This window comes from Halalkalibaculum sp. DA3122 (assembly GCF_043951865.1).
Taxonomy (GTDB): domain Bacteria; phylum Bacteroidota; class Rhodothermia; order Balneolales; family Balneolaceae; genus JAMQKA01.
Genome location: NZ_JBINJF010000006.1, coordinates 57,672 through 115,342, shown reverse-complemented (window position 1 = coordinate 115,342; position 57,671 = coordinate 57,672). Strand labels below are relative to the sequence as shown.

Genomic DNA, 57,671 nt, shown 5'->3' with positions numbered 1-57,671 from the left:
CCTACTCGACCATTACATCTCCGTAGGTGATTACATTGTCGCGGCCATCAAATATAACCAGGCGATTCAGGCCGGCAGTCCCCTGAACCGAACTAGTACCCGAAAAGTTGGCGGGATTCAGCACAAGTACTTTGACACCCGGATTAAGTTCGGACTGGCTGTATTGTGCGATTGGGCCAAAGATATTTTGGGCTTCCTCGAAAGCATATATCTCCATCCCGGGTACTGTTTCAAATCCCAGTATGTCGATATCGATGCGAAATGAGCTGTTTAAGGGCACGGGATTGGGGTAGGGCGGGGTGGAGACTTCCACGAGTCCCTGGTACATCGGGGAAATACGCCAGTCGTCGGGATCCGTCTGGTTGGAGCCGGCAGGCCGCCCATCGGCACTCATGGCCGTAAAATTTTGGGGGGGAGAATAGGCCTGATTTTCAAACTCTTTCTGGTCATCGCTTTTAGAACAACCCGCAAGCATCAAACAAAGAACCGAGATTGCGACAAGTGCGATATTTTTTAATTTCTTCATGAACGAATAACAGCAGATTAACTTTATAAGCGTTTCATCTTAGTTTTATAATATCGAACTTTTGTGTTTATAACGAAAAGAGAAATAATGCTTAATCGGTTCCTCATTTGAAAGATCTATTTTGTATCGCTGTTGTTTGCTGGATGTTGGCTTGTTCCCCTGCCGGTACCCTGCAGGCCCAGGAGCGCGAGAATTTTACTACAAAAGCGCACGGCAGTCCCACCCCCGGCGAGCTGTTGGAATGGCGCGAGGTATTCACCTATAATGTCAAATACAGCTTTTTTACGCTGGGAAAAGTACGGGTGGAGCTTGCCGATACGCTCTACCAGGGAGAGCGGGCATGGAAGTTAAGCGGAATCATTACCTCCAATTCGGGCATTCCATTCGTGGGAAAAGAAGAAAATCACTACAATTCGCTCTTCAGGCTTGAAAACGGAACTCCCCGGGAACTGGTGTACTGGAAGGATAATGTGGATGAAGAAAAATTTGATGAAGAGCGGTTTATCTACGATTACGAAAACCGGAACGTGTACGCTTTCAAGGAGGGGGAACCCACCGATACACTCGAGCTGAAAACCCCGGCTACCTCGGGTCCGCTGATTTTTTTCTTTTCGCGGCTCCACGCCGGGCGGGAGGTCGACTCGCGGACTTTTGTCTACCTGGAGGACGAACAGGGCACTATCGATATGGAGTATACCCGGCAGCGCGATGAGCGCGAATACGAGGCGTTTCAAAATCCCATTGATACATTTTATGCCAAAGGTGTGGCCAACATTGACGGCCCGTTTGGATTTAGCGGAGATTTTAAAGCCTGGTTTGCCGACGACGAGTTGAGAATCCCGCTTGAAGCCCATGTCAAGGTGTGGCTCGGGAACGTAAAAGTACGACTAATAGACTATAAAAAGGAGTTACGGAATGAGTAAAGTTGTCTTTAAAAAGCTGCCCCACGCCAGCGATCTTCAGCTTCCTTCATATGAATCGGCTCATGCAGCCGGAATGGATGTACGGGCGGCCCTCGAAGAACCGTTCACACTCGAACCCGGGGAGCGCGCGCTGATTCCCACCGGCCTGCAGATGGCCCTGCCCGCCGGATACGAAGCGCAGATACGTCCCCGCAGCGGGTTGGCCTACCGGAACGGCATCACCATGCTGAACACCCCAGGCACAATCGATGCCGATTACCGGGGGGAAGTGAAAGTGCTGGCGATCAATCACGGAGAGGAGGCGTTTACGATTAATCACGGCGACCGTATCGCCCAGATGGTGATTGCCCCGATCCGGCAGCTGCCGGTGGAAGAGGTCGGTACACTGCCGGATACAGAGCGTGGCGACGGTGGTTTTGGCAGTACGGGTGTTAAATGAGGAATTAAGAATTAGGAATTAGGAATTGCCACGTATTTCGTACTCGGTATTGCGTATTGATGTGCTTGGAAAACAAATAATGGCCTGTCTTAATACGCAATACGCAGCAACGAATTTTAAATTTAGCAGATAACTCAAGAAATAAGCAGTTCCGGAAAACGTGTTCGAAAAAGTACAACCCTACATCACGCTTATTTCCGAGAACCGGGACTACCGCCGGCTGTGGCTGAGCCAGATCGTGTCCAATTTTGGCGACTGGTTTGGCCTGCTGGCGGTATACGCACTGGTCACCCGCTACTCGGACTCGGAATTCCTGCTTGGGCTGATCATTATAATCAAGATGCTGAGCCTGGCCCTGTTTTCGCCGTTTGCGGGCTATATTACCGACCGTTTTAACCGGCGCCGGGTCATGATCTTCTGTGACGTGATGCGCGGGGTGGTCATCGCGGGACTACTGCTGGTGAATTCTTATGAGACTCTCTGGCTGGCGTATGTGCTGACGGCGGTCCAGATGATGCTCTCCGCGGTGTTTGAACCGGCCAAGACCTCCTCTATTCCCAATGTGACCACCAAGCAGGAGCTGGTAGATGCCAATGTGCTTTCCTCGGCCAGCTGGAGCATCATTTTTACGCTTGGCATGGGCGTTGGCGGACTGGCCACCGCCTGGCTGGGCACCGATCTTGTATTTATATTGGATGCAATCAGCTACGGGATTTCCGCCTGGTTTATCTACCGGGCGACCATCCCGCAAAAGGAGATGACCCAGAAAGAGCTGGACAGAACAAGAAATCCCCTGGTGGGGATCAAAGAGGGACTCAGTTTCCTGTTTGAAAACGAACAGATTCTGCGGCCAAGCCTTGCCAAGGGTGCGTTTACCATGTATCTCGGGGCACTGGTCTACCTGCTGATTCTGGTTGCAGAAGAGATACTGATGATGGGGAGTGTGGGATTGGGACTGCTCTACGCGGCGCGCGGTATCGGTACGGGGATAGGGCCGGTATTTGGGCGCCGGATTTTTAAAAACGAGGGCGACTGGATCCGCGCCATGGGGCTCTGCATGATGTTTACCGGCGCCATGTACCTGGTGGTAGGCTGGACCGGCAATATCATCCTGATGCTGATTTTTGTTTTTCTGGGACATACCGCCTCCGGCGCCAACTGGGTGATGAGCACTGTTCTGCTGCAGCGCCGCACTCCCGACACATTTCGGGGTAGAATTTTTAGTACCGAGTGGCTGTTGTTTACCCTGACGCAGTCGGTTTCGGTATTTACCGCTTCCATGCTGCTTGAGCACGATATTTTTACCATTCGGCAAATAATTCTTCTTTTTGCCATCCTCCTGGCGGTAACCGGTGTTGTATGGCATTTTACCGTGACTGCACAGGAGCAAACCTACCAGCAGGAGATCGCCGTTGAGTCAAAAGTGTGAAATAAACTCCTGATGGATAAAAGTACTATTGTTTAGCTGGTATATCCCTTGAACAGGGAAAGACGATTAAGATGCCCCAACGGGAAAAAGAAGCTTTTTTACAACCGAGGTGTTCCCTTTGGCTTGATCCAAAAGGAACCAAAAAATCAGGGCGGGGAGTGGGGCACCCGCTGCAGCCTGTGCAGGCGTGGATGTTGATGGTCCGTCCCCCTCGTCAGACAGCAATTCTTCCGGGATCGGAATAATTGCTTGACACGTTCATACGATCACCCCTTCGAAATTCATCATTTCTAATTCTTCATTCATAATTCCCATCCTTGGAAATTCATAATCTGCCACTGGACCCAAAAATGATGGTTACTTTTGAACAGGTAATTCAGTAATTTTACCTGTTTTAAAACTTTCGAATCTGAATTTCATTACAGCAGGTATTTGATGATTAAGCTCTTTGTGACCGATCTTGACGGTTGTGTTTCTATTCCTTTTAAAACCCCGGTATGGGAATGTATCACAGAGATCAGGAACCTGAATATCCAAAGCCTTGAGGATTCCGCCATTCCCCCGCTCTCGATCTGTTCAGGTCGCCCGTATCCCTACGTCGAGGCGGTGGCGCAGTGGCTGGATGTGCGGCTGCCGGTGGTGTTTGAAAGCGGGGGGATGTACGACCTGAATACCAATCAGTTTGACCAAAACGGCTTTTTCGACGACGAGGCCCTCGAGCACGTCAATGAACTGAAGAGCTGGATGCAAAAGACGGTAATCTCCCGGTTCCCGTCCGGTATCATGGAGTTTTCAAAGATGATGGATGCCGGTTTTGTGCATCCCGACCAGGAAGTTATCGAGGAAGTGCTGCCCCTGATCACCGATTATGTTGAGGAACATTACCCGGAATTCGAGGTGCATCACACCGATATTTCGGTCAATATCATCCTTTCCAAAAACAACAAAAGAGCGGGCATCCGGAAGCTCAGCGAAAAACTGGGTATCAAACCGGAAGAGGTAGCGTATATCGGAGACTCAAACGGGGATATTCCGGCCCTGAAGATTGTGGGCCAGTCGTATGCTCCCGTCAACGCCAAGAGCTATGTAAAGGATGTGGTCGATTTCCCGCTGGAGCTGGAGGCGACGGAGGCGGTGCTGGAGACCTATAGACGGATTATCCGATCGAACAAGGAACGGTAGATGATCTCTCATCGGTTGCGGACCGATCCCATGCAGCTGTAAAGTTACTGAATGATAAAAAAGGTCGTCTGCACAAATTAATTTAAGGGACCTTTGCAGAACCTGCTATTTTGTTGGGAGCTCGTTGAACTGCCGACCTTATTGGAGGGCTTTGAAAAACCTCTTTAATTTTGATCAGTGGAGCATTATGGCGGAAGCAACTCTAAATTCGGGTAAAACAGGTAGCTGGCTCGATTCGGAGCCGGTAAAGTTTATTCTTAAGGTACTCGCAATCTACATCGTGTGGTATCTGGTGTACGAAATGTGGCTCCTTCCCGACGGCACCCTGGATCACTGGATCGCGGTCAACATTGTTGACACCACGGCAGGAATTTTGACGCTCTTCAGCTACGATGTGTTTACGGCCGGGCGCCTTATCGGGCTCGATACCGCCCCGGGTATCCTGCTGGTCGACGGCTGTACCGGCATTTCGGCCATCGGGTTGTTTATCGGTTTTATCATCGCCTATCCCGGGAAATGGATTCCGCGTCTCTCGTTTATCATAATCGGGATAGGCATTATCTACCTGGTCAACATAATACGTATAGCAGCCCTTGCGATTACCCAGGTGCAGTGGCCTGAATTCTTCGATTTTACCCACGATTATTCCACCACCGCTATCTTCTACATGGTCATCTTTGTCCTGTGGATATTGTGGGCAAACCTTGGTGATTCGAACGAATCCCGCTCCCCATGAAAAGGATGGCAGGAAAAATGGTACTGGTGACCGTTCTCGTGGTCTCCTATTTCGTTATCTGGAGGCCGGTCAGGGTCGCTTCAACGCAGCACATTGTCAAGCCGCTTTCCGAGTATATCCTCTCCGGAGAGCAAAGGGGCATCGACCTGGAAAACAGCGGATCTGGCGTGAGTTTTTCAATTCGCTGGGAGAGCGGAGAGCAGCGACATGCAGTGACCTATCGGGCGCCTGCGGGGTTTTTCTTTCTTCTTGCGATCGTTTCCATGGTGTTTATAACAGCTGAACCAGCCTACTACCTGTATCTGCTGGCGTTCCACCTGGCTGCTTTTTCGGTGATGGTTCTTTTCCTGGTAGTTGGTCTCCATTCGGTTGTCATGGGATTTTGGATCTTGGAGCTTATGAATGTGTATCTTATTCCTGTTTTCACAATGGCCTATATTCCCTGGCTGATCTATCTCAAAAAATCGGGAATCGTTAAGTGACCGGGTTCTCTTTCGGATTTCACGGGCTAATATTTTATTTTGGGATTCGTTGTTACAGAGCGAGTTTAGATCGGGCGGTAGATCAATTTTTCATTCCAATTTAGTTACCTGAAATACGATGATCTGGGAAGATGCATATTTATTGTGGCTGTTACTTGTTATACCACTGCTGGCCGGTGGGGGCTGGTGGTATCAAAAAAAGCTCACAGAACGGAGGAAACAGTTTTTTTCAGATGAGCTCTTCCGGGATCTGCGGACAGGCTTTTGGCGGCTCGGCGACCGTATGAAGATAATCACCATGCTGGTGGGGCTCACCTTCCTGGTACTTGCCATTGCCGGCCCGAAAGTGGGTACCCAGGTGAGAGAGGTTAAACGGCAGGGAGTGGACCTGCTGATCGCCCTGGATCTCTCCGACAGCATGAATGCCGAGGATGTGAAGCCAAGTCGCCTTGAAAAAGCGAAGTACGAGATTACGAGGCTGATTGAACGTCTCAGGGGCGATCGCGTCGGGCTGGTCGTCTATACCGGGGAAGCCTACCTGCAGTCCCCGATGACGCTCGACTATTCGGCCCTGCGCCTCTTCCTCAATATTGCGGAAACCGATCAGATGCCGAGTTCCACCACCGATTTCAGCGCGCCGATGGAAGTGGGTCTGCGGGCATTTGATTCGCTGGAGGAGGAGCAGAACCGCTCGAATGCCGCAAAGGTGATGCTGATCATCTCCGACGGGGAAAATCACGGAGATGATTATGAAACCGCACTCGAGACCCTGCAAGAAAACAATATTTCGGTCTACACCCTTGGTATCGGCACGCGTTCCGGGTCGACCATTCCCCAATACAATGCTGAAACCGGTTCATTGATCGGGTACAAGCGGGATCAAAGCGGCGAGGTTGTAACGACGAGGTTACAGCCGGAAGTGCTCAGGAGTATCGCGCAGGAGGGGAACGGGGAATACTATTCGATAGAGTCCGGCAGCGACGGCATCGATTCATTCCTGGGACGGATCGATGAACTGGAACAGGGAGAATTTGCGAGCCAGGAATATGCCGATTTCAAGAACCAGTACCAGTTGCTGGGAGCGATTGCGCTCGGGTTCATCTTTCTCTCTCTTGTGCTACCCAGGTATCGCAACGAATCGGAATCAGGGCGTAAGGTGACAACAGGGGAACCAGGGTAGGAAAACAGGATCTCCAACGGGGCCGGAAGCGCTTGCCTGTTTGGGAGGGTGTTCCTTGGAACCCTTGTATTATGCGTATCACTCAAAATTTTTCCTTTCACTCTCAAAATCCTCTTCCGATAACAGGCCCTGGTGCCAAAGTCCGGTAAGGTAATCCATCTTATCCATCGATCCCGGCTTGTGTTTGGGGTCTTGGGTTCTCCTGAAATTCTTTTTCTCCTGCTGTTTTTTTTGCCGGGCAATCGTCTCCTCGATCATCTGCTTCAGCTGCCCGGGGTTTTCCATACCGATCAGCTCCACCGATGTGGCCGACGTGCTGAGCAGGAGCGTACCGACATTCAATTTTTCCTGGAGCCAGCCCTGTTCGATGGTCACCTTCTCAATGTTGACCAAATCGATATTGCGGTGATATTTTGAGTCGATTGACGAGATCTGGGTATCAGTGACCGCAAAACGAATGTTCTTGTGTTTTTTTCGCACAAAATAAAAGGCAATCAGCCCGATCCCGAACAGCGGTATCGCAAGCACCGACAGCACATAAGCAATAAAATAGTGCTTCCAGCTGGGCGTGAGGGTAATTTTCTTTGTTGTTGTGTTAGTAGACATAGGATAACCGCTCGTAAATTTATGAAGATTCTACAAAGTCCACTTTACAATTTAATCTAAAACTCAGCAACTGTAAACATAGGTAAAATACAGCAAAACAATAGGGGATCCCGTTCAAATTTTCGGTTGATGTTTCGTATATTATTCGCCTTTGCCAGCTGAAACAAAGTCAGTGCAAGGCTAAAAGCTACTCACAACATTCAACGAACATCTTGTGAAGGTGAAATTAAAACCCTGGAAATATCTGGTGGCGATATGGATGACCGGTGTACTTGTCGCGGGTTTCCTGATCCCCATCCCGGATATCCCCATCCTGAAGGAATCGGCTCGTAATCTTTTTCTGCACGTCCCGATGTGGTTTACCATGTCGGTCTGCTTTGCCGCGGGATTTGTCTACAGCATTCGCTACCTGAACAGCCAGGACCTGGAGCTGGATCGAAAAGCGGAGTCGGCCACGCAGGTGGGACTTGTTTTTGGTATCTGCGGGTTGGTTACCGGTTCGCTCTGGGCACGTTTTACCTGGGGAACATGGTGGACGTTTGCGGAGCCGCGCATGAATCTTTCGGCGCTGGCCATGATGATATACGTCGCCTATTTTGTACTGCGCACCGCCTTTGACAACCGGGAAAAACGGGCCAAGCTGTCGGCCGTATATAATGTATTTGCCGCTACTACAATCCCGTTTTTGCTGTATATTGTACCAAGGCAGCTGCCGAGCCTGCATCCCGGGGCCGAAGGTAATCCCGCATTCAGCGAAATTACCGCGCCCGAGCTGCGTTATATCTTTTATCCTGCTATTATTGGATTTATCGGGCTGTCAATATGGTTGATAGAGATACTCAATCGTTACAAAAAAATTAAATACCAGTATGAAGAATCGTCTGTATGAATAAGATTTGGGCCCAAATACAAGAAGATACGCTTTCAAACGTTGGCAAAGTCGACACGCTCACCGAAACCTATTCCCAGAAATGGGAGGGAACGAGCGGCATGGAAAACGCGGGCGTGCTGATGCAAACAGCGGCCTCCTACGATCTTATTTTCATCGTGTTGGGCGTCAGCCTGATTATCTGGTTTATTCTCCTGTTTTTTATCATCCGGGTAGACAAAAAAGTCGCCAAACTAGAAGACAAGGTAACTAAAGAACACACACAATAATCTCATGAGACCCAAAGTTTTAGTAGGAATTGTAGCTATTGTCGGTTTTACCTCGCTGTTGATGTACAATTTTGGTAACAGCATCAGCACCTATGTTAACTTTGAACAAGCCGAAGGTATGAGCGGGGCTCATGTTGTGGGCAAGTGGGACGACTCCCGGGACTACGGTTTTTCAATGGAAAACAAGCAGTTTTCTTTCTTTATGGAAGATCAGGATGGCAACATTCGCCGGGTGGTGTATCCAAAGCCAAAACCCAACAACTTTGAACAGGCTACCCAGCTGGTGGTCATCGGGGAGATGGATAACGGCGTCTTTTACGCCAACGACATGCTGATGAAGTGTCCCTCCAAATATAACGATGCAGATGCCGCCGAGTTTGAACGGGCCAGTGCCGCCGGGTAATCAATTGGTCGCTCCATGTTTTATCAACTGCAGCGGCTGCCCTGAGCGTGCACTGGCAGCCACAACCTTGTCCAGGTCTCTGGCGCCAGACTTATGCTGATCTGTGACTTTCAATTCTAAAATTTTGTACAAAACCTGATGATTGGTACAATAGGAAACATCCTGATTTATGTGGCTTTTGCCACAAGTATTTTTGCCGGCATTGGCTATTTTTTGTATTCCAGTCGCGACGATGAACGCCTGTATCGCATCTCCAACTGGCTGTTTGGAATAAAGGGAGCCCTTATTATAGCGGCCTCCGGGTTGCTGCTCTACCTGATCCTAAACCACCAGTTTCAATACTATTATGTATACAATTACACCAGCAGTGATCTGCAGCTGAAGTACCTGATCTCCGCGTTATGGGGCGGCCAGGAGGGCAGCTTCATGGTATGGATCCTGTGTTCATTTTTTATCGGCCTGGGACTGATGAAATGGACGGAAAAGCCGTATCGCGGGCCGGTGCTGTTCTTTTTAACACTCACGCAAATATTCCTGATTTCGATGATAGCGGGGGTCTCCATCGGGGATTTGCAGCTGGGAGCCTCCCCGTTTCGAACGCTGGCCCAGGAGATGCCGAACGCGCCCTTTATACAGGCCAATCCCGATTTTGTGCCCTCCGAAGGGAAAGGACTCAACGACCTGCTGAAAAGTCCCTGGATGATGATTCACCCTCCGGTGCTTTTCCTCGGGTTTGCGATGATGACGATTCCCTACTGTTTTGCGATGGCCGCCCTCTGGAAAGAGAAGTATAATGAGTGGGTACATCCCGCCATGCCGTGGACCCTCGGGGCAAACGTGGCCCTGCTCACTGCAATCTTCCTGGGCGGGTACTGGGCTTATGTAACGCTCTCCTTTGGCGGATACTGGGCGTGGGACCCGGTCGAAAACGCCTCGTTTGTTCCCTGGCTGCTGGGTACGGCGGGTATCCATACAATGGTAATACAGAAGAAGAGTTCCACGTCGCAAAAAGCCTCTATCGTCTTTGCAATCCTCGCATATGTGGCTATCGTCTATGAAACGTTCCTCACGCGTTCCGGAATTCTGGCCGACTCCTCGGTACACAGCTTTGTGGACCTGGGACTCTACAACCAGCTGCTGGCCTTTATGTTTGTCGTAACGGCCGTAGGCATCGGGATGTTGATCTACCGCTATAAAGATCTGCCGCGGCAGAATAAGGAGTCGAAACTGCTGAGCAGGGAGTTTATGACTTTCGCGGGGGCCATGGTGCTGTTCCTGATCGGGTTTGTGATCATTATCGGTACCAGTTCCCCGATTATCGGCCGGCTGTTTGAGGCAAACCCCACGCCGCCGGAGATCAGCTTCTACAACGAGTGGACCATGCCGCTGGCCATACTGGCGGCGTTTATGACCGTGATCGGCCAGTTCCTGTTCTGGAAACGACAGGATGCGGAATCGCTGGCACGCGATCTCACCTGGCCGGTGATCATTAGCTGCGTGCTGACGCTGGCCACCATGATGCTCGGCAATGTACGTAACTTTTACTACCTGCTCTATATTCTTGCCGGCTGGTTTGCCCTGGTTGGTAACGGTTTCATGATGGTTCGGATGATGTTTAAAAATCCGAAATTGATCGGGGGCGCATTGACGCATGTCGGTTTTGGAGTGCTGCTGCTTGGTATCCTGGCCTCCTCTGCATACAACGGAACCCTGCTGGATCTTTCCACCCGGAATTATAATGAGGCGATAGCCGCGGGAAAGGTCACGGATGACGAGGGAATACCTGTCCGCCAAAAGGTGAACTTTCTTGAGCTGAAATTGAACGAGCCCAAGGTGGTGAACGGTAAATACAAAGTGACCTATGAGGGATATACGCTGGCCAACCAGGAACGCCCGGGTCAGCAACAGTACAAAATTAAATTTGAGCCGGTAGACGGCAACGGCCGCCAGTTTACCCTTTATCCCGAAGTCTACCCGATGCTTTCCAGCTCTTCGGCCAATCGCATTGAGTGGTCGGTGGATCCGGATGTCTATACTACTTTTATGAGCGATATCTATATGTACGTGGCGGGCAGCTCTTACGTGGAGCAGAAAAACGAGCAGGTTAAAAATAACAGCCCGGACAACTCAAATATGCAGCCGGCATCGGCCTCCCAAACGACGCCGGATCAGCAGAGCGATTCCACCCAGGTACAGACCATCAGCCTTGGCAGGGGAGAGTCGCTGAATATGGGGGGCTACCAGTTCGACTTTTCCGATTACACGCCCGCGGACCCGGAATCCCTGCCCGACAGTACACTCATTGCCGTGCGCGCCGATCTCGATGTTATTCACCGGGCCACCGGGGTCAGGGATACACTCAATCCGCTGTTCGCAATTTACAAAAAGGATGGAAAAAGCTGGACGTACGCTCCGCCCATGCAGGTTCCCGGGCGGGATATGTTTGTCCAGTTTACGAGCGTGGATCCCTCTACCGGCAAAATCGAGCTTAAAGTCCATGGTATTGAGGGAGAGCCGCAGGACGAATGGGTGCTGATTGTGGCCGAGGAAAAACCGTTTGTTTCGGTTGTGTGGCTCGGTACATTTATCCTGATGGCGGGATTCAGCGTCTCTATATTTCGGCATTGGGACCGGGACCGCAAAAAAAACTAATTACAGATCGGAAATCCCGTGTACAGATGAAATGGTTCCTGCCGATTATACTGGTTTTGGGGTTGTCAGGCAGTGCTGTTTCCCAGGACCTGGATAGTGAAGCCTCCGCTCCCCGACTGGATTCCGATCCCAAAATCGCATTTCTCAAGTCGCTGGTTGTCCCCGGGTGGGGGCACCACCACGTGAATCCCTCGGATTGGGAACGGGGACAGTATCACCTGGCGGCAGAGGCGGCGCTTTTGCTCTCCTATGCTGGATTGAAGATACATTCGGGCAATATGCGGCAGAACTGGTTTACCTATGCCCGTGCAGAGGCTGGGGTAGATATTGAGCCGCGCGACCGCGGCTTCCGGCTTGCCGTGGAAGATTACGACAACCTCGATGCCTACAACGATTACCAGGAGCGGAGCCGAAACTGGGATCAACTGTATGAAGATATTCCCGCCAACCGGTGGAACTGGTCGGATACCGGGGCGCGGCACCACTACCGGGATTTGAGATCGCGGTTTGAAACAATGGAACAGCAGTTGCCGGCCCTGCTCTCCCTGATGGTGTTGAACCGGGTGATCAGTGCGGTCAGCGCCTATAACCGGGCGCAGCATTCAAAATCTGCAGGAACCACGTTTTCTCTTGATCCCGTACAGGGAACCCACGGTGTTGTGGCACGAATGAGCTTTCGCTTTTGATGGTTAATCACGCAATATTTCGCCAGTCATCCCCGGGCTTGCGGCGTCAAAATTATTGATCATGGCCCGTTATAAAATATATGTCGAATACGATGGGACCGATTACTACGGCTGGCAGCGACAGCCGGAAGGGCCAACGGTGGAGGGAACGATAGAAGAGGCGTTGTCCCAAATTCTGGGATATCCTGTCGATATAAAAGGGCAGGGGCGCACCGACAGCGGGGTTCATGCCGAGGAGCAGGTTGCCCATTTCGATTACCCGGACGAGCTGGACGCCGACCGACTAATCTATGCGCTGCTTGGCGTACTCCCGCGGAATATATCAGTATACCGCCTGGAACAGGTTCGGGATGACTTTCACGCCCGTTTTGACGCTCGCAGCCGGCGCTACCGGTACCAAATTGTTACGCGCTCCAGTCCGCTCAACCTGCGCTATGCCCAGATGGTGCTGAACCCGCTGGACTTGCAGGCGATGCAGATCTGCGCTTCTTCTGTTCGGGGAGTCCATGACTTCGAAAGCTTTATAAAATCGGACCCTGAACAGGGAAACACCAGCTGCGATATACTGCTCTCAGAGTTTGAACAGCGGGGACATATGCTGGTATATCATATCGAAGCCAATCGCTTTTTGCGACACCTGGTTCGGCGGTTGGTGGGAACAATCCTGCAAGTCGGCAAAGGCAAGAAAACGGTGGATGAATTTATCTATCTGCTGGACCATCCCTCGGCAGACCAAAACGGTCACGGAACCCCCTCAAAGGGGCTGATACTGGAGAAGGTGAGGTACTAAAAAAGTTTTAAATTCGCCTTGACTTGAGTTGCATGAATCCATTATATTTGTCCTCTGTTTGAGACGGTTGAAACAGGTAATCAACTGCTCTATTCCTCGGTAGCTCAGCGGCAGAGCAATCGGCTGTTAACCGATGGGTCGTAGGTTCGAATCCTACCCGGGGAGCCATCACATAATGAAGTGCGAATCTGGTCCTTTCCAGGTTCGCACTTTCTTATTTTGTGCCAGTCTTTTCCCACCTTTTTATCAGCTATACAGTTGATCTCAACTTATCCAGATGCTTGAGGACCAAAAGGGCATACAAGGGAATTACTAAAGTGGAAGGTTAATTTTCACTCGAAATATTGTTTCCCAGAGGCTGGAAAACGTTGGAAAAATTCCTGCCGCTGGGTTCCTGGAAGATATCGAGGTCGAAGAATGCTACCGTAGCATACAGGTGGTCAAAAATATCTGCCTGTATGGTCTCATACTCCAGCCAGGCGGTGGTATTGGTAAAACAGTAGATCTCCAGGGGAATGCCCCGGCTCTCCGTTCCGAGCTGGCGAACCATCACGGTCATATCCTGTTTAATTTGGGGATGGTTTTTCAGGTACAATTCAACATACTTTCTGAACACTCCAAGATTGGTCATTCGCCGTCCATTGATCAATACAGACGTATCCAGGTTATGTTTCTCATTGTATTCTTCAATCTCTTTCTGCCTCGTTTCCAGGTATTCCTTGAGCAGGTGGTATTTTTTGAGCTCCTCGCGCATCTCCGCATCTACAAACTTTACTGTATGGGAATCGATATAAATCGCCCTCTTGATTCTCCGCCCGCCGCTCTGCTGCATGCCTCTCCAGTTTTTAAAGCTGTCGGTGATAAAATAATAGGTCGGAATGGTGGTGATGGTTCGGTCCCAGTTCTGAATTTTAACCGTGTTCAGGTTGATTTCAATCACATCCCCGTCCGCGTTGTATTTGGGCATCTCCACCCAGTCGCCCACCCGCACCATATCATTGGACCACATCTGCACACTGGCCACCAGTCCGAGAATCGTATCTTTAAAGATCAGCAGGACAATTGCTGTCATCGCACCGAAGGCACTAAGGAAATAGACGGGTGACCGCTCCAGGATCAGGGAAAGAACCAGGATACCGGTAATGATATACAGGATGATTCTGGCAAGCTGAAAATAGCTTGCAATCGGTTTATCTTTAAAGATGGGATGGGAAGCAAGTCCGTATTGTGCAACCCTGAGAAAGGCAAAGATGATTGTCATGCCCACAATCAGCAGGTAACTGTCCGTTATTTTAATGACGAACGGAAGGGCCTGCTCAAAGTCGGCGAAAATAACGGGTGCCATGATGCGGACTAAGATCGCGGGAATGATGTGGGCTACGTTGTTGAATACCTTGTGATCGGCCAGGGCATCATCCCAGGTTACGGATGACATCTTTACAAATTTATAGAGATAGTGGATGATAATCCGTTTTGTAGTAATATAAGCGATTCCCGAGAGCAGGATCAGAATCAGGATAAAAAGTAAAAGCCGCAGGTAGACCGCCCACTCTTCAGCGATTCCTGTATTTACCAGTAGCGACTCAATCCAATCCTCAAGGTGATTCATCGTTTTTTATTGTTGTGGTAAAAAATGAGTTGCAGCTCTTCAAATGTTCGATACAATATATCACATCGTCAGCAATATATTTAACAGCACGAAATAGCGCTTCTTAAACTTCATGTTTTTTGTAATTGTCGAATTCCCAGTGCATTCTATCCATGTAGGTCAGCCTGATCGGTGGTATACGTGTTCTGCCAGCAACGGCCGACATCCGGCACACCAGGAGGTAAATTATTTCAGGGCATTTACCATTACCATGGCAAGGAAGCGTTCATGATTTTGGGAGTGGTTTTGAACCGTAGGTGTCATCGCAATGCTGCTTTGTTTTCGTTTTCATAATTGTACTCCATTTTAGTTAGATAGTTAGCAGTGCTCAGGGTGTCGGCATATGGTTTATAATGCTGTAGAGCGCATCCACAAACGCTTCCGGTCGTTCGAGCTTGGGGTCGTCTCGTGTTTTCTCAATAATCTGCAAGGGCCAACCGTACTTTTTGCTTGCGGCTTCTGCAATGTTAAGTTTGTTCGCTTTGTCATGTCGTCCCCATATCAGGGCTGTGGGGACATTAATTTCCCGTAATTCTTTGTCAGGAATCTTTGGGATACCGAGTTTTTTCATCATGAATTGCAAAGCATCGCTCCGCTCTTTATCGCGGGCGCATTCAAGATTATATGCTACAAAGGGATCCCAGTATTTCCCCATGCTTTGACGCAGGGTATCCACATCATACATGCAGTGCGGGAAGAAACGGCTAAAGTTTTTCTCGGTTGGCCAGAGCATGAAGCGGAACAGATTAAAAGCAAAGCTGGGTTTTGGCCTGAATTTTCCAAGCCCGAGTGAATTGACGAGCACCAACCGGCTGATCTGATTTCCATGCTCGATCGCGAAGCGGGCTCCAATGGATCCTCCAAGAATGTTACCTGCCAGGATGGGAGGAGAGGGGCAGGTTTGATTGATCAGATCGCTGAGCCAGCCGAATACGAGGCCGGTATCCAGGGACTCTTTATCGACTCTGGATTCCCCGTGTCCGGGCAGGTCGGGTACGATTAGGCGATTGTTTTTTATAAGCTTTGGAATGACACGCATCCACCAGACGGATGACTCACCCGGTCCATGCAGCAGTATCACCGGAGTTCCTTCACCGCCCATAAGTACAGCTGTTGAAATACCCGCTATATTAAGCTGGTGCTCAGTCACGGGAAGAGGTTCCGTAAGCTGCGTGCGATTTTTGGTTGCCGAGGTGTGTTTCTCTTTTTCATGTGCGGAACGTACTGTATTCATCATAATCCCCACCTTCAATTTATAAGTGAGTAGTTTCTATTTGCCGGAAATATAACCGGTAATAGAGGAGGGCGAATCGGAGAGAGTACCCAATTGTTGGAAAAAGTAGATCTGGGTAATATTACCCATTTTTTGATATCGGATTATAAACCTTGGCCGGGGAGCGGTTTTATTTTGTATTCCGAAGACAGCCGGGCTTGATTGTAGGATAGAAAACAGCGTATTAAATCCGTTATATACCAGCTTCACACCAGATTATGTTCATAGGCATAGGCAGTAGCGGCAGCCCGGGTTTCTACGTTCAGTTTGCCCAGGATGTTGCTAACATGGCGGTCTACCGTTCGCTCGCTGATATACAGCTCTTTGGCGATATCTTTATTGGTTTTGCCGGTAGCAAGAATGCAGAGCACTTCCAGTTCGCGCGGCGTCAGCCCGTGAGTGTTTTCAGGTCTCTTTTTTTTGATAAGGGAATTGACGTTGGAAAGGTCCGGGGTGGCCCCAAGCTGTTCAAATATCTCCCGGGCGGCATGAAATTCCATCGTGGCAGTGTCTTCATCTCCGAGATTGCGACAGGCAAGTCCGATGAGTACCTGTGTTCGGGCAGATTCGTATGAGGCCTCAACCTGTTTCAGCAGGGACCAGGATTGCCGCAATTTTTTTAATGCCGTACCCGGTTTTGAATTTGCAAGTAGAACACTTCCCTGGGATCGAGCTGCAATGGCGTTCAGGTAAGGAGCTCCGAGCTCAGTGGCAATGTCTGAAAGTTCACTGGCTTTTGCCTTAGCGGTCTGTAATTCCTGCGAGGCCAGCATAATTTCCACGTATGCAGGAAGTATTCTTGATCGGGGCATCCGTTCCTGGATTTCATCTTCCACATGCTGGATGGCCGTTTTGGCGGAGTCGATATCGCCCTGGGCCAGTCTTAACAGAGCCAGCCCCGGTTGTGGACTTCGGCCCCATTTGCTGCTCTGCCGGTATGCTTTTTCCGCCTTGGAATAGTGACCCTGCAACCGGTATAGTTCGGCCTGCCTGTAAAAAGCCTCCCCGGTAGCGGGCGGACTTGATGTTTGCGTGAGCTCACAAGCCCGCTGGACTTCTTCCATGGCATCCGGCCACCTGCCACGCAATTGCAGGATTTCGGCGCGGCGCACCAGGCACTGCCCTCGATAAGGGATCAGGTCCGGCTGAGCATCGCACCACCGGCTCAGGGCATCCGTCCATTCCTGGGCCCGCTGGAGATCATAAATCTTTTGACAGGTTTCGATGATTGCGCAGTACACAATGCCGGCAACAATGGGCGAGAGCTCATCAGAAACAACACCTACCATCGCCTCGTCCAGCAGTGTTGTACCTTCCTCTATTCTTTTTTGCTGGATCAAAGCTTGCCCACAGCCTAGTCTGCCCAGTGTTTGGAGATCTTTATTTTTGAAACGGGTTCCGATTTTCGCAGCTTGATTAAAAAGGTTATAAGCTGCCTCACCGTCCCCTTGGCGAAGTTGTTGAAGTCCACGGGGTATCAGCAGAAGTCCCTGCTCAGCACATTTCTGTTTATAATCTTTAATCAGTCGCTTTGCCCGGGCGATCCAGCCGCTGCCCTGGGCATGTTCACCTCGGTTAAAGAGCACCATCCCCAGCCAGAACGCACTGCAGGCCGCCCGCTCGGTATTATTCTGTTCCAGAAATTTTTGATGGACCCGTGCCCATATTTTGGTACATTTTGATTCCTTGCCGATCAGATATGCAGCTTTCGCCAAGGATTCGAGATCATCAGCATCAAGAACGGTTTCTTCGTCCGCAGCAGACAGAAAGGTATATGCATCAGCCCACGCCTGCTGACGAAATGCTTGACGCCCCTGTTTAAGTGTGTTGTCGCTGGCCATGTGGACCCCCCTTTATAATAGAGCATCCCCTTCCATTAGGATACGGCAAAAAGTTTGAATATTGAAAAACATTTTGTCAGCAGGATGAAGTCAGAGTTTAGTAACTGCTAAATAGTTACACTTTTTTGTAACTGTACTCGACTTATCCCCTGGGTCGGAGATGTATTGTATGGGCCAGCTAATGATATTTAGCTTAAGCGGTAGGCGGAACGACGCAAATTATTTTTCAGAGGTCTTTGCAAAATCGTTGTTTTGGCCGATATCGTCATTTTCGCGGATTTGAACTCCTCATTTATGAGATATAAACTGCGGTTCCAAATCCGCTCAGGGGTTGATCTTGACCAACCCTCCTGGCTTTTCAAAGCCCTCTTATAGTGCAATTTCAGATAGAAAATTTTGTGTAGGCAGCCAGCGGCGAGGCCTGTCGCCCGTTAAGCTCATGTTAGCACTAAATTATTTGTTTTGTCCGGAAAAGTGCTTAACTGTTTCCGTAATAAATTTTTTATTCCTGGTCATTTTTTCATGTTGCGATGATACATATATCGATTTAAAAAGCCCTCCTGTTTTGCAAGAGGGCTTTTTACGTTTATAGAATGAGAGAAAGGATGCCGTTACCGGCTGTCTTTCCCGGTGTTGACATACCGAATACACTGGCCTTGATTTTTGAAACCGAACTCTTCCCAGCCTCCCTTCATGCACTCCTGCCTGGTTTCGGGATTGACGGCTATTTCAAAGTCGAATATCGTGTCGTTGATAGTGATGTAATCTACATGTCCTTTGAATGAACCATTCCAGCCGGAGCCGATACCTGCCTCGATACCTTCTACACTGTATCCATCCAGCCACTCGTCGGTCAGCGAGCGATCAAACTGGAAACAACCGTATGGATCTCCAGCCTCATTACAACCGCTGAAGCCTACCCATTCGCCATTTACATATTGGGGTATTCTCCAGAAATTTCCGTTCAGCAGATTCTCAGTGATCCACTGGTCAGTGGGGGCAGGTGGACCAGTAGTCGGGTACCCATTGTAAACACCCTCCCACTTAAGCAGCCAGGAATTTCCATTACCATCATCTACAAAGATCCCTATGGCCGGTGTCAGGTGGTCCGGAGCGGTGCTGCTGCCATCCCTGTACCAGTCAAAACTAAGGGCATTCAAATTTTCGACCGGTCCAAACGCCTGGACCAAGCGAAAATCTGTTTTTCCCTCACTATCGCTAAAGGACTGTTGCAACGAAGCCATCCCACCGTGCTGGTCCGCTACCGCGTCACTTATTATGCTCTCCCCATCTCCCCGAACATTCAGTTCTTGCCATCCCATAAGGTTATCCGGGGTGACAACAACAAGGCTGGCGGAGCTGTTGGATCCCGCATGCTGGCCTTTTTCCAGGATCAGACCGGCTGATTGCTGCTTCGTTTCTCCGGCTAATTGATCAGTATTTGTTACAGAATCGCAGCTATACAAAACCATCACTGTTACTAAAAAAATACCAAGTGCCAAATAGTTGTTTTTTATCATCTTCCCTCGATTTTATATTGATATTTATTTCCCAGCATCACCTCTTTTTAGTTATTGAAATCGGGGTGTAACCACAAAGAATTATGTTAATATTAATTGAATATAATATTTGTTGGCCTGCCGGTACCGATGCAGATCCAGCCAATATTGATCAGGTACTATTTTGTACTGCCTGCTTTAAATTGGGGTACATCTGGGAGAGGGGTACCAGTAAGCAATAAGGATTCGAAAACGTAACAATTTTCTTCAAAACAGGGAGGCTAATAAATTTAAAAGCCCTCCAGGTCAGTGGAAGGCTTTTGGTGTAGGTTATCTACGTTCAGAAAATCGGGCTGACTTTCTGAACTTGGGATATAATGTAAATTGGATTACCTCGAGCCGAGCGGTGATAAATTTGCAAGAAATGTCACCATAGCTTTGCTCCCATCCCTAACTTAACGGGGGGACCCTTGGCGAAATGTAGTTTGCTTTTTCGTAACAACTCGTGAAAAGTTGCAAAAAAAGAAATAAACTCGTGGATCTCCCGGTTCCCACTCACTCAATGAATCAATCATTCAATCATTCCACGGGCAACCCTTCCATTTTCATGATGGTCAGTGCGTTGGTGGTGGGACAGGGACCCGGCTTCAGCTTGTATTCGAAGCTCATTTTCCCGTCTTTGATCGTCTCCTCGAAATGCCAGTTGGTGAGCTGTGGAATCTCATCTTCCAGCGAGGCCAGTTCAAGATCGTGGGTTGAGACCACACCGACCCCGTCGGTGCCGGCCACATGCTTCAGGAAAGCGGTGCTCCCGATCAGGCGTTCCCGGTTGTTGGTACCACGAAAAATTTCATCCACCAGAAAAAAGAGCGGCCAGGTATCCTCCCGTTCCAGCGCATCCAGCAACCGCCGCAGCTTGCGTACCTCCGCATAGAAATGCGAGAGCCCTTCATCCAGCGAGTCCACCACGTTGATACTGCTAAAGAGCCGAAATGGGATGGCATGGAAGCTTCGGGCATTCACCGGTCCACCGGAGAGACAGAGGCACAGGTTGATACCCAGCGTCCGCAGGTAGGTGCTTTTGCCAGACATATTTGACCCGGTGATGAGAATGAGAGAGCCATTTTTTTCAATCGTCACATCATTTGTCACCTTCTCTTCGTGGGGAATGAGGGGGTGTCCCAGGTCGGTGGCGCTCAGGACCGGCTGTGAGCGATCGGCGGCCGGTGCCGAAAGGATGTAGCCAGGGTTAAGCCACGCAAAGTTGGCCAGCGAACAGAGCGCCTCAAGCTGGTAAAAATGGTCTAGCCAGCGGTTCAGTGGATCTTTGAGCTCCGTTTTGTATTGATCCAGCTTGTACGAAAAGTAGAGATCCCAGGGCAACAGCAGGTTCAGTATAGCCCAGATAATCTCACTTTTTTGGGATGAAGCCGCCGCGGCCAGGCGGACAATTTTTTTAAGGAACCGGGAGGGCCGGGTTTCCTGCTGTTTGTACAGAGCACAAAACTCTTCAAGCCTGGAGCCTTTCTTGTAGGGGTACTCTTCCAGGTAGATCAGGATGGAGCTGAATCTTGACAACAGTTTTTCCATCTGGTAGGAGGCGTCAAAGAGCCCTTTCACCTTTCCGGAGTTGAAATTATAGGCTAGCAGGTAGATTACAGCACTGAAAATAACATAGGGGGGCACCATTCCCGCCAGGTAAAGGATGCCCAGTATCCAGTTTGCGGCAGCAAGTCCGCCCAACAGTGCAAGGGCACCGGTATAGGATTCCGAGGCCGACCGGTCCAGCCAGCGGAGCAGTGCCGCCATATTCCAGTCCTGCTCCGATTTGTACGATTTGCTGATGGCCGCCCGCAGCTGAAGCCGATCTCGAAAGTGGGCCATCGGCTTGAGTTCCCGCACCAGCTGCTGGCGCTGCAGGATACGGCCGGTATCCGGGGTGTTGTCGAGCAGCCACTGTTTAAGCTGATCGCTGCCCCCGGCGTAGATCGCCGTGTCGATCAGGTGGAGCAGCGAGCGGCGCCCCGTAATGTTGAGATCGCCGGCATACGGATGGTCCTCTTCCGGCTCCGAGGAGGGGGGAGGGGGAATCTGTTCCCAGTCCAGGTCCATCCGTGCCAGGTGCGTGCCGCGGATCTTTTTCCAGAGCGTCAGCCGCTGTTGTTGCCGCTCCACTTTTTGATGTCGCGATACCAGCCAGAAAAATACGCCCAGCAGAAGCCCCAGGACCAGGAGAGTGATCGCGGGACTCCCGGTTTGGGCGGCGACATAGAGAGCTGCAATGCCCCCGCCAAATACGCCGAGGCGATACCGGGAAATACGGCTGTCCCACCGATTGACAATCTCAATTTTGGATTCTATTCTGCGCAGCTGGTTGGTAATGGCTTCTCGTAATGCGGATCTGTTTTGTGGCATCTCTGGGTATTAACAAATTTTAAAGCGGCGTTGCCGGTTCTCACGTTTGTCACCCGGACCGGGCCCGGTATTCCGCAGGGTCTGGACTATTGATATCTCCAGCCTTTAATCGACGATCTGAGCCGGGCAGATCCAGCGGTCGGGTGACAGGTTCTCGATTCTGGTTGATTCTGAATATAGGAAAGCGTCAGTGATTTTCCCGAAAGAGTTCGGACAGGAAAATCAGAGGGTTAAAATACTGAGAAGGGACGCTGAAACCAGGCAACTCTTTGTGTGACGGGTGATAGTATTAAAACGATTCCCGGGGTTCCTCCCTCAAATTAACAAGGGTGGCGCCCCAGCCGCTGCGGTCACCTGCCAGCGAATAGCTTTCAACGCGGGGATGCCGGTCCAGGAGAGCATGTACCGATCGGCGGAGGCTCCCCGTTCCCTTCCCGTGGATAATACGGAGAGCGTAGATCTCCCTTTCCAGGCAGGCTTCAATATAGTCGGGAATCAGCGAGCCAAGATCCTCCGGCCGGAAGGTGTGCAGGTCCAGCGTGCCATCAATCGGGAATTCATTGGGTTCACTGTTTGTCATGATAGCTGGGAGCAGGCTTCTGTGACCGTGAAGAACAGGGAACAGATCAATTAAAAAATGAGATAAATTCTTCTTCTGTTTTCGAATAGATGAATCCTCCGAGGTTCAGTGCGCTTCGCTGCAGGAATGATCGTTTTTGATCGACATACGAGCGCATCGCCTTGATATTGCCCAGATGCCGGCGGAAATCCTGGTCCACAAGCAGGTCGTCGAGCAGGGCCAGGTCATGCTCCTCCCCGAGGTAATCGGAAAGCTGAGCGAGACTTTTCCCCTTGATATCCAGTTTTCCGGGCCAAAAATGTGCCAACACCTGGAAGGCGTTCATAAAATATTTTACCTGCTTGCGCCACTCGTGGAACTGCTCTTTGGTACCCTCCTCGTCTGCCCTGAAGTAGTTTTCGCGCCCTTTTTTGTAGATCTCCTTCAGTCCGGGGAATAGAAGTGACTGTTGGTCTGGCAGCCCCTGTTGTTCTGTGAACGCATTTTGAACCTCTTCGAGCCGGTCGGCCATATCTTCAAAACGGTGCTGATCCCGGGCCTCCTCCAGCAGTTCTTTTTCCTGCTGTTGAAGGATGTTCAGGCCTTCTTCAATATCTTGCGGCCGGACCGAATGAGACTCCCTCGCCACATACTGCATCAGGAGAATGAACACATGTAGGTCCCGAAGTTCCGAGACGAATCGGCCCATGTCGCGAAACATATGGTTTTGTTGCTCATACGCCTCCGGTTCCAGGGAGAACTTGATCAGCCGGATCAAGGCGCGCATAAACTTGAAGCCCCTGCGCGCATCGTGGATCGCCTCGTGCAGGTTCTGGTGAGGAGGCCGGATAGTCGGTATAATCTGCTGCAGTCGGTCCGTGTAGATCCGCTTTATTCCCTCGTCGATCGATTCATCTGTAGCCAGTGCATAATCCATAATGTCACAAAAATAGCGAACCCATGGAAGGAAGCAATTCAAATTTTATAAAAATTGGTCAGCCCGAAAATCGGGCGGCGTCAAGTATCGACCACAGGTGGATGATCCATCCCAGCCAGATTAGCCAGAGGAGACCCGCCAGCAGAAAGTGGGTAAGAGACATTAAAAACCGTCCCTGCAACAGCTGTCCGAGTCCCGGTACAAAAAAGCTTGCGAGGGCGGCAATTACATTTCCGGTTGATCCTTGTCCACTCATTTACCTATTCCATTTGATTTGCGTTTATGTTCATCCGATTACGAAAATAAAGGTAAAAAGTTTAAGGAATGAAAAGCAGTTCCGGTTCGGCATTATGTACGGGATATAAAGCTGCGGGTTTGAATTTGTTTAGGTTTTGATCTTGGGTAAAATCCCTGATTTTGCAACGCCCACTGGTACGTGATCCCTTCATTTTTACGCTTATCCCGGCTAACTCCTCGATTTATTGAGGAAAATACGATACCGGTTGCCAATTTAGTTGATTTTGAAGAAAAGGAAAGCTTTTTTGTAATTTATATTCATAAAAAATTTCTCCCCGCGGAGATACTGTTGTTTTTTAGGGAGTTGCCAGGCAGCAGGAAGTCAATTCTTATTGGCAATACTGCCAGGAAAGTTGTTATATAGAACTAGCCACTAACTAACTTAATAATAAGGGATATACTATGCTAAAACGTCTTAAATCAAGTAAGCTGTCAGAATTTGTCGATATCGGGATATCACTCCTTATACTACGGGTGGTCGCCTCTTTTGCCATGATCTATGGGCACGGCTGGGGTAAATTGATGAACGTGTTCAGTGGCAATTTCCAGTTTGCCGATCCCATCGGGTTGGGGCCGACCATTTCTCTGATTCTTGCGGCATTTGCCGAAGCGATTTGTGCTTTTCTGGTCATGATCGGTTACTATACCCGCGCTGCCGCTTTGGTGCTGGTGATTAACATGACGGTGGCCTTCCTTTTTGTCCACCTGTTCAACGATCCCTTTAGCGGTATGGAAAAAGCAGTATTATTCCTTACTATTTATCTCACTATTTTCCTTACCGGTCCCGGCAAATATTCGCTGGACAGTGAATAGAAAGTGATATTTTTTATTATCCTTAAGCATCAAGGGCGACATAAACGGTCGCCCTTTTTTAATTCATGATTGACGAGCCACCAGCTCGATCCCGGGCCGGGATGTTACGTGCTGGCCATCGGTTTCGGTTTGATATTCTGGTTCATGTGGAAAAGATTTTCAGGGTCAAACTTTTGTTTTAATGCCACCAGCCGTTCGTAGTTGGCACCATAGGCCGAGGCAACGGCATTGTTCTCATCTTCCGTCATAAAATTGACATATGCTCCCCCGGCAGCATACGGTTTGGTCGCATTGTACACTTCTCTGGCCCAGCCGATCAGCCTGTCATCGTCGGACTCATCCTCCCACCTTCCGTGGACATTCATGATATATCTTGCATGACGCAACGGGTAGGCGGTGGCTTCCGCGGGTATTTCATTCTGAAGACCTGATATGGATCCCAGGAAAATTTCAGTGTGCGGAGAAGGGATGGTTCCGGCAAATTTTACCAGGCTTCCAATAAGCTCGTCAGTTACGGTTTCAAAGTTATGCGATTTCCAGTAGTTGCGCAGTCCCGGTGTGAGCAACGGGTCGAACGCCTGCTGCCACTGGGTATAGGGCTGCATCCCGGTATGTTCGCCAACCGGATTTCCAAATCCCCTTAGAAAATCCACAAGTTTTTCTCCCTTGTCGGCCTCCCCGTTGTAAAATATTGCAAGCACCAGCACCATTTTACCGTGTACGTCGTCGGGGAGGAAGGGCAGCGGCGGGGCGTGACGCAGCACTACCCAGACATTCAGTTCGCGGGGAGCGGACTGGGAAAATTCATTATACTGCCTGAGTACGTTTTTAGCCTGGTGGAACGGGAAAACCATCAGGCCGGCAAAAACTTCCGGTCCCATGTTGTGCAGGTTGAATTCGAATCCGGTAACAACTCCAAAATTTCCACCGCCGCCGCGAAGAGCCCAGAAAAGGTCGGGATTTTCCTCCTCGCTCGCCTTTATTGCCTTACCGCCGGCACTCACAACATCTGCTGAAACCAGGTTATCGACTGTCAGTCCGTACTGGCGGGTCAGCCAGCCGAACCCGCCACCCAGTGTCAACCCGGCCATACCTGTCGTGGAATTGATGCCGGTGGGGGTTGCCAGGCCGTGAGCCTGCGTGGCTTTGTCAAAATCTGCCAGCGTGGCTCCGGGCTCCACGTAGGCACGCCGCTTTTCTGGATCCACCTGAACTTTCTTCATATTGGAAAAATCGATGGTTAGTCCATTTTCAGCCAGCGAATTTCCGGCGATGTGGTGTCCACCACCCAGTACCGAGAGTTCAAGCCTGTTTTTACGGGCAAAATTAACAGCAACAGGTACATCTTGTGTATCGGCTACCTGGACAATAAGTGCAGGTTTTTTGTCAATCATCCCGTTCCAGATAGTGCGGGCTTTATTGTAGGTGGGATCGTCCGGCAGGATAATAGTACCGGCTATCGTACTTTTTAATTCTTCGATCAATTTTTTTTCTAAATGTAGCATGGCGTATCCATTATTTATAGGTTGGAAATGGAAATCCACCCCGTTTTAGGGTGTTGTCTTGCAGGATAACAGGCAGGCAAATGACTATTCAATGTACTGCAAAAACAATTAAAAACAACTATTTAGAAATAATAGTTAAAAGGATTTCGGCACTATTGACCGCCGGATTAGGTCACAGTTAAAATACTTGATAAGCTCCTTCCTGTTACGTTCGGACTATACTGCCAGGGAACCGCTCAGAATACTTCCGGGGTGACATTCACCTGCCAGTGAATGCGTTATTTTGAAGAGGAGAAAGAAAAAGCAAGATCAATAGACAAGAGAATATTGGAAATACTAAACTTTCTACGTTTTACTTTCTACCTTCTGTTGAAGAAATGACTTCTTTCCACCAAAGAGAACTCTTAATCTAAGAGGCTTTTGCAGCACCTGATGCTTAGTTGGGGGGTGGTTGTATTACCGATCTCATATAGCACATAAAGCGGGAGTACAACTCCCTGCGAACGATGATTCGAATGTTTTGCAAAGTCCTCACTAAAGCTTAAATCCATAAATGGAATTGATTTCTATCGTATTTATTCTCATTGGCCTGGTCCTCGGCTACCTCATCGCTCACTACAAATTCAAAAGCAGTCGGGCCCTTGGCAAAGAGGAGGCCGAGCTACTGGAGCGCGAGCACGCGGAGGCGATGCAGGATGTCAGCCGGCTGGAGGAGCGCAACAGTAACCTGGCTGGGCAGCTGGAGTCGACCCGGCAGGAGCTGAAGCAGGCTGAATCCAGGGCCGGTGAAGCTGAGAAGGAGAATGTACGACTCCGCTCGGTGAACGGGAACCTGAGAGAAAAACTGGAAGAGCAAAAGGAGGAGATGCAGAACTTGCAGGATCGATTTAAGGATGAGTTTGAAAACCTGGCGAACAAGATCCTGGAGGAAAAGTCCCAGAAATTTACCGAGCAGAACCGGGAGAAGCTGGACCAGCTGTTGAAGCCGCTGGGTGAAAAGATGGAGGAGTTTAAACAAAAGGTGGAGGAGACCCACAAAGAAGATCTCAAAGGACGCAGTTCGCTGGAACAGCACCTGAAACACCTGCAGGAGCTCAACCAGCAGATGGCCAGGGAGGCCAAGGATCTGACAAAAGCCCTCAAGGGGGAATCCCAGACGCAGGGAAGCTGGGGCGAGGTGATCCTGCAGCGTATCCTGGAGAAATCGGGACTTACCAGGGGGCGCGAGTACGAGATCCAGGAGCACCATCAAACCGAGGATGGTCGTCGCCTTTACCCGGATGTGGTGGTGTACCTGCCCGACAACAAGCGGCTGGTAATCGATTCCAAAGTATCGTTGACAGCCTATGAGCGGTTTGCTTCTGCCGAGGACGATGCGGAGCGGCAGGCGGCCTTGAAACAGCATGTCAGCTCGCTGCGAAGTCACGTCAAGGGACTCAGCAGCAAGAATTATGAGCAGCTGCATGGCGGCAACAGTCCCGATTTCGTGCTGATGTTCGTACCGATCGAATCGGCGTTTGGAGTTGCCCTTCAGCAGGACAGCAGCCTCTACTATGAGGCCTTTGACAAAAATGTCGTTATCGTCAGTCCCTCTACGCTGCTGGCCACCCTGGCTACGATCGACAGCGTGTGGAAACAGGAGTACCAGAACCGGAACGCGCAGGAGATCGCAGACCGTGGAGGCAAACTGTATGACAAGTTTGTGAATTTTGTAGAGAGCATGCAGGATATCGGTCAACGGATACGGCAGACCCAGGAGAGCTACAATGAAGCGATGAATCGTCTTTCCACCGGGCATGGCAACCTGACCCGCCAGGTCGAGATGCTTCGGGAGCTGGGAGCCAAGACGAGCAAGCAGCTGCCGGAAAACATGACCGGGCCATCCCCGGAATCTCTGCTCGAACATGAGGAGCCGGACAACAGGCACGAAGATGATCGTGATACGTAATAGAGAGGTGCGGCGACCATTTTATCTCTACTGCCCATGCACAACACAGCACGGTAGATAATGACATTTATTGTTCTCATATTCTGCCTTATGAATTCGATTAGTTTATTATCTACAGTTGTACTTTCGCTCTCTATCTTTGCAGCCGCATCTGTGGCCCGGGCCCAGCCGGAAACCGGTGGATTCATGCCGGACGGGCAGGTGCGATCAGAGAATCAAGCGGTCAGCCAGGCGTTGATTAATACCATTATGCCCATTGGCGTGGGATATGGTGCCGTCAAACTGTTTGATGGAAACACCGCTGAAACCCTTGGCGCCTCGCTGGCGATCTATGGGCTGGTTGTGGGTCCTTCAAGCGGAAATTTTTATGCCAATGATTATCTGCGCGGCGGACTGGGAGCGTTGACACGACTGGGCGCGGCGTTTTTGCTGCAGGATGCCACCAGCGAGGTTTTTGGCCGCGAATTTGCCGATGCCCTCGGCGTGGATAACAGCTCAGTCTCATTCAGTGAAACCAATATTGTTGTTGGCAGCACCCTGATGGTCGGAACAATCGCCTACAATATTATTACAGCCCCGGTATCTGTCAGGGAGTACAACCGGGAGATGGGCTACACCATGGAAATTCAGTCCCTTCCCGGTACAGGTCGCGCTGCGCCCGTAATTACCGCACGCATTCATCTTTAGAGGATTTGGTTAAACCAGGAGATTTTCTGCAAGTTCAAAAAAATGATTGAATTTAAAACCGCAGTGGTGGGCCAAATAACGGCTTTGCGAAAGGTTCTTTTAAAGAGGAAGTACCGGCCTTAAAAAGGAATGAAACCAATATTTTATAGGGGGCTTTGCAAAACCCCTGGTTTTAAAAAGTCCTCTTATAGTGAGCAAGACACTTGGTTGCCACCCCCCTGTTCAATTAGTAAACCCGACCCTCCAATCAATTATTAACTCCGAGGGGCTCTACAAGCGAGGCCAGCGTTTGGCCATCGTGATTGGAGATTGCGGCGTACCATGTGTCATCCCATTTCCAGGAGACGACATGCTTGCCGTTGACATCCCGGACGTGAAAATCTTTTGACCGGATACAGGAGTTGACCGCTTCCTCGCTGCGCTTAAGCTCATCAAACTGTTTAAGCTGTTCAATATTAAAGGCAAAAATATAGATGTACTGGTCTTCCGAGGGCAGGTAGTACTCCATCATTGGAGTTTCGAAACCGGGAACAAAGTCGCTCAGCACCACCCCTTTGAAATCAGCATTTTTTAGCGCGGGAATTGTGACCGGCATATTAAATGAAGAGGCCAGTTCCAGCTCGGCGTTTGCCGGGCTGGCGGTCGCGATCGTCGGCTGCACCATTTGACCGTTGTGTTTTACAAAGTGGGCGTAGGCATACTCTTCTACGTTATAAGACTCGGAGGAGGACTGCATATACAGGAATCCACCTAAAATAACTGCAGCGATCAGGAGCGTTGCCGCGGCCGCATATTTCCACAGGTAGGCGCGGTTGTCGACAGGAGATGTAGAGGCATCTTCAGCCTGGATGGTATGGGCGGGAGGCATGTCATAGATCGGCGCCTGCTGGTCATCTCCATCCGCCTGCTGTTGATGCAAAAATTGCCGGATACGTTTTTTCAGATGATCAGGAGCGCTGGCACAGGGGCACCGGGTGGATACAATATTTTTGAGCCGTTTGGCGGACTCATACTTGGATTTTACGGATTCATCCTGCTGTATATACGCGAAAAATGCGATACGAGTATCTTCGTCAACCTCCTCATCTACAACCGGTGTGATAAGTTCTAACGCTTCTTTCCTGGTAAGATTACTTCCAGACATCCTTCTGACCCCTCAGTAGATCTAATGCTGACTTTTTAATATAGCCTGTCTTATTTGTGTTTGTCTAATACCTATCTGTCAACATCAACTGGTTATTGAGTGTTCCAATCACAAATAAAAATCTATTTTTCGCTGAACGAGAGATAAAATCCGTTCAATACGGATCGGTCGACATGACGAGGTGCTGGCAGTTTTTGCAGCATGTTCGTAGAATCGATCGCCCGGGTGGGAGTAAAAGAGGCTGCCGCCAGCATGGATTCAAACTCATTTTTTGACAGGTGCAGACGAATCTTTTCTCCCACCATCCGGACGCCGGCGGTGAAGATGGCCCGCCGTGCGGCGGAAAGCTCGTCAAGGGCAAATATGGTGCTGATCAACTGGACCCTGTTCCGGAAAAACGTTTCCAGATCTTCAAGAATCTGTTGGCTCTGATGTTGATCCAGGTAATCAAAAAAGCCCTCTGCCACGATGACGGTATCCCGGTTCGGATCGAGCTGTTCAAGGTTGAGACCGCTGCCCCGGGAGCTGAAATGGTGGCTTATGATGTGGAGGTCCGTATTCTGCATCCCCTGTTGTGTCACGAAGTTCTGCTTTATGGAGGACATCCGCGGGGCGTCGATCTCAAAGCACGGGATACGGCCTTGCGAATGGAAGGCCGCCAGGTGATCAAAGCCCGCTCCCATTACGAGCAGTTGTGTATAGTCCCGCGAGAGGAGCTGTTCCACCTTCTGCCCGATAATATATTTGCGCATAAGAATGTGCATGAGGTCTCCGGGCAGCAGCAGTTCTTCTGAGATGATGAAAAATTTGCGAAGCCAGGATTTCTGCAGTGCCTGGTGGTACCAGTTCAGGGGTGGCGGCAGGTACTGAACAAGACGCTCGTAAAATTGGATAATTTCCTGGTCGAACCAGTCGTGATAGGGGGGGATGCGTGTCAGCCCATAGAATTTAATGGCAACAAAGGCGGCGGTCCGGCTTATCTGGTCGGGTCTCATGGGCGCTCTTCTCTGTTCATTTTTTGAATTGGCTCCAGGGAGAATGGCCGGGAAACGGGAGAGCAACATGCACCTCCTTATTATGTATGGGGTGTTCGAATCGCAATTCCACCGCCCGTAAGGCCATGGTGCGTCCCTCGGGCTGCTGAATTCCGTATTTATAGTCGCCCCATACCGGGTAACCTTCTTCAGCCAGCTGCACGCGAATCTGGTGCGGGCGCCCGGTCTGCAGGTGAATTGCCAGCAACGCCAGCTCGTCTTCTTGATCCTGTTTTTGGAATGAAAGAACCGCCTTTTTACTCTCCGGGTTAGTGGAGGCGGTGGCCCTCACCCGGTTTCGATTCCTGTTTTTCACCAGGTGGTGGATAAGCAGCCCGTTGGCGGGAGGCGTGCCCTGAACGATGGCATGGTAGGTCTTCTGGATCGTACGGTCCCGCAGCTGATCGCTGAGTCGCCCGGCGGCTTTGGAACTTTTGGCCAGCAGCATCAGCCCGCCAACAGGACGGTCGAGGCGGTGAACCAACCCGAGATAGGGATCGCTGTCGCTGCCGGATTCCAGCTTGAGATACTGCTTGCAGAGGGTCACCACGTCAGGGTCACCGGTATGGTCCTCCTGCGAGAGAAGTTCATGGGGCTTATCGATGATGAGGAGATGATGATCCTCAAAAACGATCGGGATCTGCGGGGTTGTGCTTGTATATTTTTTTGCCATTACGGAAATATGCATGTTACAGAGGGTTTTGCAAAGGTCCCGTTACAGTCATATGTCGGGCCGGAACCCGGGAGCTGGCAAGTGATTGCGCCACGGTTGCCGCCGCCCAGCCAGCTCCATGCCTGTGCTGACCACCGCCCGTTTGCACGGGGAGGAATATCGGAAAAAAATGGGGTTAGCCATTAAAAATATGACAAATAGATTTTTCCGGTCACCCCCGATTCAGTCCGGGCAGGAGTATTATAACGGAATCAGCTGTCAAGGAAAAGGATCCCGTTTGAGGGAACAAAAATAAATCCCAAAATCACCGGTTGGGATCAGGATTGTAGAATGAAGAATTATTAATTTCGAAGGAGGAGGTTGTATTTATGATTTATGCACTATGTCTGACCGGTGAATTTCTGTCTGTAGAGGAGTGGGTTACAAAACACACTTCGCTTTCCCGGCCCTGATGGGGCGCGGAAGCCGGAGCAGGTTCCAGTACAGACGCGACATGTCGCGTCTCAACGAGCTCCTACGACCGCTGCAGGCTGGACGGGTGGGTTATCCGTAACAAATGTAATGCAAGTGAAGGAGTTGGCGAAAAATTGTGCATCTGAATGACCCGGTTTAATCCTGCAAAAATTTAATCCTGCAAAATAGGAGTATATCGTGGTTTGGAACCTGTCTGGGGATACCCTGATTAGCAGATCGCTGACATCAAATAATGAATAATGAGCCCGTGATGATTGTGGCAAAATGTTTCTATATTTTGGATCTGAACGAAGGACATGACAATTCTATTCTCGTACATCCTGTGCACAGATATAAATTTGCCAATTTCTCCAGATGAGCAGTGAAACTACAGATATTGATCTCCGGGAAAAGGTTGACCACCTGCCGATGTCTCCCGGGGTTTACATGTTTAAAGACGATGGCGGCAACCACCTGTATATCGGGAAGGCAAAGCGGCTTCGCGACCGGGTACGCTCCTATTTCCAGGATTCACGGGGACACGACGGGCGCATCAAAGTGATGGTCTCGAAGATTGATGATCTCGAGGTCATCGTCACCGATTCCGATTCCGAGGCGCTGATACTGGAAAACAACCTTATCAAAAAGCATCAACCCCGGTATAACATTATGTACCGGGATGACAAGTCGTATCCCTATATCTGTATTACAAATGAAGAACGTCCCCGGGTGTTTCCCACGCGCACCGTAATCAGCGACGGCAGCAAGTATATCGGTCCCTATGACAGCGTAATGCATATGCGCCGGATGCTGGAGACGATCAGGAAAACTTTTGGCCTCTGTACCTGTGCCATCTCATCCAAGAATATCAACCGCACCAGGGGCGCTCCCAAATGGGGATCCTGCCTTGATGACTATCTCGATCGCTGCTCCGAGGAGATGGACCTGGAGGAGTATAACGCCAACATCCAAAAAGTGGAACGGATGCTCAACGGGCGCACCGACGAGCTGATGCGCGACCTGAAAGATGAGATGGAGATCGCCTCGGAGGCACTTGAATTTGAGAAAGCCGCCCGTATTCGCGACAGTCTGAAAGCGGTTGAAAAATACAGCAAAAAGATGAAGATGGTGGCCGACAAGAAAGTAGACCGCGATGTGTATGCGGTTACGGTTGATGAAGAGCTCTCTGAGGCCTGTGGCGTGTTATTCAAGGTCAGGGAGGGCAAGCTGATCGGGAAGTTCCACCGTTTCCTGAAGAATATTTCTCACCTGGAGGAGGGAGCAATGCTGCAGTCCTTTATCGAGGATTATTATACGGGACAATTTGCCGGAGCTATCCCCGATGAGGTTTACGTTAGCCACGATCTCCCTGAAGATGAACCGTTGCTGGAGTATTTGTGGGAGGAGAGGGGACGGAAAGTGCCGATCCACCGGCCGCAACGGGGTGAAAAAGCGCAGCTTATGCGCATGGCGATCTCGAACGCCGAGCTGTTGCTGGGCGAACGCAAGCTGGAAAAGAAGAAGGCCGACCGAAAACGTATTCCCAACTCGGTGGAGGAGCTGAAAGAGCATCTGCAGCTCGATCGGCTGCCCCGTCGCATTGAGTGCTTTGATAATTCGAATATTCAGGGCTCCGATCCGGTCGCATCCATGGTTTGTTTTGTGGATGCCCGCCCGCGCAAAAGCGAGTACAAGCGGTTTCATATCAAGACGGTAGAGGGACCCGACGATTTCGCCTCGATGAAAGAGGTGATCTCTCGCCGCTACAAGCGGGTGATGAAGGAAGAGCAGCACATTCCCGATCTGATTGTCGTAGATGGAGGCAAGGGACAGCTGAATGCGGCGATATCTGCACTCAGGGAGATCGGGTTTTACGGCGAATGCGAAATAGTGGGCCTGGCCAAGCGCCTGGAGGAGGTCTTTTTACCCGGAAAATCGGATCCGGTGATGATTCCCAAGACCTCATCCGCACTGAAGCTGCTGCAGCAGGTACGGGATGAAGCCCACCGTTTTGCCATCAATTTTCACCGCAATACCCGGGCTAAACGGACCATCAAAACCGAATTGACAGAAATTAAGGGTATCGGGCAGAAAACAGCTCAGAAACTCCTGAACCATTTTGGATCGGTAAAAAAGATAAAAGAGGCCCACAAGGGGGAGATCCAGGCGGAAGTAGGCCAAAAAACGGGAGAAGCGGTCTATGAGTATTTTGAGCAGCAAAACGGGCACCCGGAAGAGGAGTAAGTCGGGAACTGGGAACTGGTTTCTGTTGCTGGTGCGGCTTGTTGTGCTGAAAAATCTCCTGTAAAGACTGAATGAAACCAAACAGGGAGAAATATCGTATAAAAATAGTTATTGAGATTGTTGCTCGTGTATTGAGACTGTATCACATTATCATGTGATATTTATTGTCTGCCTCAGCAGATACCATTTATGGTAAGATGGGAAAACTTTTATTTACGTGAAACTTTTACAGCTTAAAATAGTCTGTATAAATAATTCAGTATAAAAGGAAGCCCAACTACAGGTGCAGTTGACTAGCTTTACTGTTTTGTTAATGGCGAATCGATTTAGCCTGATTTTTTGTTATTGGGAAGAGCAAAGGAAAAACAGGCATCAATTTTTAACAAATTCAGCCGGTTCAGTTGCATTGACGTCGAAAAATTTGTAATAACAGGCGTGAGGAAAAGTTTATGAAATTTGAGAAAGCAGAACATATCAGCTCTAAATATCAACAGCTGGACGACAAAGATCTGGTCCGGTTCTACCGGCAGAATGGCGATGAAATGGCGTTCAGCGAATTGATGAATCGTCATCAGGCCAAAATCTATTCCTATATTTACAGCATGGTGGGTAGTGGCGATGTGGCCGATGATATTTTCCAGGAGACCTTTACGAAGGTCATCACCAAGATGGACGACACGTACAATGAACAGGGCAAATGGATCGCGTGGGTTATGCGGATTGCCCATAACGCAACAATCGATTATTTAAGAAAACAAAAACGGTTTGTTGACGTTAGTTCTAACTACGACGAGGAATCAGGTACCGATTTCTACGAACGGCTGCCTGACGAGGATATGGCGAGTGCAGAAGAGCAGCTTGAGAAAGAGGAAGCCAAAAGCAGCCTGATGAAGCACATCGCCGAGCTCCCCGAGGAGCAGCGAACAGTGGTCATGCTTCGTCATTATTACGAAATGCCGTTTAAGGAAATCGCTGAATTAACCGATGTTTCTATAAATACCGCACTAGGTCGCATGCGGTATGCGTTAATAAATCTTCGTAAACTCTTTGACCAGGAAAAAGAACAAGAAGAAAACAATTATGCCGAACGACGATAATGCCTCGATTCGCTATCTGATGAAGGAGATGGATCCTTCTGAAGAAGTACTCATGGAGCGTTCGATGATGGAAGATGAGGATCTGCTGATCGAAGTGGAGTGTATGCGTCAGACACTCAAGCAGCTGGATGAAAATTTACCGGTGATGGATCCTCCCGCTCACGTAACCAGCAATGTATTACGAAAAGCATCCGAACATAAACCGAATAACAACTCCGGTTTTATTCCGTCTTTAGGGGGGAACAGAGTTGGATATGTGGCCGCTGCCGCAGTTGTAGCAGCGGGCCTGATTTCCGGTGTTCTGCTATACCAGGATGGATTGGATGGGGCCGGACCGAATGCGCAGGAAAATACGACGTCTGCGGCGGTTTCCTCTTCTCCCTCGATGGAAGTTGACCAGCCTGGAGTCGCCAACGCGGAAATGGAAGCTGAACCGGTGGATGTGCGTGATGTAGAGCCGTGGGTGGATCGAGACGAGATTCTGAGGTTTCAGGACCAGTTCGGGGAGCAGAACCAGGCGGAATTCGATTCTATCCTGAATACAATGACACGGAAGCTGAAGCCGATTGACGATCCCCTTGATATGAATTCAAATACCCGATCGCTCCAGTTGACCGGTTCTGAGCAATAACGTGATTCTGAAATATTTTGAATAAAAAATGCAGCTTAGGGGCTGCATTTTTTATTTTAGGGTATAATTTAGGAGTGTGTCAGTGAGCAGTGATTAATGAAATAATGAATATAATGCATAGCGCTGCTTCACAAAACGAAATTCAAAGCAGTGCTACGATTTAACTATAAATTTGATGGGGTGAGAGGGAGTTGCACCCCCGACCGATACGTAGTGTTTTATTTGTGATAGAAAAGAATAGGATTATCGTTAGTTTTAAAAAAATATGCGTCACGTAGTTATTTATGTATTAAGCAATATAGATATTTGACTCAGACCACAGAACTAAGCAGCCTCTGACAACTGACAACTGACAACTGACAACTGACAATGTGATTGTACACACCTCGGCCATAGTATTTCGAACCGTTGACTACTCGGAATCGAGCAAAATAGTTACGCTTTTTACCGAGGCTCACGGCAAAATTGCGGTGATGGTGCGCGGGGTAAAGAAACCCAAAAGCAAGTTTTCCGGGTTGATGGAGGTGGGGAATCTGCTGGATGTGGTTTATTACTATAAAGCGTCGCGGTCGGTGCAGACGCTTTCGGAGGCGAGTTATCTGGAAAAAACATTTTCGATTCGGTCGGACTTTGAAAAAATGGCAACGCTGACTTCTTCGGTGGAGCTGATGGGGCAGCTGCTGCATGAAGAGGAGGTTAATGAACCGATGTTTGAGGTGGGAAAGCGGTTTGTCCTGTGGCTGAACCAAACGGATCAACCTCCGCAGCAGATCTTTCCCTACCTGCAGATCCGGCTTGCTGAACTGGCGGGTCACGGGCTGCAACTGCATCTGAAAAACGGGAACGAGGAAACGCCGCAGCCTCAATATTACTTTAATTTAGAAACGGGGCTTATTTCTACGGAAAGTGCGGCCTCGTACTCCTATAAATTGACGCAAAACCAGTTCAGATATGTGCGACTGGCCCTGCAAGCCCGAAGTTCCCGTTTGTTGAAACTGGATTTTGCAACCGGGGAACTAAAACAGCTGGTTGAACACCTGGATCGCTACTTCAAATTTCATGTTGAAGGATTCCGGGATCGGAAATCGGATGCTATTTTTGAACAATTACTGCAGGATTAATTATGACTTCCCGTAACAGATATCTCACCGGTTTGTTACTGCTGTTGACTGGCATTCTTATCGGTACGATCTTTTCGCTCTACCAGCAGGGGGTCTGGATCAACGATCATGCACAGGTGAATGTGACGGAGGTAAAGCGCAGCAGCGAGCCGCTGATCCCCGAACAGCAGCTGGAGCGCATGGATGCGCGTTTCCTATTTAAATCGGTGGCTGAACGGGTCAAGCCCACGGTAGTCTATATCGAGACGGTCATCCCGATCAATGGGTCCAATATCCCCGACGATGAGGATCACGATCGTGATGAAGGATTTTGGGATCGGTTTATGCCGCACCAGGCGCGCACCGTCGGGTCGGGGGTCCTGATCTCCGGGGACGGCTATATATTGACCAATAACCACGTTATTGATGATGCGGTGCAGGATGGAATTGAAGTGACCCTGAATGACAAGCGTATGTATGAAGCGCGGGTGGTGGGGCAGGACCCGACGACCGATTTGGCAGTGATCAAGATTGACGGTAAGGAGTTGGCTTCCATCACCGTCGGAAATTCCGACCATGTGAATGTGGGGGAATGGGTGCTGGCCATTGGCAATCCTTTTGGCAGTCTTCGTTCCACGGTGACAGCCGGTATCGTAAGCGCGGTGGGACGGGGTAACCTGCAGGTAATCAACGATCAGCTGGGTGTGGAAAGTTTTATACAGACCGATGCAGCCATAAACAAAGGCAACAGCGGGGGGGCGCTGGTCAATACCAGTGGTGAGCTTATTGGTATTAACACTGCTATAGCTTCACAGAGTGGAACTTACCAGGGGTATGGATTTGCCGTTCCGGTCAACCTGGCAATAAAGGTGGCCCGGGACCTTATCCAGTACGGGGAAGTGCATCGCGCCATGCTGGGAGTGAGTATACGGGGCGTAGATCACCGGCTGGCCGAGGAGTTGGGGATGGAACAAATCCGCGGGGTGATGCTCTCTGCTGTGCCCGAGGGCGGGGCTGCAGGAAAGTTTGGACTTGAAGTGCGGGATGTGGTGCTGGCAGTAGACGGCGAGGAAGTAAATGAGTCAAATGAACTGCAGGAAAAGATCGCCGTATTGAGTCCCGGAGATATCGTGAAGCTTAAAATCTGGCGTGACGGGGATGAATTCGATCGTAACGTGAAGCTCGGAAGCATGGAATCGGCCGGCCGAAGCTTCTTTTCTGACTCCGACAGCAGCCCGGAGGTTGAGCCTGAAGAGGAGGAACAGGGCCGCCGATATGGCAACGGGGTGGAGTTCGGTTCGTTTTCTCTCGGTTTTAAAGTGATGGCGCTCTCCAAGCCGGAAGATGCCCGCAGATTTGATTTAATCATTACTGAAGTGGAGGAGCAGTCGGAAGCCGGGCGGCGCGGGTTGAAGGAAGGGTATGAAATCCTGGAAGTAAATGAAACGAAAGTTGAAGATCTGGAAACTTTAAAGGATCTTATCGACCGCAGCCTGGAGAGGCGGGGTTCAGTTCTGCTTCAGGTTGAAACAGCGGACGGTGCTGTCGGCTATTATGAATTGAAAGAGTAATGGATAATTTTTTTGGAATGCCCGATTTTCGCATTTATGTATCACTTTTGATCGCGGCGGTTTTTGCCGTTTCATGTTCAACTCCCCAGCCGGTATCCGAATCGTCGGGGGAATCGGACCCCGAACCTCAAACCGAGTCGATTTATCCGGCGTGGTTTTCAGGTACCAGTGAGTTTGTAGAGAGTGATTCCACCTTTACTGCATATGGTATGGCTGTCGATATGGATTCAACCGCTGCCACCCGGAGTGCGGTGACAAAAGCAAAGGCTAATTTTGAGCAACATCTCTCCATACGGCTCGAATCGATCCGCGAGAGTGCGGCCCGGGAACAGGATAACAGTGAGATGGAATCGCCGGAATTTATTTTTGCCCTCCGTAATGCAGAAGCATCGCTTTCCGGTATTGTGAAGGTTTCGGATAAAGTGGCGAACCGGAGTCGGAATCTGAACAGCCACCTGGGATTTGCCGCAGTCACGATTTCAAAAGAGGAGCTGGTTCGCAACCTGGAGAGCCGGATGGACTCGAACCGGGAAGCCTGGAGGACACTCCGAAATTCGGCGGCCTTTGAACAGTGGTAGTATCATTCTTCATCTATCTGCCAGCATTTTCTTCTTTCAGGATTAGCTCTCCCCAATCATTAAAATATTTATATGTAAATTAGTCATGCGGGGCAGCGTTTTTCCGGGCTTGGGGCTGCCGGTTCCCCCCCTCCGTCATTTGATTTCTGAGCCGCCCGGGACAAGCGCAACGCAGGCGTGGAAGTTCGTTGAGACGCGACATGTCGCGTCTGTACTGGATTTTGCTTCGGATTCCGCCCCCCCCCCGATTCAAGGCCGGGAAAAACCGATCTGTATTTTTTGTCCTATCTGCTCCTCCTTGGAAATTCTACATTCTTAATTCCGAACCAGGACTTTTTGAAGAAGAAAGTCTCAATAAAAAAAGGTGCAAGAATGTTGGAATGACACTCTTGCACCCAGGATAGGCAAAGGTTTGTTTGGACCTACATGTTTTCAACGATCTTGTCCCCGAATTCGGAGCATTTCAGGAGCGTGGCATCGTCCATCAGGCGTTCAAAATCATAGGTTACCTGTTTCTGGCTGATCGATTTCTCGATGCCGTTGACCACCAGTTCTGCCGCTTCATCCCAGCCCATATAGTTGAGCATGATAACGGCCGACAGAATCAGGGAGCCGGGATTCACCTTGTCTTGGCCGGCATATTTCGGAGCAGTTCCGTGGGTTGCCTCAAATACCGCGTATCCGGTGTTGTAATTGATATTAGCTCCCGGTGCGATGCCGATACCGCCTACGCAGGCTGCCAGTGCGTCTGATATGTAGTCTCCGTTCAGGTTCAGGGTGGCGATGACGTCGTATTCGTCGGGGCGGGTCAGGATCTGCTGCAGGAAGGCATCCGCAATTACATCTTTCACAACAATACCGTTGGGCAGTTTGCACCAGGGACCGCCGCCAAACTCTTCGGCGTCAAATTCCTCTTTGGCCACCTCGTATCCCCAGTTTTTGAAGCTGCCTTCGGTAAACTTCATGATGTTGCCTTTATGAACCAGCGTTACGCTGTCGCGGTCGTTGTCAATGGCGTACTGGATGGCAGAGCGCACCAGCCGCTTTGTTCCCTCTATGGAAACCGGCTTGATACCCAAAGAAGTGGTGTCCGGGAAACGGATCTGTGTAACGCCCATCTCTTCGAGCAGGAATTTCTTCAGCTTTTCATTTTCTTCCGTGCCGGTCTGGTATTCAATGCCGGCGTAAATATCTTCGGTATTTTCCCTGAAGATGACCATGTCGGTTTTTTCGGGCTCTTTAACCGGGCTCGGGGTACCTTTAAAATAGCGCACGGGCCGTACACACGCATAGAGATCCATTTTTTGACGGATTGCCACATTGAGCGAACGAATTCCACCACCAACGGGAGTCGTAAGGGGACCTTTAATCGCTACCAGGTAATCTTCGATGGCGTTCAGCGTATCTTCGGGCAGCCACTCGTCATCTCCGTAGAACTTCACGGCTTTTTCACCGGCATAAATTTCGAACCATTCGATCTGTTTTTCCCCGTCATAGGCTTTTTCAACGGCGCTGTCGATTACGTGACGCATCGTGGGCGTGATATCAACACCGATGCCGTCACCTTCAATAAATGGGATAACAGGATTGTCGGGAACATTAAGCGTCCCGTCAGATTCTTTTTTGACTTTTTGACCTTTGTCAGGTGGAGTAATTTTGTCGTAACTCATGGGCAATGTTAAATATTTAAGGGTTCAAATTCGGATGTAAAGTATACCAAAAATTTGGCGCAGGTGCACGAGGGTATATCGGGATCGATTATGAACACCGAATGAGGATATTTTAGTTAAATTGGTTTATTCTTACCGGCTGTGCTGCAGTGAGTACGAGGCCAGGTATCACCTTTCGATTTGGCACGATATGCTGTATCTTTGCGTTAGAGTTTAAAAACGGAGGTTTGTTATGCTAAAATCGATGTTCGGGCACAGGCCCAATCCCAAAAAATTTGACTATCAATTTCGGTATTACGATCCCAAGAAGGAGGAGCGAAAAAAACGGCGGATAAAGATCAAGCGACCACGCAAGAAAAGCCATCAGGGCCGGTCGGTAATGCTTTACGCGCTGTTGCTCTCGTTTGTGGTTTGGCTTATTTCAGCATTGTAGTATTTGATTGTGGGTTGAAGTTGTTTAAGGGCGAAAGTTTTTGCTACCTTTTCGCCTATAATTGATCCGTCTGTCTGAACCATAATACGTTAAGATCCCAATACACATATCCCAGATATATTGAGCGAAACCAGTGAGACTTCCCAATCTATAATTCACCAGCTCCCGCCCGAAATCTCAAATAAAATTGCCGCCGGAGAGGTTATCCAGCGTCCCGCCTCGGTGGTCAAGGAGCTGCTCGACAATGCGATCGATGCCGGGGCCGACCAGATCAAGATCGTCATCCAAAATGCGGGGCGAACCCTGATCCAGGTGATCGATAACGGCTGTGGCATGGGAGAGGAGGATATCCGTCTTTGCTTTGAGCAGCATGCTACCTCTAAAATAAATTCAGTGGATGATCTGTTCCGCGTGCGCACGCTGGGATTCCGCGGGGAAGCGATGGCTTCAATCGCATCCGTATCACAGGTCACCTTGAAGAGCAAGCGGCCCGGAGATGAGATGGGATACGAATATGAGATATGGGGAGGAGAAGAGAAGGAGTTCAAGCCGGCGGCCGTCGATGACGGGACCTCTGTGGCCGTTCGGAATATATTTTACAACGTGCCGGCCCGCCGCCAGTTTTTAAAGACGGATGCCACCGAATTCCGTCATATCCTCAAGACGATTCAGCAGGCGGCGCTTGGACATCCGGATATCGGGTTTACCGTGATCGCCGACACCGATGAAATTTATGATCTGACCGCCGGTCAGCCGATTAAGGAGCGCATTGCGGCGATGTTTGGCAAGGGATACAAGGCCAGCTTGCTGGAATTTGAAGAGCAGACCAGCTATGTGACGGTTCGCGGGGTGCTTTCAGATCCCAAGCTTACCAAGAAAAGCCGGGGCGAGCAGTTTCTTTTTGTCAATAATCGCCCGTTTCAGCACCGGTATCTTACGCATGTGGTGCTCAGTATTTACGATCCCTGGATGGGAGAGAAGGAGTATCCTTTTTTTGCAATATTTTTAGACATCGACCCAAAGCAGGTGGATGTGAATGTGCATCCCGCCAAAGAGGAAGTCAAGTTCGAGGATGAGCGGAGTGTGATCAAACTGGTCAAATCGGTGGTAAAAAAGGCGTTGAACGAGCATTTTATGGTGCCCGAGGTAGATCGGGATGAAGGAAAAGCGAGACGCTCTGATTTTGATAGTGGCTTCAGCAGCGATTTTAATTTTAAAAGTGGAAGTGGGCGATCCCAAAGCAGGCAACCGACCGGGGGAGGCCCGGTACGGTTTCCGTCTCGAATCAACTATGAATCGACCGGCCCCCAGAAAGAGGGCGACCAGTTGGCCCGGCAGCTCTACCAGCAGGAAAGCGGGAGCAGCGGGGAAAAGGAAAAGCAGCCGGGAAAATCAGGGAAGCCCGATCGTACGGAAGATGGAAACTTCTGGCAGCTTCACAACAGCTATATCCTCACCCAAACGCGGTCCGGCCTATGCATGATAGATCAGCACGCCGCCCACAAGCGTATTATTTATGAAAAGGCGCTGCACGCTACCGAATCGGCCCTGCCGAGCACCCAGCAACTGCTTTTTGCCCAGACTGTAGAGCTCTCGGCTACCGATTTTTCCCTCCTCAAAGAGCTGCACGGCATCCTGCAGCGAATGGGGTTCAACATCCAGCTGATGAGCGGCAACACGGCGATGATCAACGGCGTACCGGCGGATATCGATATCGGGGATGAGCAGTCGGTGCTGAAATCGATGCTGCATCAATACCGTGACCTGGAGGGAACGTTTGATCTGGATGAGCGCCACAAGCTGGCCGTGGCTTTTGCCTCCAAGACCGCCATCAACAAGGGGAAGCATCTCACCAACGAAGAGATGGAGGGACTGATTGACCAGCTGTTTGCCTGCCAGGAACCTTACAAGGATCCTTTGAATAAGGCTACAATCGTTTATATTGGGCTCGAAGATATCGAATCGCGTTTCAGGTAGCAGGGAATTTTCAGTCTGCTGACCGAGCAAGAATATTGATTGGCACTCGCTCAATCACTGAATCTCTCAATCATTCAATGAATGAATATACTGGCAGTAGAACCATTTTACAGCGGATCCCACAAAGCGTTTCTGCAGGGTCTCAAGGAGCATTCGCGCCACAATATTATACCTGTCAGCCTTAGCTATAAAGGATGGAAATGGCGGATGCACGGCGATTCGGTGGCTCTCGCCGGTATGGTTAAAGAGGTGGAGGAGGAGATCGACCTGCTGTTCGTAAGCAGTATGACCAACCTGCCCGCTTTTTTGGCGCTGACCAACCCCCGGTTTGCCGAGGTCCCGAAAATTATGTACATGCATGAAAACCAATTTACCCAGCCGATCCCCGAGGATGAAGAACGGGATTTAACCTATTGCTACATCAACTACCTGAGCATGCTCGCGGCCGACCGTCTGATCTTTTCCTCAAAATTTCACAAAGATGATGTGATGCGGGCCCTGCCGGATTTCCTGGAAAACCATCCCGAAGACAAGCACTACAATACGCTTGACAAGATTGCGAAAAAAAGCATGGTTTTGTACCCGGGACTCGATCTGAAGCGGTTCGACTCGGAGCCGGACACGCGGGAAACGAATGAGCACCCGGTGATTGTCTGGAACCAGCGCTGGCAGTTTGACCGCAACCCGGCGATGTTTTTCAGGGTACTCAACCGGCTAAACGACATTGATCTTAAATTTGACCTGATATTGGCGGGCGATACCCAGCATGAGAAGCCGGAAGAGTTCGAAAAAGCGTGGCAGCGCTATGGTCGGCATATCACTCATTTTGGCTATGTTGAAAACAAAAAAAACTACAGCAGGCTGCTGCACAGCGGAGATATCGTGGTGTCGACTGCTACCTACGAGTTTTTCTGTGTCGCCATCATGGAGGCGATCTACTGCGGGTGCCACCCGCTGCTGCCCAACCGCCTGCACTACCCGGAACTGATCCCCAAAAGCCTGCAAAAACCGCTGTTGCACGCTCCGGTACTGTACGACACTGAAGACGACCTGTTCCACTATCTCAAGGATCTGATCACCGGAAACACCAAGCCGCTGCCCAAAAATTCACTGCAAACGATTAATACATATTTGGACTGGGACAACAAAATTGCCGAATATGATCGGGTATTTGAAGAGTTTGCCCAGGAGGAAATCAGGCAACCACTCTGATTCAAACCTGGCAACAAACTGTTCGAATTGGGCGGGGTATGTTCAGAAGGTTTTAAACCCACTTGTTGGTTCTGATAGCGGTAATTTTGTGGATTTCAAATTCCTAATTTATAGTATATAAATGACCGTTTCGCATATGCCCGGTTTAAAACCCGGGCTTGTCAGATCCCGGGTTCAGTGACTACCTGTCGGGGACGAGGATGGATCGAACGTATTAATAAAGCGGGATTAAATTCTACAAGAGGTTTTTGCAAAACCGTTGTTTAGGCCAATATCGTTATTTTCGCGGATTCGAAATCCTCATTTATGAGATATAAACTGCGATTTCGAACCCCATCAGGGATTGATCTTGACCAACATTCCTGGTTTTTCAAAAGCCCTCTACAACTTAAAGGGAAAAACAGATGAAGATGAAAAAATCAGCATTGCTTTTAAAAACGGTAACACTGGTTCTTGTTTTTGCAGGAATATGGACCTCCGCGTCAGCCCAGGAACAGCTTACGGATCAGGAAATATTGGACCTGTACGAAGGGCTCCGGGTGGCTGATGTCTCTGACGGTATGGATATGGTGGGGCTGCCGGACGTGGGACTCATGGATCAAAAGATTGAAGCGTTGTGGAAAGATATCGATGATTTTTCCCACATTGCGCAGGGTATCGCCGTAACGGCGCGGTATGTTCCGACCAACAAGGTGGTGAAAAACCCGATGTCAAAAGAGGAGTTCCAGGAGTGGGAAGGCGACTGGTACACCAATATTTCGCCAGAACCGTTCGTGGATTCGCTGAAGGAAGGCTCCATGCTGGTCATCGATGCCGGCGGGGATGGCGATACGGGAACAATGGGATCCTATAACGGGCTGCTGTGGAAAAGCCTGGGAACCAGGGCGGTTATCTCCAACGGGGCGGTGCGAGACACCGATGAGATTATCAAGCAAAAGATACCGGTCTACCTGGATCATGCCAACCGCGGGCGCGGTATCCGTCCCGGGCGCAATGAGATTGAATCGGTGAATAAGCCGGTGGTTGTGGGCGGCGTGCTGGTGAATCCCGGAGATGTGGTTGTTGCCGACGGAGATGGTGTTATAGTGGTGCCCCGGAAGCACGCCCGCCAGGTGGCTGAGTATGCCCGCGAGATATTGAAGGGCGACAAACAGGCTCGCCGAAACCTTTATAAAAAGCTGGGAATTCCGCTGGATCACACCGTTCAGCCGGAACGGGAAGATCAGTAATTGCGAGTGCCTGTTTTGGCGCCCGATCTGTGAAAAACGATGCACACAATGTCAATTTAAATGATCATCTCACAATGAATAATACAATACATAGACGATTACAACAGGAGTCGGGCATATTCATGCTTGTTCTGCTTTTGCTGGCCGGCTGTCAGGTCCGGGAAAACAGCCAGAATGAATCCGAACTGAACTCGCTTGCCCGGGCGTACCAAGACCAGTTTAACATAGGCGTCGCGCTAAACAGGTTCCAGGTGGAGGGTGAAACTCCGGAGGCCACTCCGCTGATCACCAACCATTTTAACTCCATCACCCCGGAAAATCTGCTCAAGTGGGAGCGGGTACATCCCCAACCGGATGAATATAATTTTGGCCCGGCAGACCGCTTTGTCGAGTTCGGGGAGAAAAATGAGATGTTTATCGTCGGGCATACCCTTGTGTGGCACTCTCAGGTGCCCGACTGGGTGTTTAAAGATGAAAATAGTGAAGATCTCGGGCGGGAGGCCCTGCTGCAGCGGATGAAAGCTCACATCGATTCGGTGGCCGGTCGCTACCGGGGGCGCATCGATGGATGGGATGTGGTCAATGAAGCGGTGCTGGATGAAGGAGGCATGCGTGAAACGAAGTGGTACCAAATTATCGGGGAAGATTATGTGGAGAAGGCGTTCGAGTACGCTGACCAGGCTGCTCCCGACGCAGAGCTGTATTACAACGATTACAACCTCTGGAAGCCGGAAAAACGGCAGGCGGCCATCGATCTTGTGAAGCGCCTGCAGGAGAAGGGAATTCGTATCGATGGGATAGGTATGCAGGCCCACCTGAAGATAGACCATCCTCCCGTTCAGATGGTGGAAGAGAGCATCGAGGCGTTTGCGGGGCTGGGAGTTAAGGTGATGATTACCGAGCTGGATATCGATGTGCTGCCGGGAAAGGGAGAGGTAAGCGCGGATATGGGATCAGCGGAGGATGCCGGCGATACGGTTCCCGAGGCACTCAATCCCTACCGCGAAGGCCTGCCCGACTCGGTGCAGCAACAGCTCACCGACCGGTATGTGGAGCTGTTTGAACTGTTCAAAAAACACCGGGACAAGATTAGCCGGGTAACATTTTGGGGACTGAACGACGGGCAATCCTGGTTAAACAATTTTCCGATTCCGGGCCGCACAAATTACCCGCTGTTGTTTGATCGTGAGTACCAACCGAAGCCTGCGCTGGAGGCGGTCCTGGACGTAGCGAATGAATAGGTCCCGGTTGTATTTGTGCCGGATTATTGTATAAATGCTCCGGGAATATTATATATGGAGTGAAATTTTCAAGAATAATGCTCATTGGCTGGTTATGATTCGAATGGGTTCTGATGCTGTCGTTGCTTCAACAGGATACCGCGATAAGAACTACAATCACCGGATGTATTACACCACCACCCGTGATTTTAAAAGTTTTTCCGATACCAGGTTGCGGTATGACCAGGGCTTTAACGTTATTGATGCGACCATAACGCCGGACGGCGACCGGTATGTGATGTTTCTGAAAAATGAGACCCGCTGGCCGCCGGGAAAAAATATACGCATAGCGTACGGGCGATACCTGACCGGTCCCTATGGAAAAGCAAGTGGTCCCATTACCGGGGAGTATTGGGCGGTGGGTCCCACAGCGTTGAAGCTGGAGGACCGCTGGATCGTCTATTCCGACAAGTACCGAAAGGGAGAGATGGGAGCCGTCTCATCACCCGATCTGAAAAAATGGAAAGACATTTCAGACCAGGTCTCCTTTACGGAAGAGATGCGCCACGGTACCCTGTTTAAGGTATCAGGAACGGAGTTTGAACGATTAAAGCAGGCCCTGGAAAGTGAAGCGGGGGCATGATTGGATTGCATGTATTGTGTACTAACCCGGATTACCTCACCAACATATTCGTGAGAAATCCGGGCTAACTGGACAGATCAATTATTAAGAACTAAATATTTAAGTATATGAATTATCGCTCATTTAAAGGAACATCGGTATCAGAAGTGGGACTTGGAACCTGGCAGCTGGGCAGCAGCGAGTGGGGGGATGTCAGCGAGGAAGAAGCCTTTGCCATACTCCAGGCATACGTGGATAATGGGGGCAATTTTATTGATACCGCCGATATCTACGGGATGGGGGTAAGCGAGCGTAAAATTGGCAAATTTTTAAAGCAGGTGGAAAGTGATCGCGACATTTATGTGGCAACAAAACTGGGGCGGCGCGAAGATGACGGCTACGGCTGGCCGCAGAATTTTACCTACGATGTGATGCGGGAGCACGTGGAGAGTTCCCTTGAGAACCTGGGTCTCGATCAGCTGTTCCTGGATCAATTTCACTGCATTCCCACCGAGCAGCTGAAAAAGGGCGATGTGTTTGATCATTTCCGCAAAATACAGGATGAAGGCCTGATCAGACACTGGGGCGTAAGCGTTGAGACTGCCGAGGAAGCCCGGATCTGCCTGGAGCAGGAGGGGCTCGGGTCACTGCAGATTATTTTCAACCTGTTTCGCCAGCACCTGGCGGATGATTTCTTTGAACAGGCCGCTGAAAAAGATGTGGCACTGATTGTGCGGGTACCCCTGGCCAGCGGCCTCCTGACCGGCAAATTTGATGAGGACACCACATTCTCCGAAGATGACCACCGCAACTTTAACGCGGATGGCGAAGCGTTCAATGTGGGAGAAACGTTCTCTGGAATTGAATTCAACAAAGGGGTGGAGCTGGTCGAAAAAATTAAGCAGATCATGCCGGAAGGCGAGATGCCGCAACTGGCCCTGCGCTGGATCCTGGATCATCCGCAGGTTACGACGGTAATACCGGGTGCTACCAGGAAGGTCCATGTGGAAAGCAATACCGGCGCCTCTTCACTCGACCCGCTGAGCGGGGATATTCATCGGCGGCTGCGGGCGCTGTACGATTCCGAGATTCGTCCTAATATCCGGGGCCGTTATTAACCCGCTTCACCGGTTTACATCGACCGCTCCTTGAAGTGTGTGTGTCCTTTCACATCAAACCGGGCGATCCCGTGATGGACTGTATCCGGTCCGAAGCGGTTGTTGAGGTAATCCATCGCCTGGTACAGCCGCTTGAGCCTGGTCTCTTCCCGGAAAAAGAGCTCGGTCTGGGTGGTCATATCCAGCTCCGTGGTGCTGAGCATGATGGACCGGAACCTGCGGCCGAATTTCCGGTAGTGAAAAAGTCTCGGCACTACCTTTTCCAGGCAGTGCTTGATCACGTAGCGGTCGAGGTTGGTATGACCCGGCGCGCGGAAGGCAAACGAGAATCCCTCTTTTTCGGTACCCTGGAAACGGACCGTCCCCATAAACTTGTCTGACTTTTTGCCGTAGCCCCGCAGCCGGTAGCATACCTGCTTGGCGGCCTTGGCAAATTCTCCTGCTACCCTCCACGGATCGTCGGTCCATGTGGAGAAGGTGTGCCCGTATCCCACCCGCCTGGGAACGTACTCCGTTTGATCCATCACCACTGCCTGGTCTTTGCCCGCCACCGTCATCCACAGAATTTTCCCGAAGTAGTCCCCGAATATTTTTTGAAAGGCTGGATAACCGTTGTCAATTCCATCTTTAATGGTATAAAGGCCCTTAAGTTTTAGCTTGGCGTACCGCCGCCGCCCGATACCCCAAACCTCGTCAAGAGGGAGCGGCCAGATATGTTTTTGTATCTCCCTTTTCTCCGTCAGAACGGTAAGTCCGTTGGGCTTTTTCAGATCTGAAGCCAGCTTTGCATAGGTTTTTGAAGTTGATATACCCAGGCTGCAGCGGAGGTGAGTATCTTCATGGATCGCTTCCTTGATCGCCCTGCCAAACTCCATCAGCTCTTCCCGGGATTCCCGCCTTTTCCAGGTGATATCCATAAAAAACTCATCCATGCTGTAGGCCTCCACGTCAGGCGAAAAGGTATCGAGCACCGCCTTGATGCGCTTGCTGTAGGCGCGGTATTTTTCATAATCCACCTGCTTGAATACTACGTAGGGACACAATTTGCAGGCTTCGAGCGCGCTCATGCCTGTTTTTACGCCCCACGCGCGGGCCTCGTAGGAGCTGGTGGCCACAATGCCCTTGACCGTCCCGTCCGGTTTGCGCCATCCCCCCACCACTACCGGGATGCCGTAGAGATTATAGCACATCTGTTCCACCTGCGCGTAAAATGCGTTCATGTCCACATGTACGTAGAGGCGCGGTTTGGAGCTGACGTGCTGCATGTCGGCGGCAATCGTCTGGTAGCGCGTGATGTTGTGCACATTTCTCCGGAGCTGGTACCGGCCGGGATCCGGAAGCGCGGGAAGCGGGGTATGAGAGATGGAATTCATGTTGACAGGCAACCGGGTTTGTGATAATTTATGTACATTTGTACATAAATTATAAAACCACCCATGATTATCAAACAGAATTTCCAATGATCAGCAAAAGGGGCGTATATGAACCAACAAAATTCGCAGGAACAGAAAAAAGAGCCGAAACCGCTGGTGGTCATCACCACCGTGGCGTCGTTTGGGGATAAAAACCGCGGCATCACCCACCGTCTGCAGCCGATCCGCATTCTAGAGGAAAACGGGCGGAAACATCGCGTGCAGAGCGTGCGTGCCTGTCACGAAGAGCCCGTGGGACACGGCCACAAGCAGGTCCACGTAACGCTGGTCACCGAAGAGGAGCGATACATGAATATCGTGTTTGACACCCGCAAGATCGGCTGGTTTTTACTGAGCAGCAGGGATGAGATGATACTGGATGGTGGAGGCTAATACGGAGATTTGATCAATCCCTGGTCGTTCAGATGTCCCACATATTTGCCCAGAATTCGAACCTCCTCCGATTCGCCCGGCTCGATGATGATATCGTCGTATTCGGGATTGGCGGGTTTTAGTCGGAGCCTGTCCTGCTCTTTGTGCACTTTTTTAAGCGTGGTCTCCCCGTTGTAGAGCACGGCACCCACATCCCCGTTGCGCAGCTCCGTCTTGGAAAGCAGCACGTAGTCACCGTCGGTGATATCGAGCTCCTTCATGCTCATCCCCTTTACGCGTAGGGCAAAAAGGTTGTCTACGCTGGGGAAGAGGTGGTCAAAGGTCAGTTCCCCGAGATCCGACTCCACGGCCTCCTGCATGGTGCCGGCCGTAATTTCGCCGAGCACCGGAATGACGGCGCTGTCCGGGTTGCCGCCGGGCCACACGTCGAGCGGGGAGGAAAAGATGTAGTTGCCGTTTTCATCCTTCTTCAGCAGTCCCTCCTCGGCAAGCGCCTGGTGATACTGCACCGAGCTGTTGGCGGATTTGAGTCCGTTGCGCCGGGCCGCCTCCCGGTGGGTGGGCATCCGCAGGTGCTGCCGGAAGAAGGAGAGGAGGCTGTCGTAAAACCGTTGTCGTTTTTCGGTAAGTGCCATAACTCAGGATCAGGGTATGTATATTTGTACATAAATATAGGGATTGGAGCATCCAGATCAAAAGATATGGGTGGAACTCCTTGTAATCAGCAGGTGAAAATCATATGCTTTTCCCTTATCATTCTTACCTACTTCAAGAAGCAACGTTTATGATCCCCGATTCCAAAAAAGAAGAAATTCGCGAGGCGGCCGACATTGTGGAGGTAGTGGAAGACTATGTGAAGCTGAAGCGATCCGGACGCAGCTACAAGGGACTTTGCCCGTTTCATGACGAAAATACGCCTTCCTTTCACGTAACGCCCGACCTGGGTATCTATAAATGTTTTGGGTGCGGGGAGTCCGGCGATGTATTCAATTTTGTGATGGAGATGGACGGTATCGGTTTTGTGGAGGCGATGCGTACCCTGGCCGAGCGGTTTGGCGTTTCGCTGCCTGAAGAGGAAGCCCAGGAATTTGACGAGGAGCACAACCTGCGCGAAGGGATCTATCACGCGCTCCGCTATGCCGGCGTCTACTATTACCGGCAGCTCGTCGAAAGCGATGAGGCGGAGCAGGCGCGGCAGTACCTCCAGAACCGGGGCTATAACCGCCATATCATGCAGAAGTTCGGGCTGGGATATGCCCCGCGCGGCGGAGAAAAGCTGTATAAGGCCGCCGTCGATTCCGGCTTGAACGATGAATACCTGCTGGAAGCCGGACTTATCAAGCCCAGCAAGCGGGGATCGGGGTATTACGACACCTTCCGGGGCCGGCTGATGTTCCCGATTTTTAATCCCTCGGGCAAAGTGATCGCTTTTGCGGGACGTGTGTTGGGAAATGAAAAGACGGCCAAATATATCAACTCTCCCCAGACCAAAGTCTACAATAAAAGCGAGGTGCTTTATGGAGTGAACTTCGCCAAGGGCGGCATCCGCAAGACCGGGAATGTGCTGCTGGTGGAGGGCTATACCGATGTGATCACACTCCATCAACACGATATTGAAAATGTGGTCGCCTCCAGCGGTACCTCGCTGACCAGGGGACAGATGCACCTGCTGCACCGCTACGGGGATGCCATCACGATGCTGTACGACTCGGACAGTGCGGGCCAGCGGGCGATGAAGCGCGGAATTAACATTGCGCTGGCCGAAGGTATGGATGTAAAGCTGCTGGAACTGCCGGAGGGAGAAGATCCCGATTCGTTCGTTCGCCAGTTTGGGAAAGAGTCGTTCCTGGAGTTGAAACAGGAAAGTTCGGAAGACTTTGTTTCTTTTCTAGTTAATAAAGCACAAAGGGAAGGTATATTAGATGATACGACTAAAGTAAAACCCTTTGTAGATGAAGTCTTGAATTCTATTGCTGAAATTTCTGATGAAATAAAAAGGCAAATATATGTTCGGCAGTTGCATAAGATGACCCAAGAATATACCGCTGATTATGACAGGGACCTTATGGGCCGGGCTAATGTATTAAGAGCCAAAAAGCTTGAGGAAAGAGAAAAACAAAAAGAAAGAGCTCAAAAAAGAGAAGAACGCAAGCGTCGGCAGCAACAGGAACAAGCTCCGCCACCTCCACATCAACCTGATGATCATACGCGGGCATTTGAACAGCAGGTTAACCAAGCCGAATCCCGGGAAAAACCTCGTAAAAGCACCCCTGTTGGCAAAAAGCCCAACTATGAAAAAGAGCTGATCCGCCTGATGCTGATGTATGAACGCCCCATGATCGATTACATCGGCTCGCTCTGCAACGAACAGCAGTTTGAAGATGAAGAGCTTAAAGCGTTCTACCTGGATATCATTGAACGATACAAGGAGGAGAAGGAGATTTCGGTGCAGGTCTATGCCGACCGCGAGCACCCCTATCCGCAGCTGGTGGGCGAAATTGCCCTGGAGGAACATTCGGTCAGTGAGCGACACTCCGAGAAAACCGGCGTTCAGTATAAACGGGATAAAAATCCCTACATGACGGCCAAAGGGGCTCTTAAAGCATTGAAGATTCATTACCTGGATCGCCTCCAGCGGGAACTATATGAAAAATACCAAGCGTGCGAGACGGCCGGGGAGCGGAAAAAAGTGATGCGCACTATGAAGGAGGTGGGAAGGCAGCGAACGCTGCTGCAGCAGTCAACCCTGGATGAACTGTTCCCGGATCCTGAGTCCGACGAGGGCAAAAGCCTGACGAAAAAAACGTTTGAGTACAAGATGAAGGGGGAGAAATAGGCTGTTTCCAGGTTCACTTGCCCACCTGAAAATCATCATTTTTATTCCTTCAACCTTCAACCTTCACCTGTAACCTTTAACCTGCAACCTTCAACCTCTAATTAATGACCGATTATTCAAAGGAACTGGAAATTGCGAAACAGGCTGCCCAAAAAGGGAGCGAAATTATTAGGAATTATACCTCGAACCAGAATTTTAATATCGAACTCAAGGGCAAAAACGATCTGGTCACCGATGCTGACCTGGAAACTGAAAAGGTGATTTTAACCCATATTCGCAATGTTTTTCCGGAGGACCAGATCATGGCGGAGGAGAGTGCCGGGGAACGCCGGGTGCCGGAAGCCCGTACCTGGCTGGTCGATCCCATTGACGGCACCACCAATTTTGCTCACGGTTTTCCCATCTACTGTGTATCGGTGGCGATGTGGGAGCATGGAGAGCCGAAAGTGGGCGTGGTGCTGGAGGTCGGTCGCGACCAGCTTTTTACCGCTCAGAAGGGACGGGGTGCCCGGTTGAATGGATCCCTGATTCATATTTCCAGGATCACGGACCCGGCAGACTCGCTTATAGGCACGGGATTCCCTTACCGGGACCTGCACATGGTTGAGCACTACCTGGACCTGTTTGAATACCTGATGCACAACACGCACGGGGTGCGGCGGCCGGGATCTGCGGCCTATGATTTGTGCTGCGTGGCGGCCGGGTATTTTGACGGTTTCTACGAATACTCCCTCAATGCCTGGGATGTAGCCGCGGCCAGCCTGATTATCCAGGAGGCCGGGGGCGAAATATCTGACTGGGAGGGCGACGACAACTGGCTGTTTGGCAAGCGGATCCTGGCGGGGAATAAGGTGATTCACGATTTTCTTCTAAACGCCGTGGAAGAGCACTTTACGCCGGAAGAGCGGAAAGCGGAGAAGTAAATTCGTATTGCGTACTGCGTATTCGAAACCGTCTAATCAATAACCTTCCGGCACAAGCAACACGGATTACGCAGTACGCAATACGTAACGTAGTATGCCTTATCGAAACGGGTCCGAATCAAACAGTTCGCCAAGCGATGTAAAAGGGATCGGTCCGTTGTAATATTTAAACGGCTCTCCATATTCGGCGCCGATCAGGTGGCCATAGTGGCGGGCCCGGGCTTCAACATTTTTGAAAAAGCGCTCTGAGGAGATATAACTTTTCGGCTCGTCGCCATGATCGCTGACGTTGAACTGCGTCTCGAAAGCCAGGATCGCTTTCTTCTTCAGCTCAAACGTGTCGGAAATATCGAAGACCAGGTCCGGCTCAAACGGGCGATCCTGCATGTAATGCAAAATATGGGAGGGCCGCCACCGCTGCTGTTCATCCCCGTCGGCATCATGCGTTTTAATTTTGGTGAGTCCGCTGTAGAACAGGGCGTCAAGTTCCAGCCTGGTGGCATCCCCGTGGTCGGGGTGCCGGTCGCCCGGGGCCCCGACAAAGCAGATATGGGGACGGTACGCCCGGACGACCCGGATGATCTTTTCCCGGTATTCCGGGATGTTTTCAAGTTCGGTATCAGGGAGCCCAATATTGATACGGACTTCAAGGCCAAGAAGGTCGGCGGCATGTTCGGATTCCCGAAGGCGGTCTTCCGGGGTACCGCGGGTGGCCATCTCTCCCCGGGTCAGATCGAGGACGCCCACCTTTTTGCCCTGCTGAACCAGCCTGGCCAGGGTCCCCCCGCAGCAGAGGTCGGTGTCGTCGGGGTGGGCGGCTAATGCGAGAACATCTAGTTTCTTTTGAGACACAGCGGATCTGGGTTTATGTATTGGTTGATAATTGGGGTTTATCTATCGGAGCAAAATGATAATGAACTATCAGCAGATTCTGAAATGTGAAGGGAAATTGTCACTGTTCCAGCTCTCCTGAATAAATGAGTTGTCTATTGTCAAAACGGGACCGATATTACCCGAATACCGGGTTTTTGTAACCGAAGAGCTCTCTTTCCGTAATAGTCGACATGGCTAACGATCAATGACCGCAGAGATATGTCAAAATTTTATCGGATTGCAAACAGCGTGTGGGAGAGCCTGAAAATTTCGCTGAGGGCGCTGGGAATCAACAAGACCCGTTCCGTTTTAACAGCCACCTGCATCGTAATTGGTATTGTCTCCGTAACCACCATGTCGACGACCATCGACGGTATCGACCGTTCGTTTGAAAATAGCATGAGCATGCTTGGACAGAACGTGATTTATGTGGAAAAATGGCCCTGGGGACTCGGCAGCGGGGAGTATCGGTGGTGGGAATATCGAAATCGCCCGGATATGAAGATCGACTATGCGGATCAGCTCGAGGAAACCAGCCGGTTTGCGAGTGCAGTTTCAGCCAGCTCAAACAGAAATGTGACGGTGCGGTTTGAGGATACGTATGCTAACGGGGTGATGCTCCAGGGAGCGACCGAGACGATCACCCAGACAAGCACGATGGATATTGCGGAGGGTCGTTTTTTTACGGTGGAGGAGGAGCGAACGGGAGCCAATGTCGTGGTTATGGGCCAAAGCGTTTCTGATGCTCTTTTTGACCTTGAATACCCGCTTGGCAAGCAGGTGCGCATTGCCGGCCAGCGATTTTTGGTAATCGGGCTGCTTGAGCGGCAGGGTTCTTTTTTGGGACTTGAAGATATCGATAACCAGGTTATTATCCCGATGAGTGCTTTCCAGGAAATCTATGGCACCAGGACGGGTGTTCGCCTGATCGTAAAATTCCCCAGTGAGGAGGCACAGCTCGTAGGGGAATACGAAATTGAGGGCCTCATGCGCCGGATCCGCCAGCTGGACCCGATGGAGGAGAACGATTTTGCCATCAACAAGCCCGAAGCCTTTCGCCAGCAGTATGAATCGATGACCTTTGCAATCTACGGGATCGGTATATTCCTGACCTCGCTGGCTTTGTTTATCGGGGGCATCGGGGTGATGAATATTATGTTCGTGTCGGTTCGGGAGCGCACCAAGGAGATCGGTATCCGCAAGGCGGTGGGGGCCAAAGCCTGGGAGATACTGGGCCAGTTCCTGGTCGAAGCCACTATTATCTGCATGGTTGGGGGGCTGATCGGGGTGGCGCTGTCCGTGATTACGACACAGGTCATCAACCAGTTTTTTGTGGCCTACATGAGCTGGCAGACGGTGGCACTGGCATTTGGAATCTGTACGCTTGTGGGACTGGCTTTTGGCTTTTTACCAGCATACCGCGCGGCAAAATCTGACCCGATCGAGTCGCTCCGATATGAATAACCAACGCTGTTCGCATTATGAATATAATTGAAGTAGTAAAACAGGCTTTTTCATCGCTGGCAGCCAATAAATTGCGTTCCGCCCTGACACTGCTGGCTATCGTTGTGGGGGTATTTGCCATCATCAGTGCGTCTACTGCGGTGCTGGTGCTCGACACTTTTTTCAAGGAAACCCTTACGCTGATGGGCGGAAATGTTATTAACATCTCGAAATATCCCTCAGTCCGCATGGGCGGCGACTGGCAGCAGTATCGCAACCGGAAAGACATCACCTTTGAAACGCTGGAGGAGCTGCAGGAACGAGTGAGACTGGTCAGCGACATCAATCCCGATGAGACATTCAGCCAGACGAACGTGCTGTATGGCGACCAGGAGACGGAGCCCAATGTACCGATCCGGGGAAGCAATCAATACTATCTTTCAAACAATGCATATGAGCTGGCCGACGGCCGCAACTTCACCAGTGAGGATATCCAGTATAGACGGCCGGTGGCTATTATCGGGAAAGATGTGAGGGAGACGCTGTTCGAAGTGGAATATCCGCTGGGAAAGACCATCCGGATTGACGGGCGGCCGTACCGGGTTATCGGGCTGGTGGAGGAGAAGGGGAGCGTGTTTGGCAACTCCCTGGACAATTTTGTGCTTATTCCCTACACCACCGCCATGAATGTGTACGGCTCGGAACGCAACATCGACATCCAGGTCAGGGCCCCGTCCATGATGTCGGTCAATGCTTCGATGGACGAACTTACAGGGCTGCTGCGTACCATCCGGAAGGTTCCGCCCGGAGAACAGAACGATTTTGAGATCGAAACCAACGAATCGCTCTCCGGCGCCTTCGATCAGTTTACGGGCGTGCTGTACATCTTTGGAGTGGTGGTCGGCGGCATTGCACTGCTGGGGGCGGGCATCGGGGTGATGAATATTATGCTGGTATCGGTGACGGAGCGAACCCGCGAGATCGGTATCCGCAAGGCCGTGGGGGCAACAAAAAAAGCGATTACCTCCCAATTTTTAATGGAAGCGGTTGTGATCTGCCAGATCGGGGGGATCGTGGGCATGTTCATCGGTATTGCGGGAGGGAACCTGCTGGCCTTCTGGATGGAGTCGAGCGTGGTCTTTCCCTGGATGGCGGCCGGGGCCGGAATTGT

52 protein-coding genes and 1 tRNA gene (1 of these 53 only partly in view) are annotated in these 57,671 nt (G+C 50.5%); 35 read left to right on the top strand and 18 right to left on the bottom strand.

The annotated features are described in order from the left end of the window. Position 1: 1 nt before the first annotated feature. Positions 2-526 carry a hypothetical protein gene (locus tag ACG2F4_RS06070; RefSeq protein ID WP_395259322.1) on the bottom strand — a complete coding sequence of 175 codons (525 nt, stop codon included), beginning with the start codon at positions 524-526 and terminating at the stop codon, positions 2-4. Positions 527-633: 107 nt separating this feature from the next. Between ACG2F4_RS06070 and ACG2F4_RS06065 the strand changes: the two genes are divergently transcribed. The 7 genes from ACG2F4_RS06065 to ACG2F4_RS06035 all read left to right on the top strand — a co-directional run bounded on the left by ACG2F4_RS06065 (position 634) and on the right by ACG2F4_RS06035 (position 6,897). Further along, the gene (locus tag ACG2F4_RS06065) at positions 634-1,449 is read left to right on the top strand and encodes a DUF3108 domain-containing protein (protein ID WP_395259321.1); all 816 of its coding nucleotides are present in this window, start codon (positions 634-636) and stop codon (positions 1,447-1,449) included. Then, on the top strand, positions 1,442-1,888 hold the full coding sequence (dut, locus tag ACG2F4_RS06060; RefSeq protein WP_395259320.1) for a dUTP diphosphatase: 447 nt from the start codon (positions 1,442-1,444) through the stop codon (positions 1,886-1,888). Before ACG2F4_RS06065 ends, dut begins: the two co-directional genes overlap by 8 nt. A gap of 160 nt (positions 1,889-2,048) precedes the next feature. After that, positions 2,049-3,317, top strand: coding sequence for an MFS transporter (locus ACG2F4_RS06055; protein WP_395259319.1), 1,269 nt, complete (start codon positions 2,049-2,051; stop codon positions 3,315-3,317). A 435-nt stretch (positions 3,318-3,752) separates the two neighbouring features. Next, the gene (locus ACG2F4_RS06050; RefSeq protein ID WP_395259318.1) at positions 3,753-4,499 is read left to right on the top strand and encodes an HAD-IIB family hydrolase; all 747 of its coding nucleotides are present in this window, start codon (positions 3,753-3,755) and stop codon (positions 4,497-4,499) included. 187 nt (positions 4,500-4,686) lie between these two features. Continuing rightward, entirely contained in the window at positions 4,687-5,235 is a 549-nt protein-coding gene (gene xrtX / locus ACG2F4_RS06045) for an exosortase X (RefSeq protein WP_395259317.1), read from the top strand. Next, entirely contained in the window at positions 5,232-5,717 is a 486-nt protein-coding gene (locus ACG2F4_RS06040; protein WP_395259316.1) for a hypothetical protein, read from the top strand. The genes xrtX and ACG2F4_RS06040 overlap by 4 nt, the downstream gene beginning before the upstream one ends. A gap of 118 nt (positions 5,718-5,835) precedes the next feature. Then, positions 5,836-6,897, top strand: a complete 1,062-nt coding sequence (locus tag ACG2F4_RS06035) for a VWA domain-containing protein (RefSeq protein WP_395259315.1) — start codon at positions 5,836-5,838, stop codon at positions 6,895-6,897. 78 nt (positions 6,898-6,975) lie between these two features. Here the strand turns inward: ACG2F4_RS06035 and ACG2F4_RS06030 are convergent, their stop codons facing one another. Continuing rightward, complete coding sequence (locus ACG2F4_RS06030; RefSeq protein WP_395259314.1) at positions 6,976-7,503, bottom strand: PH domain-containing protein; 528 nt, start codon at positions 7,501-7,503, stop codon at positions 6,976-6,978. Between the two features lie 220 nt (positions 7,504-7,723). Between ACG2F4_RS06030 and ccsA the strand changes: the two genes are divergently transcribed. From ccsA to ACG2F4_RS05995, 7 genes are all read left to right on the top strand, one after another. Then, positions 7,724-8,392, top strand: coding sequence for a cytochrome c biogenesis protein CcsA (gene ccsA, locus ACG2F4_RS06025; protein WP_395259313.1), 669 nt, complete (start codon positions 7,724-7,726; stop codon positions 8,390-8,392). Beyond that, the gene (locus tag ACG2F4_RS06020) at positions 8,389-8,661 is read left to right on the top strand and encodes a hypothetical protein (RefSeq protein ID WP_395259312.1); all 273 of its coding nucleotides are present in this window, start codon (positions 8,389-8,391) and stop codon (positions 8,659-8,661) included. The genes ccsA and ACG2F4_RS06020 overlap by 4 nt, the downstream gene beginning before the upstream one ends. A 4-nt stretch (positions 8,662-8,665) precedes the next feature. Beyond that, positions 8,666-9,064 carry a cytochrome c maturation protein CcmE gene (locus tag ACG2F4_RS06015; protein ID WP_395259311.1) on the top strand — a complete coding sequence of 133 codons (399 nt, stop codon included), beginning with the start codon at positions 8,666-8,668 and terminating at the stop codon, positions 9,062-9,064. A gap of 138 nt (positions 9,065-9,202) precedes the next feature. Next, positions 9,203-11,716, top strand: coding sequence for a heme lyase CcmF/NrfE family subunit (locus tag ACG2F4_RS06010; protein WP_395259310.1), 2,514 nt, complete (start codon positions 9,203-9,205; stop codon positions 11,714-11,716). Between the two features lie 26 nt (positions 11,717-11,742). After that, entirely contained in the window at positions 11,743-12,402 is a 660-nt protein-coding gene (locus ACG2F4_RS06005) for a hypothetical protein (RefSeq protein WP_395259309.1), read from the top strand. A gap of 61 nt (positions 12,403-12,463) precedes the next feature. Next, positions 12,464-13,192: a tRNA pseudouridine(38-40) synthase TruA gene (truA, locus tag ACG2F4_RS06000; RefSeq protein ID WP_395259308.1), complete on the top strand. Its 729-nt coding sequence runs from the start codon at positions 12,464-12,466 to the stop codon at positions 13,190-13,192. 93 nt (positions 13,193-13,285) lie between these two features. After that, positions 13,286-13,360, top strand: a tRNA-Asn gene (locus tag ACG2F4_RS05995). A gap of 157 nt (positions 13,361-13,517) precedes the next feature. On the opposite strand, the gene ACG2F4_RS05990 is transcribed toward ACG2F4_RS05995, so the two are convergent. The 8 genes from ACG2F4_RS05990 to ACG2F4_RS05955 form a co-directional block, all read right to left on the bottom strand. Then, positions 13,518-14,801 (bottom strand): mechanosensitive ion channel family protein, encoded by a 1,284-nt coding sequence (locus tag ACG2F4_RS05990; protein ID WP_395259307.1) that lies wholly within the window; start codon positions 14,799-14,801, stop codon positions 13,518-13,520. A gap of 367 nt (positions 14,802-15,168) precedes the next feature. Beyond that, positions 15,169-16,077 carry an alpha/beta fold hydrolase gene (locus tag ACG2F4_RS05985; protein ID WP_395259306.1) on the bottom strand — a complete coding sequence of 303 codons (909 nt, stop codon included), beginning with the start codon at positions 16,075-16,077 and terminating at the stop codon, positions 15,169-15,171. A gap of 242 nt (positions 16,078-16,319) precedes the next feature. After that, complete coding sequence (locus tag ACG2F4_RS05980; RefSeq protein WP_395259305.1) at positions 16,320-17,954, bottom strand: LuxR C-terminal-related transcriptional regulator; 1,635 nt, start codon at positions 17,952-17,954, stop codon at positions 16,320-16,322. Between the two features lie 611 nt (positions 17,955-18,565). Beyond that, positions 18,566-19,474, bottom strand: coding sequence for a hypothetical protein (locus ACG2F4_RS05975; RefSeq protein WP_395259304.1), 909 nt, complete (start codon positions 19,472-19,474; stop codon positions 18,566-18,568). A gap of 558 nt (positions 19,475-20,032) precedes the next feature. After that, a complete protein-coding gene (locus ACG2F4_RS05970) occupies positions 20,033-21,868 on the bottom strand; it encodes a hypothetical protein (RefSeq protein ID WP_395259303.1) in 1,836 nt (611 codons plus the stop codon). Positions 21,869-22,157: 289 nt separating this feature from the next. After that, positions 22,158-22,448 (bottom strand): Smr/MutS family protein, encoded by a 291-nt coding sequence (locus tag ACG2F4_RS05965; protein WP_395259302.1) that lies wholly within the window; start codon positions 22,446-22,448, stop codon positions 22,158-22,160. Between the two features lie 46 nt (positions 22,449-22,494). Beyond that, the gene (locus ACG2F4_RS05960; RefSeq protein WP_395259301.1) at positions 22,495-23,364 is read right to left on the bottom strand and encodes a CHAD domain-containing protein; all 870 of its coding nucleotides are present in this window, start codon (positions 23,362-23,364) and stop codon (positions 22,495-22,497) included. Between the two features lie 58 nt (positions 23,365-23,422). Next, a complete protein-coding gene (locus ACG2F4_RS05955) occupies positions 23,423-23,620 on the bottom strand; it encodes a hypothetical protein (protein ID WP_395259300.1) in 198 nt (65 codons plus the stop codon). Between the two features lie 443 nt (positions 23,621-24,063). Between ACG2F4_RS05955 and ACG2F4_RS05950 the strand changes: the two genes are divergently transcribed. Then, the gene (locus ACG2F4_RS05950) at positions 24,064-24,474 is read left to right on the top strand and encodes a DoxX family protein (protein WP_395259299.1); all 411 of its coding nucleotides are present in this window, start codon (positions 24,064-24,066) and stop codon (positions 24,472-24,474) included. Positions 24,475-24,578: 104 nt separating this feature from the next. Here the strand turns inward: ACG2F4_RS05950 and ACG2F4_RS05945 are convergent, their stop codons facing one another. Continuing rightward, positions 24,579-25,979, bottom strand: coding sequence for an FAD-binding oxidoreductase (locus tag ACG2F4_RS05945; RefSeq protein WP_395259298.1), 1,401 nt, complete (start codon positions 25,977-25,979; stop codon positions 24,579-24,581). Between the two features lie 553 nt (positions 25,980-26,532). Here ACG2F4_RS05945 and rmuC point away from each other — a divergent pair. Both rmuC and ACG2F4_RS05935 read left to right on the top strand, forming a co-directional pair. Further along, on the top strand, positions 26,533-27,927 hold the full coding sequence (rmuC, locus tag ACG2F4_RS05940; protein WP_395259297.1) for a DNA recombination protein RmuC: 1,395 nt from the start codon (positions 26,533-26,535) through the stop codon (positions 27,925-27,927). Between the two features lie 90 nt (positions 27,928-28,017). Next, positions 28,018-28,614, top strand: a complete 597-nt coding sequence (locus tag ACG2F4_RS05935; RefSeq protein WP_395259296.1) for a hypothetical protein — start codon at positions 28,018-28,020, stop codon at positions 28,612-28,614. A 247-nt stretch (positions 28,615-28,861) separates the two neighbouring features. On the opposite strand, the gene ACG2F4_RS05930 is transcribed toward ACG2F4_RS05935, so the two are convergent. The 3 genes from ACG2F4_RS05930 to ACG2F4_RS05920 form a co-directional block, all read right to left on the bottom strand. Continuing rightward, positions 28,862-29,758 carry a hypothetical protein gene (locus tag ACG2F4_RS05930; protein WP_395259295.1) on the bottom strand — a complete coding sequence of 299 codons (897 nt, stop codon included), beginning with the start codon at positions 29,756-29,758 and terminating at the stop codon, positions 28,862-28,864. Positions 29,759-29,880: 122 nt separating this feature from the next. Next, positions 29,881-30,753, bottom strand: a complete 873-nt coding sequence (locus ACG2F4_RS05925) for a class I SAM-dependent methyltransferase (protein WP_395259294.1) — start codon at positions 30,751-30,753, stop codon at positions 29,881-29,883. A 16-nt stretch (positions 30,754-30,769) separates the two neighbouring features. Next, positions 30,770-31,465: an RluA family pseudouridine synthase gene (locus ACG2F4_RS05920; RefSeq protein WP_395259293.1), complete on the bottom strand. Its 696-nt coding sequence runs from the start codon at positions 31,463-31,465 to the stop codon at positions 30,770-30,772. 828 nt (positions 31,466-32,293) lie between these two features. Here ACG2F4_RS05920 and uvrC point away from each other — a divergent pair. The 6 genes from uvrC (at position 32,294) to ACG2F4_RS05890 (ending at position 39,139) form a co-directional block, all read left to right on the top strand. Further along, positions 32,294-34,162: an excinuclease ABC subunit UvrC gene (gene uvrC / locus ACG2F4_RS05915; RefSeq protein WP_395259292.1), complete on the top strand. Its 1,869-nt coding sequence runs from the start codon at positions 32,294-32,296 to the stop codon at positions 34,160-34,162. A gap of 449 nt (positions 34,163-34,611) precedes the next feature. Next, entirely contained in the window at positions 34,612-35,259 is a 648-nt protein-coding gene (locus ACG2F4_RS05910; RefSeq protein ID WP_395259291.1) for an RNA polymerase sigma factor, read from the top strand. Beyond that, positions 35,243-35,890 carry a hypothetical protein gene (locus ACG2F4_RS05905; protein WP_395259290.1) on the top strand — a complete coding sequence of 216 codons (648 nt, stop codon included), beginning with the start codon at positions 35,243-35,245 and terminating at the stop codon, positions 35,888-35,890. The genes ACG2F4_RS05910 and ACG2F4_RS05905 overlap by 17 nt, the downstream gene beginning before the upstream one ends. 371 nt (positions 35,891-36,261) lie before the next feature. Next, the gene (gene recO, locus ACG2F4_RS05900) at positions 36,262-37,011 is read left to right on the top strand and encodes a DNA repair protein RecO (RefSeq protein WP_395259289.1); all 750 of its coding nucleotides are present in this window, start codon (positions 36,262-36,264) and stop codon (positions 37,009-37,011) included. 44 nt (positions 37,012-37,055) lie between these two features. After that, on the top strand, positions 37,056-38,561 hold the full coding sequence (locus ACG2F4_RS05895) for a trypsin-like peptidase domain-containing protein (protein ID WP_395259288.1): 1,506 nt from the start codon (positions 37,056-37,058) through the stop codon (positions 38,559-38,561). Further along, a complete protein-coding gene (locus ACG2F4_RS05890) occupies positions 38,561-39,139 on the top strand; it encodes a hypothetical protein (protein ID WP_395259287.1) in 579 nt (192 codons plus the stop codon). Before ACG2F4_RS05895 ends, ACG2F4_RS05890 begins: the two co-directional genes overlap by 1 nt. A gap of 422 nt (positions 39,140-39,561) precedes the next feature. Here ACG2F4_RS05890 and icd read toward each other — a convergent pair whose 3' ends face one another. Next, positions 39,562-40,809 carry an NADP-dependent isocitrate dehydrogenase gene (gene icd, locus ACG2F4_RS05885; protein ID WP_395259286.1) on the bottom strand — a complete coding sequence of 416 codons (1,248 nt, stop codon included), beginning with the start codon at positions 40,807-40,809 and terminating at the stop codon, positions 39,562-39,564. A gap of 232 nt (positions 40,810-41,041) precedes the next feature. Here icd and ACG2F4_RS05880 point away from each other — a divergent pair, with 232 nt between their 5' ends. The 7 genes from ACG2F4_RS05880 to ACG2F4_RS05850 all read left to right on the top strand — a co-directional run bounded on the left by ACG2F4_RS05880 (position 41,042) and on the right by ACG2F4_RS05850 (position 48,620). Next, on the top strand, positions 41,042-41,242 hold the full coding sequence (locus tag ACG2F4_RS05880; protein WP_395259285.1) for a hypothetical protein: 201 nt from the start codon (positions 41,042-41,044) through the stop codon (positions 41,240-41,242). 120 nt (positions 41,243-41,362) lie between these two features. After that, positions 41,363-43,219: a DNA mismatch repair endonuclease MutL gene (mutL, locus tag ACG2F4_RS05875; RefSeq protein WP_395259284.1), complete on the top strand. Its 1,857-nt coding sequence runs from the start codon at positions 41,363-41,365 to the stop codon at positions 43,217-43,219. 81 nt (positions 43,220-43,300) lie between these two features. Further along, positions 43,301-44,431, top strand: a complete 1,131-nt coding sequence (locus ACG2F4_RS05870; protein ID WP_395259283.1) for a DUF3524 domain-containing protein — start codon at positions 43,301-43,303, stop codon at positions 44,429-44,431. 410 nt (positions 44,432-44,841) lie between these two features. Next, positions 44,842-45,660, top strand: coding sequence for an RraA family protein (locus tag ACG2F4_RS05865; RefSeq protein ID WP_395259282.1), 819 nt, complete (start codon positions 44,842-44,844; stop codon positions 45,658-45,660). Between the two features lie 74 nt (positions 45,661-45,734). Continuing rightward, positions 45,735-46,901 carry an endo-1,4-beta-xylanase gene (locus ACG2F4_RS05860; RefSeq protein ID WP_395259281.1) on the top strand — a complete coding sequence of 389 codons (1,167 nt, stop codon included), beginning with the start codon at positions 45,735-45,737 and terminating at the stop codon, positions 46,899-46,901. Positions 46,902-46,995: 94 nt separating this feature from the next. Continuing rightward, complete coding sequence (locus ACG2F4_RS05855; protein ID WP_395259280.1) at positions 46,996-47,523, top strand: hypothetical protein; 528 nt, start codon at positions 46,996-46,998, stop codon at positions 47,521-47,523. 107 nt (positions 47,524-47,630) lie between these two features. Then, positions 47,631-48,620, top strand: coding sequence for an aldo/keto reductase (locus tag ACG2F4_RS05850; protein ID WP_395259279.1), 990 nt, complete (start codon positions 47,631-47,633; stop codon positions 48,618-48,620). 14 nt (positions 48,621-48,634) lie between these two features. On the opposite strand, the gene ACG2F4_RS05845 is transcribed toward ACG2F4_RS05850, so the two are convergent. Further along, positions 48,635-49,993, bottom strand: a complete 1,359-nt coding sequence (locus tag ACG2F4_RS05845; protein ID WP_395259278.1) for a Y-family DNA polymerase — start codon at positions 49,991-49,993, stop codon at positions 48,635-48,637. A gap of 108 nt (positions 49,994-50,101) precedes the next feature. Here ACG2F4_RS05845 and ACG2F4_RS05840 point away from each other — a divergent pair, with 108 nt between their 5' ends. Continuing rightward, positions 50,102-50,425, top strand: coding sequence for a hypothetical protein (locus tag ACG2F4_RS05840; RefSeq protein ID WP_395259277.1), 324 nt, complete (start codon positions 50,102-50,104; stop codon positions 50,423-50,425). On the opposite strand, the gene ACG2F4_RS05835 is transcribed toward ACG2F4_RS05840, so the two are convergent. Beyond that, positions 50,422-51,060, bottom strand: coding sequence for a LexA family protein (locus ACG2F4_RS05835; RefSeq protein WP_395259276.1), 639 nt, complete (start codon positions 51,058-51,060; stop codon positions 50,422-50,424). The genes ACG2F4_RS05840 and ACG2F4_RS05835 overlap by 4 nt on opposite strands. A gap of 149 nt (positions 51,061-51,209) precedes the next feature. Between ACG2F4_RS05835 and dnaG the strand changes: the two genes are divergently transcribed. Both dnaG and ACG2F4_RS05825 read left to right on the top strand, forming a co-directional pair. Next, positions 51,210-53,261 carry a DNA primase gene (dnaG, locus tag ACG2F4_RS05830; protein ID WP_395259275.1) on the top strand — a complete coding sequence of 684 codons (2,052 nt, stop codon included), beginning with the start codon at positions 51,210-51,212 and terminating at the stop codon, positions 53,259-53,261. A gap of 104 nt (positions 53,262-53,365) precedes the next feature. Continuing rightward, a complete protein-coding gene (locus ACG2F4_RS05825) occupies positions 53,366-54,184 on the top strand; it encodes an inositol monophosphatase family protein (RefSeq protein WP_395259274.1) in 819 nt (272 codons plus the stop codon). 99 nt (positions 54,185-54,283) lie between these two features. On the opposite strand, the gene bshB1 is transcribed toward ACG2F4_RS05825, so the two are convergent. Beyond that, positions 54,284-55,036, bottom strand: a complete 753-nt coding sequence (gene bshB1 / locus ACG2F4_RS05820; RefSeq protein ID WP_395259273.1) for a bacillithiol biosynthesis deacetylase BshB1 — start codon at positions 55,034-55,036, stop codon at positions 54,284-54,286. A gap of 240 nt (positions 55,037-55,276) precedes the next feature. Between bshB1 and ACG2F4_RS05815 the strand changes: the two genes are divergently transcribed. Together ACG2F4_RS05815 and ACG2F4_RS05810 are read left to right on the top strand one after the other, a co-directional pair. Then, positions 55,277-56,521: an ABC transporter permease gene (locus ACG2F4_RS05815; RefSeq protein ID WP_395259272.1), complete on the top strand. Its 1,245-nt coding sequence runs from the start codon at positions 55,277-55,279 to the stop codon at positions 56,519-56,521. Between the two features lie 17 nt (positions 56,522-56,538). Further along, on the top strand, positions 56,539-57,671 hold the 5' portion of the coding sequence (locus ACG2F4_RS05810; protein WP_395259271.1) for an ABC transporter permease. 91 nt of this gene lie beyond the right edge of the window; only the first 1,133 of its 1,224 coding nucleotides appear in the window; it begins with the start codon at positions 56,539-56,541; the stop codon falls past the right edge of the window.

What these genes read in the sequence shown, in the direction of transcription:
- ACG2F4_RS06070 (WP_395259322.1), bottom strand. Translation starts at nt 526, where the DNA reads ATGAAGAAATTAAAAAATATCGCACTTGTCGCAATCTCGGTTCTTTGT.
- dut (WP_395259320.1), top strand. Translation starts at nt 1,442, where the DNA reads ATGAGTAAAGTTGTCTTTAAAAAGCTGCCCCACGCCAGCGATCTTCAG.
- ACG2F4_RS06050 (WP_395259318.1), top strand. Translation starts at nt 3,753, where the DNA reads ATGATTAAGCTCTTTGTGACCGATCTTGACGGTTGTGTTTCTATTCCT.
- xrtX (WP_395259317.1), top strand. Translation starts at nt 4,687, where the DNA reads ATGGCGGAAGCAACTCTAAATTCGGGTAAAACAGGTAGCTGGCTCGAT.
- ACG2F4_RS06040 (WP_395259316.1), top strand. Translation starts at nt 5,232, where the DNA reads ATGAAAAGGATGGCAGGAAAAATGGTACTGGTGACCGTTCTCGTGGTC.
- ACG2F4_RS06035 (WP_395259315.1), top strand. Translation starts at nt 5,836, where the DNA reads ATGATCTGGGAAGATGCATATTTATTGTGGCTGTTACTTGTTATACCA.
- ACG2F4_RS06030 (WP_395259314.1), bottom strand. Translation starts at nt 7,503, where the DNA reads ATGTCTACTAACACAACAACAAAGAAAATTACCCTCACGCCCAGCTGG.
- ACG2F4_RS06020 (WP_395259312.1), top strand. Translation starts at nt 8,389, where the DNA reads ATGAATAAGATTTGGGCCCAAATACAAGAAGATACGCTTTCAAACGTT.
- ACG2F4_RS06015 (WP_395259311.1), top strand. Translation starts at nt 8,666, where the DNA reads ATGAGACCCAAAGTTTTAGTAGGAATTGTAGCTATTGTCGGTTTTACC.
- ACG2F4_RS06010 (WP_395259310.1), top strand. Translation starts at nt 9,203, where the DNA reads ATGATTGGTACAATAGGAAACATCCTGATTTATGTGGCTTTTGCCACA.
- ACG2F4_RS06005 (WP_395259309.1), top strand. Translation starts at nt 11,743, where the DNA reads ATGAAATGGTTCCTGCCGATTATACTGGTTTTGGGGTTGTCAGGCAGT.
- truA (WP_395259308.1), top strand. Translation starts at nt 12,464, where the DNA reads ATGGCCCGTTATAAAATATATGTCGAATACGATGGGACCGATTACTAC.
- ACG2F4_RS05990 (WP_395259307.1), bottom strand. Translation starts at nt 14,801, where the DNA reads ATGAATCACCTTGAGGATTGGATTGAGTCGCTACTGGTAAATACAGGA.
- ACG2F4_RS05985 (WP_395259306.1), bottom strand. Translation starts at nt 16,077, where the DNA reads ATGATGAATACAGTACGTTCCGCACATGAAAAAGAGAAACACACCTCG.
- ACG2F4_RS05980 (WP_395259305.1), bottom strand. Translation starts at nt 17,954, where the DNA reads ATGGCCAGCGACAACACACTTAAACAGGGGCGTCAAGCATTTCGTCAG.
- ACG2F4_RS05975 (WP_395259304.1), bottom strand. Translation starts at nt 19,474, where the DNA reads ATGATAAAAAACAACTATTTGGCACTTGGTATTTTTTTAGTAACAGTG.
- ACG2F4_RS05970 (WP_395259303.1), bottom strand. Translation starts at nt 21,868, where the DNA reads ATGCCACAAAACAGATCCGCATTACGAGAAGCCATTACCAACCAGCTG.
- ACG2F4_RS05965 (WP_395259302.1), bottom strand. Translation starts at nt 22,448, where the DNA reads ATGACAAACAGTGAACCCAATGAATTCCCGATTGATGGCACGCTGGAC.
- ACG2F4_RS05960 (WP_395259301.1), bottom strand. Translation starts at nt 23,364, where the DNA reads ATGGATTATGCACTGGCTACAGATGAATCGATCGACGAGGGAATAAAG.
- ACG2F4_RS05955 (WP_395259300.1), bottom strand. Translation starts at nt 23,620, where the DNA reads ATGAGTGGACAAGGATCAACCGGAAATGTAATTGCCGCCCTCGCAAGC.
- ACG2F4_RS05950 (WP_395259299.1), top strand. Translation starts at nt 24,064, where the DNA reads ATGCTAAAACGTCTTAAATCAAGTAAGCTGTCAGAATTTGTCGATATC.
- ACG2F4_RS05945 (WP_395259298.1), bottom strand. Translation starts at nt 25,979, where the DNA reads ATGCTACATTTAGAAAAAAAATTGATCGAAGAATTAAAAAGTACGATA.
- rmuC (WP_395259297.1), top strand. Translation starts at nt 26,533, where the DNA reads ATGGAATTGATTTCTATCGTATTTATTCTCATTGGCCTGGTCCTCGGC.
- ACG2F4_RS05935 (WP_395259296.1), top strand. Translation starts at nt 28,018, where the DNA reads ATGAATTCGATTAGTTTATTATCTACAGTTGTACTTTCGCTCTCTATC.
- ACG2F4_RS05930 (WP_395259295.1), bottom strand. Translation starts at nt 29,758, where the DNA reads ATGTCTGGAAGTAATCTTACCAGGAAAGAAGCGTTAGAACTTATCACA.
- ACG2F4_RS05925 (WP_395259294.1), bottom strand. Translation starts at nt 30,753, where the DNA reads ATGAGACCCGACCAGATAAGCCGGACCGCCGCCTTTGTTGCCATTAAA.
- ACG2F4_RS05920 (WP_395259293.1), bottom strand. Translation starts at nt 31,465, where the DNA reads ATGGCAAAAAAATATACAAGCACAACCCCGCAGATCCCGATCGTTTTT.
- uvrC (WP_395259292.1), top strand. Translation starts at nt 32,294, where the DNA reads ATGAGCAGTGAAACTACAGATATTGATCTCCGGGAAAAGGTTGACCAC.
- ACG2F4_RS05910 (WP_395259291.1), top strand. Translation starts at nt 34,612, where the DNA reads ATGAAATTTGAGAAAGCAGAACATATCAGCTCTAAATATCAACAGCTG.
- ACG2F4_RS05905 (WP_395259290.1), top strand. Translation starts at nt 35,243, where the DNA reads ATGCCGAACGACGATAATGCCTCGATTCGCTATCTGATGAAGGAGATG.
- ACG2F4_RS05890 (WP_395259287.1), top strand. Translation starts at nt 38,561, where the DNA reads ATGGATAATTTTTTTGGAATGCCCGATTTTCGCATTTATGTATCACTT.
- icd (WP_395259286.1), bottom strand. Translation starts at nt 40,809, where the DNA reads ATGAGTTACGACAAAATTACTCCACCTGACAAAGGTCAAAAAGTCAAA.
- ACG2F4_RS05880 (WP_395259285.1), top strand. Translation starts at nt 41,042, where the DNA reads ATGCTAAAATCGATGTTCGGGCACAGGCCCAATCCCAAAAAATTTGAC.
- ACG2F4_RS05870 (WP_395259283.1), top strand. Translation starts at nt 43,301, where the DNA reads ATGAATATACTGGCAGTAGAACCATTTTACAGCGGATCCCACAAAGCG.
- ACG2F4_RS05865 (WP_395259282.1), top strand. Translation starts at nt 44,842, where the DNA reads ATGAAAAAATCAGCATTGCTTTTAAAAACGGTAACACTGGTTCTTGTT.
- ACG2F4_RS05860 (WP_395259281.1), top strand. Translation starts at nt 45,735, where the DNA reads ATGAATAATACAATACATAGACGATTACAACAGGAGTCGGGCATATTC.
- ACG2F4_RS05855 (WP_395259280.1), top strand. Translation starts at nt 46,996, where the DNA reads ATGATTCGAATGGGTTCTGATGCTGTCGTTGCTTCAACAGGATACCGC.
- ACG2F4_RS05850 (WP_395259279.1), top strand. Translation starts at nt 47,631, where the DNA reads ATGAATTATCGCTCATTTAAAGGAACATCGGTATCAGAAGTGGGACTT.
- ACG2F4_RS05845 (WP_395259278.1), bottom strand. Translation starts at nt 49,993, where the DNA reads ATGAATTCCATCTCTCATACCCCGCTTCCCGCGCTTCCGGATCCCGGC.
- ACG2F4_RS05840 (WP_395259277.1), top strand. Translation starts at nt 50,102, where the DNA reads ATGAACCAACAAAATTCGCAGGAACAGAAAAAAGAGCCGAAACCGCTG.
- ACG2F4_RS05835 (WP_395259276.1), bottom strand. Translation starts at nt 51,060, where the DNA reads ATGGCACTTACCGAAAAACGACAACGGTTTTACGACAGCCTCCTCTCC.
- dnaG (WP_395259275.1), top strand. Translation starts at nt 51,210, where the DNA reads ATGATCCCCGATTCCAAAAAAGAAGAAATTCGCGAGGCGGCCGACATT.
- ACG2F4_RS05825 (WP_395259274.1), top strand. Translation starts at nt 53,366, where the DNA reads ATGACCGATTATTCAAAGGAACTGGAAATTGCGAAACAGGCTGCCCAA.
- ACG2F4_RS05815 (WP_395259272.1), top strand. Translation starts at nt 55,277, where the DNA reads ATGTCAAAATTTTATCGGATTGCAAACAGCGTGTGGGAGAGCCTGAAA.